The organism is Streptomyces sp. NEAU-sy36 (assembly GCF_013423905.1).
GTDB classification, from domain to species: Bacteria; Actinomycetota; Actinomycetes; order Streptomycetales; family Streptomycetaceae; genus Streptomyces; species Streptomyces misionensis.
In genome coordinates, this window is sequence record NZ_CP058977.1 from 8,260,217 (window position 1) to 8,316,776 (window position 56,560).

Below are 56,560 nucleotides of genomic sequence, written 5' to 3' on the forward strand. Positions count from 1 at the left end.
GGTGCGCGAGCTGGCGCGGGACAACGCCCTGGCCGCGGTACGCCTGCTGCGCGAGGCCGCGCCCGGCACCAAGTTCGCGGTCGAGCAGACCTACGGCTTCCACCAGGAGCCGGACTACCCCAAGCTGTTCGTCGAGAAGCCGGACAACCTGCTGCCCGCCGAGGAACTGCTCGCGGCCGACGGCCCGACCGCCGACCAGCCCGTGCTCAAGATCCTCGCCCACCACGCCTCGCTCGACCCCGACGCGTTCCTCACCCTGGCCCGGCTGACCGTCGGCGAGCGCGCCACCGTCACCCGGTCCAGCCCCAGCGCCCTGCTGGAGCTGAGCGGCCCGGGCGTCTCCAAGGCCAGCACGCTCGCCCTGTGCTGCGCGGAACGCGGCATCTCCCACGAGGAGGTCGTCGCCTTCGGGGACATGCCCAACGACATCGAGATGCTGACCTGGGCCGGTCAGTCCTACGCCATGGGCAACGCCCACCCCGACGCCATCGCCGCCGCGACCGGCCGGGCGCCCGCCAACACCGAGGACGGCGTGGCGATCGTGATCGAGCAGTTGCTCGCCCGGCACGCCTAGGGTCTTTCGCCTGGCCGAGCCTCCGCGATGGCGGCCCGGCCGAACCCCGGGGGGCGTCACCGGGCCGCGACCAGCGACTCCGCCTGCGCCTCCCGGCGCACCATCTCCCGCAGCGGTCCGTCCACCGCGGCCAGCTCCGCGTAGGACCCCCGCTGCACCACGCGGCCCGCGTCGAGCACGATCACCTCGTCGACCTCGTCCAGCCCGGCGAGCCGGTGGGTGATCAGCAGCGTCGTACGGCCCTCGGTGGCGGCCAGCAGGTCGGCGGTGAGGGCGTCGGCCGTCGGCAGGTCCAGGTGCTCGGCGGGCTCGTCGAGCACCAGCACGGGGAAGTCGGCGAGGAGCGCACGGGCCAGTGCCAGGCGCTGCCGCTGGCCGCCGGACAGCCGCGCCCCGTGTTCGCCGACCAGCGTGTCCAGGCCGTCGGGCAGCCCGTCCACCCAGTCCAGCAGCCGCGCCCGGGCCAGGGCCCCGCGCAGCTCGCTCTCCGTGGCGTCCTTCCGGGCCAGCAGCAGGTTCTCGCGCACCGAGCTGTCGAAGAGATGCGCGTCCTGCGCGCACAGTCCGACCAGCCGCCGGACGTCGTCGCCGGCCAGCTCGCGGGCGTTCACCCCGGCGAGGGTGTACGTCCCCGACCACGGGTCGAGGAACCGCAGCAGCACCTGCGCCAGGGTCGTCTTGCCGGAGCCGGAGGCCCCCACCACGGCGATCCGGCGGCCCTCCGCCAGGGTCAGGTCGAGCCCGGCCAGCGCCTCCCGGCCCTGCCCCTCGTACCGTGCGGTCAGCCCCTTGAGGACCACCGGGAACGGTGTCACGGGCGCCTGCCGGGGCCGCTCGGGCTCGCGCACCGGCTCGGGTGCGTCCAGCACCTCGTGGACCCGTTCCGCACTGCGCCGCACCCGCTGCCGGTAACGGACGGCGAGCGGCAGCCCGAGCACGGCCTCGAAGGCGGCCAGCGGGGTGAGGACCACCACGGCCAGCGCCACCCCGCCGAGCCGTCCCGCGGCCACCGCCTGGACGCCGAGCAGCGCCGTGGCCGTGACGGTCAGGCCCGAGATCAGCGCGGTGAGTCCGTCGCCGAGCGCGGTGACGGCGGCGGCGCGCGACGCGATCCGGGTGAGGGTGCCGTCCGCCCGCCGGGCCGCACCGGCACGGTCCGGCAGCGCGCCGGCCACGGTCAGCTCGGCGGTGCCGGTGAGCAGATCGGTGATGCGGGTCGCCAGTTCACCGCGGGCCGGCGCCAGTCGTCGCTCGGTGCGCCGGGCCACGGTCGCGGTCACCAGGGGCACGCCGACCCCCGCCGCGAGCAGGCCCGCCGCGAGGGCGGCGCCCGCCTCGGGCAGCAGCCAGGCGGTGAAGCCGACGGTCGCGGTGGAGACGAGCAGGGCGACCGAGGCGGGCAGCAGCCAGCGCAGCCAGTAGTCCTGGAGCGCGTCCACGTCCGCGACCAGCCGGGTGAGCAGATCACCGCGGCGGGCGCTCTTCAGCCCCGCGGGAGCCAGCCGTTCGAGGCGCCGGTAGACGGCGACCCGGGTGTCGGCCAGCATCCGCAGCACGGCGTCGTGCGAGACCAGCCGCTCGGCGTAGCGGAACACGGCCCGCCCGATCCCGAACGCCCGTGTCGCCGTGACCGCGACCATCAGATACAGCACCGGCGGCTGCTGCGAGGCCCGCGAGATCAGCCATCCGGAGGTCGCCATCAGCCCGACGGCACTGCCGAGCGCGAGGCTGCCCAGCAGCCAGGCCAGTCCCAGCCTCCCCCGCCAGGCCGCGCCGAGCCCCCGGACCCGGGCGAGCGCGTTCCGCGCCCGTCCCGGCTCCCCGGTCGGCGCGGGTGCCGACTCGGCGGGCTCGTCCTGCGGCCCGGGGTTCCGGGTGGCGGACGTCCGTGCCTCCAGGGGGCGCGGCCCGTCGGCCGGGCCCGGCTCACCGAGGGCGCCCACCGGTTCGGCGGATTCGAGCCGCACCACCCGGTCGGCCACATCCAGCAGCGCGGGGCGATGCACGACCACCAGCACCGTGCGGCCCGCCGCGAGCCGTCGCACCGCCGAGACGACCTCCGCCTCCGTCGCCCCGTCCAGTGCGGCCGTCGGCTCGTCCAGCACCAGCAGGGGCCGGTCGGCGAGGAACGCCCGCGCGAGCGCCAGCCGCTGCCGCTGTCCCGCGGACAGCCCGGCCCCGTCCTCCCCGAGCACGGTGCCCGCACCGTCCGGAAGCGCGTCCGCGAAGTCCAGCGCCCCCGCGTCCCGCAGCGCCCGCCGCACGGCGTCGTCGTCCGCGTCGGGCCGCGCCAGCCGTACGTTCTCCGCGATCGTTCCGGCGTACAGATGCGGTCGCTGCGGCACCCACGCGATCCGCGAGCGCCACTCCTCCAGATCCAGTTCGGCGAGGTCGACGCCCCCGATCCGCACCCGCCCACGCGCGGGGCGCACGAAGCCCAGCAGCACATGCAGCAGCGTCGACTTGCCCACCCCGCTCGGCCCGACGAGCGCCACGGTCTCCCCGGGCTCGACGGTGAACGACACATCGCTCACGGCGTCCGTGGAACGCCCGGGGTAGCGGACCGTGACCCCCTCGAAGGTCACCGCCCCCGAGGGCACCGCGCCGCTCCCGGACGCCGGCACCGGCGTCTCCAGCACCGCGAAGATCTCCTCCGCGGCGGCCAGTCCCTCCGCGGCCGCGTGGTACTGCGCTCCCACCTGGCGCAGCGGCAGGTACGCCTCCGGCGCCAGCACCAGGATCACCAGCCCGATGTACAGGTCCATGTCGCCGTGGACCAGCCGCATGCCGATCGTCACGGCGACCAGCGCGACGGACAGCGTGGCCAGCAGTTCCAGCGCGAAGGAGGAGAGGAAGGCGATCCGCAGGGTCCGCATCGTGGCCTGCCGGTACTCACCGGTGATCCGGCGGATGGACTCGGCCTGTGCCTTGGCCCGGCCGAACACCTTGAGCGTGGGCAGGCCCGCGACCACGTCCAGGAAGTGACCCGACAGCCGGGACAGCAGCCGCCACTGCCGGTCCGTCCGGGACTGGGTGGCCCAGCCGATCAGCATCATGAACAGCGGAATGAGCGGCAGGGTGACGACGATGATCGCCGCCGACACCCAGTCCTCGGTGACGATCCGCGCCAGCACCGCCACCGGCACGACCACCGCGAGTCCCAGCTGCGGCAGATAGCGCGAGAAGTAGTCGTCGAGGGCGTCCACCCCGCGCGTGGCCAGCGTGACCAGCGAGCCGGTGCGCTGACCGCCGAGCCACCCGGGGCCCAGCGCGGCCGCCCGGTCCAGCAGCCGGCCCCGCAGCTCGGACTTCACGGCCGCGCTCGCCCGATGGGCGGCCCGCTCGGTGAGCCAGGCCACCAGGGCCCGGCCCACGGCCACCGCCGCCAGCAGCAGGAGTGGAGTGCGCAGTTCGGTCAGGGACCGCCCGTGCTGGAAGGCACCGACGACCACCTCGGCGATGAGCATCGCCTGGGCGATGATCAGCCCGGCACCGACGGCCCCCAGGCCGACGACCGCCACGAGGAAGAAGCGGGTGGCACGGGCGTAGCGCAGCAGACGCGGATCGACTGGTTTCACGTGAAACAGGCCCTTCGGTCCAAGGGGTGTGTTTCACGTGAAACACACCCCGGCGGACTCAATGTGCGGCTTCGGCGATGTGCTGCGTGCCGATCCGCTTGCGGAACACCCAGTAGGTCCAGCCCTGGTAGAGCAGCACCAGCGGAGTGGCGATCACCGCCAGCCAGGTCATGATCTTCAGGGTGTACGGGCTCGACGAGGCGTTGGAGACCGTCAGGCTCCAGTCCCCGTTGAGGGTCGACGGCATGACGTCGGGGAAGAGCGACAGGAAGAGCATCGCCACGGCCGCCACGATGGTGAGGCCGGACAGGCTGAACGCCCATCCCTCACGCCCGAAGTGGTTCGCCGTCAGCGCGCCGAGCAGGGCGGCGACCGCCAGGACGAGGGCGACGAGACTCTTGCCGTCACCGCTGTGGACCTGTGTCCACAGCAGGAAGCCGGCCGCCAGCACGGCGGCGACGAGACCGGCCCACCGGGCCAGCTGCCGCGCCCGCGTCCGGATGTCCCCGACGGTCTTCAGCGCCGTGAACACCGCTCCGTGGAAGGTGAACAGGCTGAGCGTCACCAGTCCGCCGAGCAGGGCATAAGGGTTGAGCAGGTCCCAGACGCTGCCGACGTACTCGAAGTGCTGGTCGATCTTGACTCCTCGCACGATGTTCCCGAAGGCCACGCCCCACAGGAACGCCGGGAGCAGGGAGGTCCAGAAGATCGCCGTCTCCCAGTTGCGCTGCCAGTTCTCCTCGGGCCGCTTCGCCCGGTACTCGAAGGCGACGCCCCGGACGATCAGGCAGACCAGGATGAGGAGCAGGGGCAGGTAGAAACCGGAGAAGAGGGTGGCGTACCACTCCGGGAAGGCGGCGAAGGTCGCGCCGCCCGCCGTGAGCAGCCAGACCTCGTTGCCGTCCCAGACCGGGCCGATGGTGTTGATGAGCACCCGGCGTTCGGCCCGGTCCCGGGCCAGCAGCTTGGTGAGGATGCCGACCCCGAAGTCGAACCCCTCCAGGAAGAAGTAGCCGGTCCACAGGACGGCGATCAGGACGAACCAGACGTCGTGAAGTTCCATGACTGTTCCCTCGGCCTAGTACGAGAAGGCCATCGGCTTGTCGGCGTCACGGGTGTCGCCGCCGATCTTCGTGGGCGGGTTGAGGTCGTCCTCGGTCAGCTCGGGCGGTCCGGCCTTGATGTACTTCGCCAGCAGCTTGACCTCGACCACCGCGAGGATCGCGTACAGCGAGGTGAAGACGATCATCGAGGTGATGACCTCACCCTGGGAGACACCGGGGGAGACCGCGTCCCTGGTCTGGAGGACGCCGTAGACGACCCACGGCTGGCGGCCCATCTCGGTGAAGATCCAGCCCCAGGAGTTGGCGATCAGCGGGAAGGCCATGGTCCAGGTCGCGATGCGCCAGAACCAGGGGGCCAGCTTGGGGCCGAGTTCCTTCTTCGGGAACAGCACCAGGCGCGGGACCTCGTCCTCGCCGACCCGCAGGTGCTGCGGCAGCATGAACTTCTTGCGGGTCAGCCACAGTCCGGCCAGGCCGATGGCGAAGGAGGCCATGCCGAAGCCGATCATCCAGCGGAAGCCCCAGAAGGCGACCGGGATGTTGGGTCGGTAGTCGCCGGGCCCGAACTTCTGCTGCTCGGCCTTGTTGACGTCGTTGATCCCGGGGACCTCCGACGTGAAGTTGTCGTCGGCGAGGAAGGAGAGCAGACCGGGTATCTCGACGGCGACGGTGTTGTGGCCCTTCTCCACGTCGCCGTAGGCGAAGATCGAGAACGGTGCCGGCTTCTGGCCGTCCCACAGCGCCTCGGCGGCGGCCATCTTCATCGGCTGCTGCTTGAACATGACCTTGCCGAGGGTGTCGCCGCTGACCGCGGTGAGCAGACCGGCGATGACCACGGTGATCAGACCGAGCCGCAGCGAGGTCTTCATCTCGCGGATGTGCTTCTTGCGGGCCAGGTGGTAGGCGGATATGCCGACCATGAAGGCGCCACCGGTCAGGAAGGCCGCGGAGAGGGTGTGGAAGGCCTGGCTCAGGGCGGTGTTCTGGGTCAGCACCGCCAGGAAGTCGGTCAGCTCGGCGCGCCCCCGGGCCTTGTCGATCTTGTAGCCGACCGGGTGCTGCATCCAGGAGTTGGCCGCGAGGATGAAGTACGCCGACAGGATCGTACCGATCGAGACCATCCAGATGCAGGCCAGATGGATCTTCTTCGGCAGCTTGTCCCAGCCGAAGACCCACAGGCCGATGAAGGTGGACTCGAAGAAGAAGGCGATCAGCGCCTCGAAGGCGAGCGGGGCGCCGAAGATGTCACCGACGAAGCGGGAGTAGTCCGACCAGTTCATGCCGAACTGGAACTCCTGCACGATGCCGGTGACCACACCCATCGCGATGTTGATCAGGAAGAGCTTGCCCCAGAACTTCGTCGCCCTGAGGTACTTCTCCTTCTCCGTGCGGACCCAAGCCGTCTGCAGCCCGGCCGTGAGGGCGGCCAGGGAGATCGTCAGCGGAACGAACAGGAAGTGGTAGACGGTGGTGATCCCGAACTGCCAGCGCGCCAGTGTCTCCGGCGCCAAAGCCAAGTCCACGTCGTCACTCTCCTTACTACGCCGTGGTACTGCGGCGATTCGCCCCGACTGTCACGTACATACGGGGCAAACGGGACGCGCTTGTGAACGCGTTCACATTCACAAGCCATTATGGCGCACTGATTTTCGGCCAGGAAGTCCGGGGTCGTCCTCTTGCCTCCGAGTCAAGATCCGTATGGCCCACTCGGCGCCCTCCGGAAGGGGCCCTTGCGCGGGCATGGATCTCGCGGTCCACGGGTAACCCCCACCGCGAGCTGCTCAAAAGCCCGGAAACCCCCGTTTCACGTGAAACGGGCGCCCGGCAGAGCCGGGCGCCCGTGATCTTCTCCAGTGTGAGCCGAACTACATCTCCTTGTGGAACGCCTCCGTCACCTTCAGGAAGATGTCGTTCGCCTCGGCCTCGCCGATCGTGACCCGGACTCCCTCGCCCGCGAACGGCCGAACCACGACCCCGTGCTCCTCACAGGCCTGGGCGAACGCGGTCGTCCGCTCCCCGAGCCGCAGCCACACGAAGTTGGCCTGCGTCTCCGGCACCGTCCAGCCCTGCGCCCGCAGCCCGTCGACCACCCGCGTGCGCTCGCACACCAGCGAGCCGACCCGGCCCAGCAGCTCGTCCTCCGCCCGCAGCGAGGCGATCGCCGCCTCCTGCGCCAGCTGGCTCACCCCGAAGGGCACCGCGGTCTTCCGCAGCGCCGCGGCGACCGGCTCATGGGCGATCGCGAAGCCGACCCGCAGCCCGGCCAGGCCGTACGCCTTGGAGAACGTCCGCAGGACGCAGACATTGGGCCGCTCCCTGTACAGCTCGACGCCGTCGGGCACCTCGGGGTCGCGGATGAACTCCCGGTATGCCTCGTCCAGCACCACCAGCACATCCCGGGGCACCCGGTCGAGGAAGCGCTCCAGCTCGGCCCGCCGCACCACCGTGCCGGTCGGGTTGTTCGGGTTGCAGACGAAGATCAGACGCGTCCGGTCGGTGATCGCCTCGGCCATCGCGTCCAGGTCGTGCACCTCGCCGGCCGTGAGCGGCACCTGCACCGACCGGGCTCCGCTGATCTGCGTGATGATCGGGTACGCCTCGAACGACCGCCAGGCGTAGATCACCTCGTCGCCGGGGCCGCTGGTGGCCTGGATCAGCTGCTGGGCGACGCCCACCGAGCCCGTACCGGTGGCCACGTGGGCGGCCGGCACTCCGAAGCGCTCCGCCAGTTCCTCCGTCAGGGCGGCGCACGACATGTCCGGGTAGCGGTTGAAGGAGGCGGCGGCCGCGGTCACGCTCTCCAGCACACCGGGGAGCGGGGGGTACGGGTTCTCGTTCGAGGACAGCTTGTAGGCGACCGGACCGTCGGCCGCGGCCGGCTTGCCCGGCTTGTAGGTGGGGATACCCTCCAGCTCGGCGCGCAGCTTGGGGCTCGTCTCGCTCACCGCAGTCCTCCTCGCGACCACCGGCGGACCGTCGACACCACCGGCTTCCAATACTGCTCACCATATGAGGATTCGGCTCCGCTGAGTATGGGTCGTGGGCAAACCCCGTGGATCGCGACGTCAGCACGGGCGTCGCGCCAGGAAGACACCGTTTCGGGGGGCGCACCGCACATATATCTATGCGCCGGTGGCTTGCGCCCTGGCGCGCATCACCCGTCAAGGTGAGTTGAGACCTCTTCGAAACATCGGACCATTGGCAGGCTCATCCGCATCGCCACATCGTGTCTCGCAAAGAAAGCGCTCAACTACCATTGATTCGCAGGCAGTTGACCCTGTACGGCCATGCAGAAACGTGCCTGTCAACGAGTGCATATGCGTCCGCACTACCCCACCGCATGAGCCCTACTATCGGCTCGCCATGACAGCAGCAGGGAAGCACCAGGTGAGCCGCGCGGAAACCTCACGTCGAGGCAGCAGGCCAGGCCGGGCAGGCATCAGGGACGTGGCCGCCGCCGCCGGCGTCTCCATCACGACCGTCTCCGACGCCCTCAACGGCAAGGGCCGGCTCCCGGATGCCACCCGGCGCCACGTCCGCGAGGTCGCCGACCGGCTGGGGTACCGCCCCTCGGCCGCCGCCCGCACCCTCCGTACCGGCAAGTCGGGCCTGATCGGCCTGACCGTGACCACGTACGGGGATGAACCTTTCACCTTCACCGAGTTCGCGTACTTCGCCGAGATGGCGCGGGCCGCCACCTCGGCGGCGCTCGCCCGGGGCTACGCCCTGGTCATCCTGCCCGCGACCTCCCGCCACGACGTGTGGTCCAACGTCGCCCTGGACGGCACCGTCGTGATCGACCCCTCCGACCAGGATCCGGTGGTCAGCGAACTGGTCCGCCAGGGGCTGCCCGTCGTCTCCGACGGCCGCCCGGCCGGCGCGCTCCCGGTCACCGCCTGGGTCGACAACGACCACGAGGCCGCCGTCCTCGGCATCCTCGACCACCTCGCCGCCGCCGGCGCCCGCCGTATCGGCCTGCTCACGGGCACCTCGACCGACACGTACACCCATCTGTCCACCACCGCCTACCTGCACTGGTGCGAGCGGGTCGGCCAGGACCCGGTCTACGAGTCCTACCCGGCGCACGATCCGTGCGCGGGCGCCGTCGCGGCCGACCGGCTGCTCGCCCGCCCGGACCGGCCCGACGCCGTCTACGGGCTGTTCGACCCCAACGGCACCGATCTGCTCGCCGCCGCCCGCCGTTACGGGCTGCGCGTCCCCGACGACCTGCTGCTGGTGTGCTGCAGCGAGTCCACCGTGTACGCCAGCACCGAGCCGCCCATCACCACGCTCTCCCTGAAGCCGCGCCGTATCGGCACGGCCGTCGTGCAGCTGCTCATCGACGCCATCGAGGGCGTGGAGTCGGAGCAGCCGGTGGAGCAGGTGATACCGACCGAACTGATCGTGCGCACGTCCTCCCAGCGGCGGCCCCCGCGCACCACGGTCAGCCCGCCGCGCACCCCGGACGACGCGTAGCACGAACGGCGCCGGAGCCCCGGGCAGGCCCCCGGCGGCCGCGCTCCGCCCGGGCCGCACAGGGCCCGCGGCCCTCGGAGAGCACGCGAACACCTGCCCAAACAGGGCGAAACCGGCGGTGCGGCGGAGCCTTGTTCCGATTCACCACCCCTGGGTCATCACATGGCGCGACGCGCATTCCTATGATGGGCCCACGACACCGCGGACCGCTGCGACCAGGCAGTCCGAAGCGGTGCAGATGCGGCGCGATGGTGGAGGGGTCTGATGACTCAGGGGGCCGGTCAGGGACCCGAGGTGGAGCGGACGGCGACGCTGCGCGACTTCCGGGTACCCGCGTACGTCCACGAGACCGGTCCGTACGTCCACCAGGACCAGCAGGACGACACCGCGCCGCCCGCCGAGGAGTCGTACCCCGAGGGGTACACGCCCACCCAGCGCGATCTGCCCGTCATCCAGCGCGGTGACACGCTCCAGGTCCCCGTCGACCCGGCGCCCGCGGCCCCGGCCCCACAGCCCGCGGCCGGCCCCGGCCCGCTGTTCGTCGTCGGCGACGTCCACGGCTACCTCGACGAACTGATGACCGCCCTGCGGGAGCAGGGCCTCATCGACGACGCGGGTCAGTGGTGCGCCGGAACGACCCGGCTGTGGTTCCTCGGCGACTTCACCGACCGCGGTCCTGACGGCATCGGCGTCATCGACCTGGTGATGCGGCTGTCCGCCGAGGCGGCCGCGGCCGGCGGCTACTGCAAGGCCCTCATGGGCAACCACGAGCTGCTGCTGCTCGGCGCCAAGCGGTTCGGCGACACGCCGGTCAACTCCGGTGCGGGCACGGCCACTTTCCAGGCGGCCTGGCTGCTCAACGGCGGCCAGAAGACCGACATGGACCGTCTCCAGGACCACCACCTCCAGTGGATGGCCCGCCTGGACGCCGTCGAGCAGGTCGACGGCTATCTGCTGGTGCACTCCGACACCACCGCCTACCTGGACTTCGGCGACTCGATCGAGGCCGTCAACGACAACGTCCGCGAGACGCTCACCCGTAACGACGCGGACGAGTGCTGGGACCTGTTCCGCAAGTTCACCAAGCGCTTCTCCTTCCGCGACGAGGGAGGCGCCGACGCCGTGCGCGCCCTGCTCGACACCTATGGCGGCACCCGGATCGTGCACGGCCACAGCCCCATCCCCTACCTCCTCGGCGAGGTCGGCTCCGAGGACGACGAGGAGGGCAGCGGCCCGGTCGTCGAGGGACCGCACGTCTACGCCGACGGACTCGCCATCGCGATGGACGGCGGAGTGACCATGGCCGGAAAGCTGCTGGTCCGCCAACTCCCCCTGGAGCACTGACCGTTCCTCCGGCGGGACTCGCCGCCGCGGAGTACGCGCAGGCCGGGACCCAATTTCCGGCAATCCCCTGTCATCACGCGCCGTCGCGGCTCTACCATCGGCTTATCCGTAGCAGGCTCCCCTCCGTTTCTGCCCGACGGCTCGCAGGTGTGCGGGCCCCAAGCCCTACGGAGCATCGGGGGATGCACATGAACAGCCTTCCGCAGCACCTGCGGAGCGAGGACCGACAGGAATTCGAACGGCTCCTCGACGAGGTTCTGCGCTCAGCACCACACCGAGCGGAACTGGCCGCCGCCGGACAGCGGCTCAGCCCCGCGCAACTGCGCACCATGGCCATCGCCGCCTCCGCGCTCATCACGGCGGCCGCGTCCGCCGAGTACGCGCACTACGTACGGATCCGCGACGAACTGCGCCGCCCGGAACCGCCAGCGACCCCGGACGACCCCGGCTCCAGCGGGACGGACCCGGCCGCCGGGCCCCACGGGGCGGGTGCCGTCGCGGTCGTCGCCGTCCTGGCCCCCCTCCTCTCCGCCACCGCGGCGGCGATATTCCTGCTCATCGGCTACATCCTGAGAAGCCTGGACCCCGGTCAGCCGCTGGCCGGCACCATGCTCACCGCCGGCTGGGTGTTCGGGGCCCTGACCGTGGCGGCGATACTCGTCGCCGCCGTCGGACTGCTGCTCACCGCGCTGCGCAACGGCGCCTCGCCCGAGTCCCGGGCCCGTGACGCCGCCGCCGAAGAGGTCGCCAGAGCGAGAGCGGCCTGGCAGGACGCCCTGCTGGAGCGCGGCATCCTGCCGTTCCTGCGGGAGGCCCTCGGCGAGCCCGGGCCGGCCGCGCCGCCCCGCACGGCCGCCCCGCGCGGTCGTATGCCCCGGCTGGGCTATGACCGCCCCGACTACACCAGCCCCGACTACGGCGGCCCGGAGCACCAGCCGGACTGACCCCGCCGAGCCCGCGGCGGGAGGGACGCACTCGCCGTCCACCGAGCCGGTGCCGACCGGCCCGTGCGGGCGGCGAGTCCAGCCTGTCCCGCTCAGTCAGCGATCGGGAGGTACACCCGGTTCCCCGAGGCCGCGAACTCCGCCGACTTCTGCGCCATCCCCTCCTCGATCTCGGCCCGGCTGCCGCCGTGCTCGCGGCGGATGTCCTGCGAGATCTTCATGCTGCAGAACTTCGGACCGCACATCGAGCAGAAGTGCGCCGTCTTGGCGGGCTCGGCCGGCAGGGTCTCGTCGTGGAACTCGCGGGCCGTGTCCGGGTCGAGGGCCAGGTTGAACTGGTCCTCCCACCGGAACTCGAAGCGCGCGTCCGACAGCGCGTCGTCCCACTCCTGCGCGCCCGGGTGTCCCTTGGCGAGGTCGGCCGCATGGGCGGCGATCTTGTAGGTGATGACGCCGGTCTTGACGTCGTCCCGGTTGGGCAGGCCCAGGTGCTCCTTGGGCGTGACGTAGCAGAGCATCGCCGTCCCCCACCAGGCGATCATCGCGGCGCCGATGCCGGAGGTGATGTGGTCGTACGCCGGCGCGATGTCCGTGGTCAGCGGGCCGAGCGTATAGAACGGAGCTTCATCGCAGATCTCCTGCTGAAGGTCGATGTTCTCCTTGATCTTGTGCATCGGGACGTGCCCGGGGCCCTCGATCATCGTCTGTACGTTCAAACGCCTGGCGATCCGCCCGAGTTCCCCGAGTGTGCGCAGTTCCGCGAGCTGCGCCTCGTCGTTGGCGTCGGCGATGGAGCCGGGCCGCAGACCGTCGCCCAGCGAGTACGTGACGTCGTAGGCGGCGAGGATCTCGCACAGCTCCTCGAAGTTCTCGTAGAGGAACGACTCCTTGTGGTGGGCCAGGCACCACGCGGCCATGATGGAGCCGCCGCGCGAGACGATGCCGGTCTTGCGGTTGGCGGTGAGCGGCACGAACGGCAGCCGCACGCCCGCGTGGACGGTCATGTAGTCCACGCCCTGCTCGGCCTGCTCGATGACCGTGTCCTTGTAGATCTCCCAGGTGAGTTCCTCGGCCCTGCCGTCGACCTTCTCCAGGGCCTGGTAGAGCGGCACCGTGCCGATGGGCACGGGGGAGTTGCGCAGCACCCACTCGCGGGTGGTGTGGATGTTGCGGCCGGTGGAGAGGTCCATGACCGTGTCGGCGCCCCAGCGGGTCGCCCAGGTCATCTTCTCCACCTCCTCCTCGATGGACGAGGTCACCGCGGAGTTGCCGATGTTGGCGTTCACCTTCACCAGGAACCGCTTGCCGATGATCATCGGTTCGATCTCCGGGTGGTTGACGTTGGCCGGCAGTACCGCGCGGCCCGCCGCGATCTCCTCGCGGACCACCTCGGGGGAGACGTTCTCCCGAAGGGCCACGAACTCCATCTCCGGAGTGATCTCCCCCCGACGCGCATACGCGAGCTGCGTCACCGCCTGCCCGCCATGGCCCCGCCGGGGCTGACGCGGGCGTCCCGGGAAGACCGCGTCCAGGTTGCGCAGCCCGCCGCGCGGCGAGGTGTGCTTGATCCCGTCGTCCTCCGGGCGGACGGGACGGCCCGCGTACTCCTCGGTGTCGCCGCGGGCGATGATCCAGTTGTCCCGCAGCGGCGCCAGGCCCCTGCGGACATCGGTGTCGACGTGCGGATCGGTGTACGGGCCCGATGTGTCGTACAGCGTGACCGACTGCCCGTTGGTGAGGTGCACCTGACGGACCGGCACGCGCAGATCGGGGCGCGAACCCGCGACATACGCCTTGTGCCAGCCGATGGACTTCCCGGCCTCCTCGGACATGTCGTCCTGGACGGAGGCAGGCGTGCGTGCGTCCTTGTTGGTCATGAGACCTACTCCCTACGCCGGCATTACCCGGTAACAGGTTCGGCGGTCGACGCAGCGGTATCCGTCGGTCCGACGCCTCCCGTGGAACATCGCTCGTTCCACGTGAAACATCGCCTCTACGGAGGTCAGCGCCCTCTCAGCCCGGTGCTCCGAGCTCCCGCGTGTGCAAAGGTGCCTCCACGCTAGCGCCATCGATGGCGCGATGAACAGTGGGCCTCCCCGGTTCTTGCGATGATCTGGCGATGACCAGGATGGAGCAGCACCCGCGCCGGCCGTCCGGCCCACGCCCGCCCGACGGCTCGGACCACCCGGGACCTGACCACCCGCACCGCCACGTCCACGCCGCCCCCCGCGGCCCCTCCCCCGGTCACGGCCACGGACACGGACACGGGCCCGCGGCGCCCGTGTCCCGGCATCTGCGCAAGGTGATCGCCGCGGTCCTGGTCCCGTTCGCCGCGGCGGTGGTGGTCGGTCTGGTGGTGCTCTGGCCCGGTGGCGCCCCCTCCCACAAGCACAGCGGCGTCGGTTTCGACCGGCAGACCCAACAGGCCACCGTCACCCGGGTGGTGGCGGTCGACTGTGCCTCGGTGCACGCCTCGGGCGGAGCCCCGGCCGCCGATCCCTCCGCCACCGGCGGCTCTCCGCCGGGGCGGCAGTCGGGCGGCACCTGCAAGAAGGCGACCGTCCGGGTCGACACCGGCAGGGACAAGGGCCGTACGTTCACCGAGATCGTGCAGCCCGACCAGCCCCGGCAACTGCACCAGGGCGAACAGGTGGTCGCCGCCTACGAGCCCACGGCGCCGAGGGACCTTCAGTACTCGGTGACCGATGTGAACCGCACGTTCCCGGTGGCGCTGCTGGCGGGCGTCTTCGCGCTCGCCGTCGTGGTGGTGGGCCGCATGCGCGGTGTGCTGGCCCTCGTCGCCCTCGCCGTGAGCTTCCTGGTGCTCAACCAGTTCGTCCTGCCCGCGATCCTTCAGGGCTCCAACCCGCTCCTGGTGGCGGTGGTGGGGTCGAGCGCCATCATGCTGATCGCCCTGTACATGTGCCACGGCCTCTCGGCCCGTACGTCGGTTGCGGTCCTCGGCACGCTGATCTCCCTGTCGCTGATCGGCCTGCTCGGCGCGCAGTTCATCGGGTGGGCGGCCCTCACCGGCAACACCGACGACAGCACCGGTCTGATCCACGGGCTGTACCCGAAGATCGATATGAGCGGTCTGCTGCTGGCCGGGGTCATCATCGGTTCGCTCGGGGTCCTGGACGATGTGACGGTGACCCAGACCTCGGCCGTGTGGGAGCTGCACGAGGCCAATCCGTCGATGGGTCCGCGCGGCCTGTACCGAGCGGCCATCCGCATCGGCCGCGATCACATCGCCTCCGTCGTCAACACCCTCGTGCTCGCCTACGCCGGCGCCGCGCTGCCGTTGCTGCTGCTGTTCTCCATCGCGCAGAGCGGCGTGGGAACGGTGGCCAACAGCGAGCTGGTGGCCGAGGAGATCGTGCGCACCCTGGTGGGCTCCATCGGCCTGGTGGCCTCGGTGCCGGTCACCACCGCGCTGGCCGCCCTGGTCGTGGCGTCCGACCGGCGGGGACCGGGCACGGGGGCCGCCACGGGCGCCCGGCCCGCTGCGGCGAGAGGCGGCCGGGGTCGACGCCGCAAGCGGTGAGCCGGGCTCGGCCCCCGGGCAGGCCCCTCGTGCCACCGTGAGAAGTGCGGTTCGCCGTGCCCGCAGAAGCGTTCCTGCACTGTTCCGTGCGACGCGGCGGAGCAGCGGCGCCCCGTTTCGCGGTGACTCAGCCCGCGCTCTGCTCCTCGGCCAGGATGCGGTCCAGCGCCTCGTCGAGGTGCGCGTCGAAATCGGCCAGCGCCCCCTCCTGCCCGAGCGGCACCAGTTTGTCCGTACGGTCGAGGAAGGCCACGAGCGGCGAGGCGGACGAGCGGAACAGAGCCTGGTCGCACCCGACCTGAAGCCGGATCAGGACCTCGCCGAGCACCTCGGCCTCGACGGGGGAGATGCGCACATCGCCCTCCCCGCACGGCCGCCCGACACCGTCGATCAGCAGCTCCCGCCCGAAGACCCAGGTGACCGGGGCGTCGCCGGGCAGATGGAAGGTGAGCCGCACGGCGTAGGGATCGCCGGTCTCGTAGCGCAACTCCACCGGAATACGGAAGGAGAGCTCCTCCGAGACGAGAAAGCTCATCATGACCTCTGCCTGTACGGACTCGCGCATCGCCTACCCCGTCGTATGACTTCGACTGGCCGGGTTTGATCCCTCTGACCGTGGTAAATCTTGCTGAAAGTACACAGTGGATCACAAGGAGTAAGATTTCAGATACTGATAGACAGCGTGAGAGTCCCGATGTCGCGGCCGATCTCCGTTTGCAGCCGGTGGGCCGCGGGCAGCAGCCGGTCGGCCTGATGGGCCGGGAGCGAGAAGGCCACGGTGGCCGCGGTCGTGCCGACCGTGATGGGAACCGCCGCGCAGACCGTGCCGAGCGCGTACTCCTGGCGCTCCACCACCGGCTCCATGCGCCGCACCCGGGCAAGCCGCCGCAAAAGGGCGTCGTTCTCGCGCACGGTGTACGGAGTGAGTGCCTGCACCGGGTAGCGCGCGAGGTGGTCGCGCCGGGCGTTCTCGTCCAGCTGGGAGAGCAGGCACTGACCGATGGCGTGCGCATGCCCGGTCTCGCGGAAGTCGGCCCACTCCTCGGCCGCGGGGGCGTCCCGGGAGTCGGAGACGCACAGGACGTCGATCTCGCCGTCCCGGTACATCGCGTAGTACATCGGCGCACCGATGGAATCACGCCAGTGGGCGAGCGTGTCCGCGACCCTGCAGCGACGATTCTCCCGGGCTCCGTTGCTGCTCAGCCGCTCGGCCGCGTCACCGAGGAAGAACAGCCCCTTCTCCCGGCGCAGATAGCCCTCGTGCACCAGGGTGCGCAGCAGGTGGTAGGCGGTGGGCAGGGCCAGGCCGGTCGCACGGGCGAGCTGCTTGGCGGGGGCGCCGTACGGATGGGCCGCGACCGTCTCCAGCAGCCGCATGGCGCGCTGCACGGAGCCGATGAGGGTCGCGGTGGCCGGCTGCGGTGCGGCGGCCATGCCGGACGGCCGCCGTGGGGAAGAGGCGCGGGGGCCGGGCTGGGCGGGGAGTGAGCGGGTTTCTGCCGGTGCGGTGTCGACCGTGGCCAAGGGTTACTCCGGAAGCGCGAGGGGGCAGGCCGTGCGTGAGCGGGGAGCACGGTTGGGGGTCTGCGCCACCCACGGGGCGGGCCCGTGGGGAGTTCCGGACTCTAACCGCCTGCCACCGCGTGCAGACGGGCTCACGGGGAAACTTCCCTCCCCCGAGGGAACCGGCACCCCCTCACCGGTCACCGGCTCCCCTCGTCGTTCACCAGTCGCCGTGCGAGGAGGAATTCGACATGAACTTGCGCACGATGTAGATCAGACCGCCGACCAGGGCCACGAAGACCAGGACCTTGAACAGCAGCCCGATCACGAAACCGACGACGCTCGCAATCAGCCCGCCGAAGACGACCAGGGCGATGACCGGCACCGCGACCCACTTCACCCACCACGGCAGTCCCGCGAAGATCCCTCGCATGGCCCTCGTCCTTCTCGTCTCGTGCGTACGTCTCGTACGGTCCCGATGTCCTGCGATCGATGCTAGGGCTGTCAAGGGGGCCCGCGGGGGCCCCGCGGCCCTTGTCCTCCCCTGAACCGTCCCCTAGGGAACCCGGAGGTCCGTTCTCACGCCTCGGGCGGAGAGAAGACGACGAGCACCCTCAGGTCCTCGCTGATGTGGTGGAACTTGTGTGCGACGCCGGCGGGCACGTACACGACGCTGCCCCGCGCCACCTCGGTCGTCTCCAGGCCGACGGTGATCGACGCGCGGCCGCTGACGACGAAGTACACCTCGTCCTGGTTGTGCGGCTTCTGCGGGTCGTGCTCGCCCGCGTCGAGGGCGTAGAGCCCGACCGACATGTTCCGCTCGCGCAGGAACTGTAGGTAGGCACCCTCGTTGGCGGCGCGTTCCGCCTCCAGTTCGTCCAGCCGGAATGCCTTCATCTGCGTTGCCGCCCTCGCCTCACTGCTCGCTACCGATCGGGTCTGCCACGATCAGACACATGAAGAATTTCGTAGTCAAGACGATCGCGAACGCGGGAGCCCTGGCGGTGGCCGTATGGCTCCTGGACAAGATCACCTTGACCGGTGCCGGCACCGCCGAGAAGGCCGGCACGCTGATCGTCGTCGCGCTGATCTTCGGCCTGGTGAACTGGCTGGTCAAGCCCGTTCTGAAGGTGCTCACCTTCCCGCTGTTCATTCTGACGCTGGGCCTGATCACCCTCGTCGTCAACGCATTGATGCTGCTGCTGACCTCGTGGGTGTGCGGCAAGCTGCAGCTGAGCTTCCATGTGGAGGGGTTCTGGACGGCCGTCCTCGGCGGACTGATCATCTCGGTCGTCTCCTGGGCCCTGCACATGATCCTTCCGGACGAGGACTGAGCGCCCCATGACCTACCGCGTCTGCTTCGTGTGCACCGGCAACATCTGCCGTTCCCCGATGGCCGAGTACGTCTTCCGCGCGCGGGTGGCGGAGGCCGGGCTGGAGGAACACGTGGAGATCGACAGCGCCGGCACCGGCGGCTGGCACGAGGGCGAGCCCGCCGACCCGCGCACCGTCGCCGTCCTGCACGACCACGGCTACGACTGCGACCACATCGCGCGCCAGTTCCAGCCGTCGTGGTTCGCCCGCCTCGATCTGGTGATCGCCCTGGACGCGGGACACCTCAGGGCCCTGCGCCGGCTCGCGCCCACCGAGGCGGACGCGCGCAAGATCCGGCTGCTGCGTACGTACGCCCACGCCTCGCCCGGATCCCCCGCCCGGGACGAGCCCCCCGCGGCCGGTGACGACCTCGACGTGCCGGACCCGTACTACGGCGGTCTGGACGGCTTCGAGGAATGCCTTGAGATGGTGGAGGAGGCGAGCACCGGTCTGCTCGCCGCCGTACGGGAACACCTGGAGGGACGGGCGGCATGAGCGCGACCGGTACGAGCGAGGACCCCGTCGGCGACGGCACGCGCGCGGTCCGGGCCGGGCTGCCCGAACCGGTCAAACACGAGCCGACCCTGCCCGGCCCCGTCTTCGCGGCGCACTTCCACCTGCCGGGCGAGGTGGCGGGTCCGTACTCCTACGGCCGCGACGACAACCCGACCTGGACGCTGCTGGAGAACGCCATCGGCGAGCTGGAGGCACCCGGGCGGGCGGACGTGGAGACGCTGGTGTTCGCCTCCGGGATGGCCGCTGTCTCCGCCGTGCTCTTCTCCCAGTTGCGCGCCGGGGACGCGGTGGTCCTGCCGTCCGACGGCTACCAGGCGCTGCCGCTGGTCCGCGCCCAGCTGGAGGCGTACGGCGTCGAGGTGCGCACCGCCCCGACCGGCGGGGACGCCCAGCTGGAGGTGCTGGAGGGGGCCCGGCTGCTGTGGATCGAGTCGCCGTCGAACCCCGGGCTCGATGTGTGCGACATCCGGCGCCTGGCGGTCGCGGCCCATGCCCAGGGCACCCTGGTGGCCGTCGACAACACCCTCGCCACCCCGCTCGGGCAGCGCCCGCTGGCTCTGGGCGCCGACTTCGCCGTGGCCAGCGGTACCAAGCAGCTCACCGGGCACGGGGATGTCCTCCTGGGGTACGTGGCCGGGCGCGACGCCGAGGTGATGGCCGCCGTACGGCGCTGGCGAAAGATCGTCGGGGCGATCCCCGGACCCATGGAGTCGTGGCTCGCGCACCGGTCCATCGCCACGCTCCAGTTGCGCGCCGACCGGCAGAACGCCACCGCCCTCACCGTTGCCGAGGCCCTGCGGCAGCGGCCGGAGGTGTCGGGCCTGCGGTACCCGGGGCTGCCCGACGACCCCGCGCACAAGGTCGCCTCCCGGCAGATGCGCCGCTACGGCTGTGTGGTGTCGTTCACGCTGCCCTCCCGCGCGCGTGCCGAGCGCTTCCTCGCCGCCCTGCGCCTGGTGGAGGACGCGACGAGCTTCGGCGGGGTGCGCTCCACGGCCGAGCGTCGTGCCCGCTGGGGCGGGGACGCGGTCCCGGAGGGGTTCATCCGGATGTCGATCGGCGCCGAGGACCCGGGGGACCTGGTGGCGGACATCCTGCGTGCCCTGGACGAGTCGGCGGACTGACCCGGCGTCCAACGGAAATGGGGCGACGGTCCGAGCCTCCCCCCTCTTGGCTCGGACCGTCCACGGTTCCGCTTGCGAAGAACCGTGCGACCAAGGCTAGTTGACTCTCTGTCAGTGTCCAATCACGCTGATGGCAGGGGGGTATCGACATATTTATCGTTGCCGACTGCCGGGCCCGAGGGCGACGGCAGGGAGGGGCTTGCCATGGATCTGGCCTTGCTGCGCACCTTCGTCACCGTGCACCGGGCCGGTTCCTTCACCCGCGCCGCGGCGTTGCTCGGGCTCTCCCAACCCGCCGTCACCTCGCAGATCCGCACGCTGGAACGCCAGCTCGGCAGGCCCCTCTTCCTCCGCCAGGCGCGCGGCGTCACCCCGACCAGCATCGGCGACGAACTCGCCCACAAGGCCGCACCCCACCTCGACGCGCTGGTGGAGATAGCCGAGAGCCGGCTGGAGGACGAGTCCTCACGAAGAACGCTGCACCTGGCCGGGCCACCGGAGTTCATCGCCGAACGGGTCCTGCCCGCCCTCACCGAACCGGCCGGCGAGGACGGCAGGGGCTTCGCGCTGCGGGCCGCCTTCGGGACCACGGAAGAGGTCCTGGAGGGGCTGGCGGCCGGGCACCACGACCTGGCCCTCAGCACCACCCGCCCGCGCGGCGCCCTGTTCACCGCCACCGCGCTCTGCGACGAGGAGCACGTACTGGTCGCCGCTCCCCGCTGGGCCGAGCACATAGGCCCGGACGCGTTGCGGCTGAAGGGGGCGCCCGCGCTCCAGGGCCTCCCCCTGATCGACATCCACGAGTCACTGCCGTTCGTCTCCCGCTACTGGACGTCGGTCTTCGACGCCCGCCCGGCCGCCCCCGGCACGATCGTCGCCCCGGATCTGCGGGCCGTGCTCGCCTGTGCGATCGCGGGCGCGGGTCTGGCCGTACTGCCCCGGTACCTGTGCGCACCGGCGCTCGACGGGGGAGCGCTCACCGCCCTGCACGACCCGGTGGTGCCCCCGCTGCGCACCTACTTCCTGGTGGTGCGCACGGGCACGCTCGCCCTGCCACCCGTGGCTCAAGCCCATGAACACCTGCTGAGGGCGGCCGCACGCTGGTACTGAGACCCACGCAGGGCCACGCAACGCGGTCGTCCGACCCCGCTTTGCGATGTTTCACGTGGAACCAGCCGGGCCACATTTCTCCCATGACCGTCCGACCCGTGGTCAAGCGCACCGCCCGCGCCGTTCTCCTGGACGGTGACGACCTGATCCTGATCAAGCGCACCAAGCCCGGCGTCGATCCCTACTGGGTGACCCCCGGCGGCGGGGTCGAGCCCGGGGACTCGACCGTCGTGGACGCCCTGCACCGGGAGGTGTACGAGGAACTGGGCGCCAAGATCGCCGATGTGGTGCCGTGCTTCGTGGACACGGTGGAGCACATCGGCGAGGACGGGGGCGCGACCGGTGTGAAGGTGCAGCACTTCTTCGTCTGCCGGCTGGAGTCCATGGACCCGTCCCTGCGCCATGGCCCGGAGGTGGACGAGCCGGCCGGCGAATACGAGATCGTCCGTGTCCCGTTCACCCGGGTCGGTATCGCCTCCGTCCATCTCGTCCCGCTGTCGCTGCGGCACTACCTGGACGGCAACATCGAAGGCGTGCGCGCCATGCACGCTCCGGATCTGGGATAGCCAGGCGTCACCCGACAACCGGGCCAGGCGATGTTTCACGTGAAACACTCCGGGCCGCCCGCGCGCCGCCGGGCTGTCCACGGACTGTACGTACGGCTACGAGATGACCAAAAGCGCGTGCGTCCGCATCGAAACGGGTGGACGCCGGGGGTCTGCTTCGGACAGCCTGACGTGCGTGCCAACTCCTTCCCTCGACGCTCTGCCCATTCGCCGTCTGACGCTCCGCGATCTCACCGCCTGCGCCGACCTGTCCGAGGACCGGGGGTGGCCACGCGAGGAACACAAGTGGGGCTTCCTCCTCACGGCAGGACGGGGCTTCGGTATCGACGACCCGCGGGGCGGCCTCGTCGCCGCCTGCGTCCTCACCGAGTACGGAACCTGGGAGCGGCCGGAACTCGGCGCCGTCGGCATGGTCCTCGTCGCCGAGCGCCATGCCCGTCAGGGCGTCGGACGCCGCCTGATGCGCCATGTGCTGTCGGTCATGGACGGCACCCCGTTGACCCTGTACGCCACGGAGAACGGCCGCCCGCTCTACGAGGAGCTGGGTTTCAAGGTGACGGGGCGGGCGGAGATGCTGATGGGCCGCTTCACGCCCGGCGGGCCGGAGACAGGGGTGCGGACGCGCGCCGCCACCGCGGAGGATCTGGCCGGGATCCTGCGGCTGGACGAGGAGGTGTTCGGCGCCGACCGGACGCCCCTCATCGCCCGACTGCCCGCCTTCGCGGACCAGCTCCGGGTGGCCGAGGAGGACGGCCGGATCACCGGTTACGCGGCCGCGTGGCCGAACATGGACACCCATGTCGTCGGCCCGCTGATCGCCCGGGACACGGAGACCGCCCGGGCGCTGATCACCTCCCTGGCGGCCGGCACGGACCGTCCGCTGCGCACCGACATCGACGTACGTCACGAGGAGCTGCTGGCGTGGGCCAAGGCGCGGGGCCTGGCGTCCGTGGTGTGCAACTCGGTGATGACCTACGGCACCAACGAGCTGCCCGGTGACTGGACGCGTCGGTTCGCCCCGCTGACGGTGGCCGCCGGCTGAGCCGCGGTACGACGTGGACAGGCCCCGCCGGTAAGCGGCGGGGCCTGTGTCCGTTCCGGAGCGGTGATCAGGCGAGGGCCCGCACGGCCGCGGTGGCGAAGCCGTGGTCCTGCTCGGGCGCCCCGCCACCGACGCCGACGGCACCGATCAGCCGGCCGTCCCGGTGGACGGGGACGCCGCCCGCGATGAACAGCAGCGGCCGGTCGAGGGCCGTGGGCAGCGTGTGGAAGAGGCCGCCCGGCTGAACGGCGTCGACCAGGTCCGCGGTGGGGGTGTTCAGCTGGAGCGCGGTGTAGGCCTTGCGGGTGCTGGTCTCGCCGGAGATCAGCACGGCCCGGTCGTCCCGGCGGAAGGCGAGCAGGTGGCCGCCCGCGTCGAGGACGGTGACGCTGACGGTGACTCCCGCCTCCTCGGCCGCTCGGCGGGCCGTGGCGACCAGCAGCTCGGCGTCCTCGATGGTGAGCGGGGCGACGGCGGTGGTGGTCATGGACGTGTCTCCTCGGGTGCTGCGGTGGGGACCGCACCGGGTCGGTGCGGGGGACTGTGGGGGCTGTGGGGTGGTGGCTGCCCCGGGGGTGGTGACTCAGTGGTGGACGGCGGCGTGCCGGCCGCTGGGGGCGCCGGAGGCGACCACGGTTCCGCGGGCGGTGTCACGGCGCTCCAGGGCGGCCGAGAGGACGGCGAGGACCAATGCGGCCACCGCGAGGACGGCACCGACCCAGTTGGGGGCCGTGTAGCCGAAGCCGGCCGAGATCACCAGGCCGCCGAGCCAGGCGGAGAGCGCGTTGCCCAGGTTGAAGGCGCCGATGTTCACGGCCGAGGCGAGCGTGGGCGCGCCGTGCGCCTGGTCGAGGACACGCTTCTGCAGCGGCGGGACGGTGGCGAAACCGAGCGCGCCGATGAGGGCGATGGTCACGGCGGCCGCGATCTTGTTGTGGGCGGTCAGCGTGAACAGGGCGAGGACGAGGGCCAGGGCGCCCAGCGAGACGTACAGCATCGGCATCAGGGCGCGGTCGGCGAACCTGCCGCCGACGAGGTTGCCGCCGACCATGCCGATGCCGAACAGGACCAGTAGCCAGGTGACCGAGCCGTCGGCGAAGCCGGCGACGTGGGTCATCATCGGCGCGATGTAGGTGATGGCCGCGAAGACACCGCCGAAACCGAGGACGGTCATCGCCATGGCGAGCAGGACCTGGGCGTTCTTGAAGGCGGCCAGCTCGTGCCGCAGGTGCACGCCCTCGGGGCGGGGCAGCTCGGGCACCAGCTTGGCGATGCCGGCGAGGCCGATCACGCCGAGCGCGGCGACGATCCCGAAGGTGACGCGCCAGCCGACGTGCTGGCCGACCAGGGTGCCCAGCGGGACACCGACGACATTGGCGACGGTCAGGCCGGTGAACATCATGGCGATGGCGCCGGCCTTCTTCTGCGGCGCGACCAGCTCGGCCGCCACGACCGAGCCGATGCCGAAGAAGGCTCCGTGGGCGAGCGAGGCGACCACGCGGCCGATCAGCATGACCGCGAAGGCGGGGGCCAGCGCGGACAGCAGGTTGCCCGCGATGAAGAGGCCCATCAGCAGCATCAGCATCCGCTTGCGCGGGATCCTGGTGCCGAGCACGGTCATCAGCGGAGCGCCGATGACCACGCCGAGCGCGTAGCCGGTCACCAGCAGGCCGGCCGTGGGGATGGAGACCCCGAAATCACCCGCGACCTCGGGCAGCAAGCCCATGATCACGAACTCGGTGGTCCCGATTCCGAAGGCCCCGATCGCGAGGGCCAGAAGCGCGAGAGGCATGTGGGGGTACACCTTCCCAAACGGTTGCAGGAGCGCTTTGCGTGCCATCACGATAATTGCAGACGCGGGATAATTGCAAGAGCGGGCTATCACGGAAGTGGTCTACTCTTGAGGAAGCCGCTCCGGGACGGAGGAACACGCCAATGACAGCGACGGACCCCGCGCTCACCGCCCTCGCTCAGGGCTGGTGCGCACTCTCTGCGCTGCACGGGAAGATCGAGGCGCACATCGAGCGCGCCCTGCAGGCGCAGCACGACCTCAGCGTGCGCGAGTACTCACTGCTCGACGTACTGAGCCGGCAGCACGACGGCGAGGGCGGGCATCTCCAGATGAAGCAGGTCGCCGACGCGGTCGTGCTCAGCCAGAGCGCCACCACCCGTCTGGTGACCCGCCTGGAGGACCGCGGACTGCTGGAGCGCTATCTGTGCCCCACCGACCGGCGTGGCATCTACACCAATGTCACCGAGCAGGGCCTGCGGCTGCTGGAGAAGGCACGGCCCACCAATGACGCCGCCCTGCGCGAGGCGCTGGACAAGGCATCGGAGAACCCCGAACTGGCCCCGCTGGTCAAGGTCGTGGAGTCGCTGAACGTGCCCGCGTAGGGTGCGGGCATGGGAGATCTTGAGATACGGGCGGCGACCGCCGACGACCTTCCGGCGATCATCGCCATGCTCGCCGACGATCCGCTGGGCGCGCAGCGGGAGTCGCCCGACGATCCCGCGCCGTACCAGGCGGCGCTGAAGCGGCTGGAGGCGGACCCGAACCAGCACCTCGTCGTCGCCGTGCGCGACGGCCGGGTGATCGGGACCCTCCAGCTCACCACCATCCCCGGGCTTTCCCACCGGGGCGCGACACGAGCGCTCATCGAGGCCGTGCGCATCCACGCCGACGAACGCGGCAGCGGGCTGGGCACCGAACTGATCCAGTGGGCCATCGACACGGCCCGGCGGCTCGACTGCCGAATGGTGCAGCTGACGTCCGACAAGGCCCGTACCGACGCCCACCGCTTCTACGAGCGGCTCGGCTTCACCGCCTCGCACGAGGGCTTCAAGCTTCGGCTCTGACGGCTTCACCCCGCCGGGAGCAGAACGAAGGGGCTCGCGTTTCACGTGAAACGCGAGCCCCCTGTGCACCGCCGGACCAGTCCACGGATCAGGAGAGGCCCCGCCAGCCCTCCGGGTCCACACCACCGGGCACCGGGGCCTCGGGGTCGTACGGCTGCCGGGTGAACACGAACGAGCCGAGGTCGAGGTGGCTCAGTGACCCGTCCGGTCGGCGCACGGGCCGCAGCAGCTCACCGGCGTAGTAGTCCTCCAGCCCCGTCCAGGTGCCGTCCCCGTTCGAGCGGAAACGGGAGCTGCGACCGCCGCCGGTCAGAGGAGCGAGCGAGAGAAGACCGTCGGCCGTCACCCGCAGCCCGAAGGCACCGGTCCCCCAGTACCACTGCCCGGCCAGTTCCAGAACCGCCGGGTCGACCTCCCGCAGCGGGCGCCAGGGCTCGGGGATCCGCGGCTCCGCCTCGGCGACGATCCGCACGAGATCGGCGCCCACCGTCCCCAGCGACGGCCCGCTGGTGCAGTTGGTGAGCACCACCGCGGCCAGGTCGTCCTCCACGCTGATGGTGAGATTGGCCAGGAAGCCGGGCAGCGAGCCGGAGTGGCCGACCAGCAGCCGCCCGTCGCGGGTGGTGAGCTGCATCCCGAGGCCGTAGCTGGTTCCGTCCACCACATCGGGGGCCTCGGCCGGCGCCGCCGGGGTCCGCATCTCCAGCACCGACTCCGCGCTCAGTACCCGCTCGTCGCCATGGGCCAGGAAGACCGCGAACCGCGCCAGGTCCCCCGTGGTCGACCACAGCTGGCCGGCGGACGCCATCCGGCCCAGGTCCTCCGCCGGCTCCGGCAGCAGCGCGTCGGCCCACGGATGCACCGCCCAGCCGCCCGCGTGCGGGGCCTGCGGCTGGGGACTGGTGCGGTGCAGGCCGAGCGGTTCGAGGATCTCCCGGCGCAGCACCTCCTCCCAAGGGGCGCCGCGCAGCTCCTCCACCAGCGCGCCGAGCAGTGTGTAGCCGGTGTTGGAGTAGTGGTGCAGCCGCCCCGCGGGGTGCAGCAGGGGCTGCTCGCCGAGTACATCGCCCAGCTCGGGCCGCAGCGAGCCCGGGGTCCGCTCCCACCAGGGGCCGGGGGATTCGGCCGCCACCCCGGCCGTGTGCGCGAGCAGCTGGGCGATCGTGGCCTGCCCCACTGCGGTGCCCGGCAGATGCTTGTCCAGCGGATCTCCGAGATCGAGCACACCCTCGTCGCGCAGCCGCATCACCAGTACGGCCGTGAAGGTCTTGGTGATGGACCCGATCCGGTACTGCACGTTCTCGTCCGGCGCGTGCCCTTCCACCGAGCTGCGCGCTCCGTGCCACACGGTTTGCCCGTCCCGCACCACGGCGGCGACCAGCGACGGTGTCCGTCCCTCGCGCTGGGCGACGGCGATCCTGTGCAGCAATGCGCGCTGCGTCCCCGGGAGCAGCCCGTCCTGTGAAGTCGTCATCCCCCCAGTCCATCCGCTGGAACGCCGAGCGTCGAATTCATTTCCGGCGCGGTCGCGGCGGAGAAGGGCGTCGACCGAGACGTCCCGGTCGGTCTCGTCTGCCTCATCGGCACCGGCCTGGGCCTGCTGGAGCAGGAGCGGCCACGTTCCGTCCGCGGACAGAAAATCCCACGGCCTGTGCAGGCCCTGCTTTGCGATGCTTATCGCCGGGTCCGGGTCCGGGCTCCGAATGATGTTCGCGAAGACCTCGGGGGCGTCGCTGTTGTCCCCAGACGTCCATGCGTACTCAACGACGAGGGAGAACGGTATGGAGCCGTTGGAACTCCGCCGAGCAGTGGCGGCAGGACGGGCAACCGCTTCGGAGCTGGGCCTTCAGGTCGACGACGCCATCGTCATCCACAACTCGGACCGCGTCGCGCTGCGCCTGGTCCCATGCGATGTTCTCGCTCGGGTCGCGCCTTCGGGACATCTGGCTGGTTCCGAGTTCGAAGTGGAGGTTGCAAACCGTCTCGCCGACCTCGACGCACCGGTGGCCGAGCTCGATCCTCGGGTCGAGCCCCGTGTCTATGTGCGTGACGCCTTCGCCATCTCGCTCTGGACCTACTACGAACCCGTGGGATCAGAGATCGCGCCGACCGACTATGCGGACGCGCTCATGCGGCACCATGCCACCCTGCGCCGGATCGATCTGGACGCACCACATTTCACCGATCGAGTCGCCGCGGCGCTGAGAGAGGTGAACGACCGGGAGCAGTCCCCCGAGCTACCCGATTCCGACCGGGAACTCCTCGGCAACACACTCAGTGGGCTGAGCGCCACGATCAGCAGCGACGAAACCGACGACCAGCTGCTGCACGGCGAGCCGCATCCGGGGAACCTCCTCAACACGAGGAGAGGGCCGCTTTTCGTAGACCTCGTCACGTGCTGCCGTGGGCCGATCGAGTTCGACCTCGCCCATGCCCCCGAAGAAGTGGGAGAGCACTACGCGGGGGCTGACCACGCCCTGATCCAGCGGTGCCGCGCCCTGAACTGGGCGATGTTCTCGGCCTGGCGCTGGCGCCGAGACGACCAAATGCCCGACCGGAGCCACTGGAGAGTGGAGGGACTCAACCGGGTTCGTGCTGCACTCGATCGCTGCGCACTGGGCTGAACTCGAAGAAAAGGGCTGTCAGGTCCCGATCCACAGCACCGTGTGCGCTCCGACTACGGGCAGCGAACTCGTGGATCACGTGATCGTCCACGGTGGACGACCAATACGTGGCTCTCCTTGATGGAAAGTGGCCACGGGTTCTGGAAACCTGCACACGGGGTCCGCTCAGGTCTGGGCCATGTCCACGAAGCGCGAGTAGTGGCCCTGGAAGGCGACCGTGATGGTGGCCGTGGGACCGTTACGGTGCTTGGCGACGATCAGGTCGGCCTCGCCCGCGCGCGGGGACTCCTTCTCGTAGGCGTCCTCGCGGTGCAGCAGGATGACCATGTCGGCGTCCTGCTCGATCGAGCCGGACTCACGCAGGTCGGAGACCATCGGCTTCTTGTCGGTGCGCTGCTCGGGACCACGGTTGAGCTGGGACAGCGCGATGACCGGGATCTCCAGCTCCTTGGCGAGCAGCTTGAGGTTACGGGACATGTCCGAGACCTCCTGCTGACGGCTCTCGGCGCGCTTGGAGCCGCCGGACTGCATCAGCTGGAGGTAGTCGATGACGACCAGCTTCAGATCGTTGCGCTGCTTGAGCCGGCGGCACTTGGCCCGGATCTCCATCATCGACAGGTTCGGGGAGTCGTCGATGTAGAGCGGGGCGGCCGAGACGTCCGGCATGCGGCGGGCGAGCCGGGTCCAGTCCTCGTCGGTCATCGTGCCGGAGCGCATGTGGTGCAGGGCGACCCGGGCCTCGGCGGACAGCAGGCGCATCGCGATCTCGTTCCGCCCCATTTCGAGCGAGAAGATGACGCTCGGCAGGTTGTGCTTGATGGCCGCGGCCCGCGCGAAGTCCAGGGCGAGCGTCGACTTACCCATGGCGGGACGGGCCGCGATGACGATCATCTGACCGGGGTGCAGACCGTTGGTGAGCGAGTCGAAGTCGGTGAAGCCGGTCGGCACACCCGTCATCTCGCCGCTGCGCGAGCCGATCGCCTCGATCTCGTCGAGGGCGCCCTCCATGATGTCGCCCAGCGGCAGATAGTCCTCACTGGTGCGCTGCTCGGTGACGGCGTAGATCTCGGCCTGGGCGCTGTTGACGATCTCGTCCACGTCGCCGTCGGCCGCGTATCCCATCTGGGTGATGCGCGTTCCGGCCTCGACCAGCCGGCGCAGGACGGCGCGCTCGTGGACGATCTCCGCGTAGTACTCGGCGTTGGCCGCCGTCGGCACGGTCTGCACCAGGCTGTGCAGGTACGCGGCGCCGCCGACCTTGTTGATCTCACCGCGCTTGGTCAACTCGGCGGCGATGGTGATCGGGTCGGCCGGCTCGCCCTTGGCGTAGACGTCCAGGATCGCCTGGTAGATCGTCTCGTGCGCGGGCTTGTAGAAGTCGTGGCCCTTGAGGATCTCCACGACGTCGGCGATGGCGTCCTTGGACAGCAGCATGCCGCCCAGCACCGACTGCTCGGCGTCGAGGTCCTGCGGGGGCACCCGCTCGAAGGAGGAACCGCCGCCATCCCAGGAAGCGTTGTCCCGGCCCCGGTCGTGCTGCTCGTCACGACCCCGGCCGCCGTCGGGACGCCGACGGGAGGCCGGCAGACGATCACTGGGCCCGCTGTCCGCCCACGGATCGTCCAAGGGCTCGGAAATGCTCACCGAGCCACCTCCTCCCGTCCGCGCGGCGGACCTCGCCGTGGCCTCTGTTGTACGGCACGACACTGACAAATCGAGAGGCCCGACTCCGCTTCTGGCGCGTCGGTTTTATGCCGTTTCCCGGGCCTCGGAGGACATGTCTTCCGGGGCCGGGAGAAGGAGCGGGCGCCGGACAACGGTAGGCCCGTCGGCACCGTCAGCCAATCTGGTTATCCACAGGCCATGTGGACGACCGGCCCGATGCTGTGGAGAACTCGCCGAAACCTGTGCACGACCCGGTGGACAGCCCTGTGAACAAGCCCTCGCCCTCATCCGCGACACCTCTCTGACCTGCGGGTTCGAGATCCACGGGCTGTGCAGAAGAAAAAGTTTCCCGGTCGGGCCAAGATCGCTTCGAACGGTGCGCGAAACGACGGCGGTCGAGATCGTCAGTAAGGGGCACTCTTTGATTGCATCTCTTACCTGTGGACGATTAGATTAGCGCTCATGACTCAGGCTCCCGAGATCCCCGAGGCCACCCGGCGGCGGCACGACCGAGAGATCGTCGCGCTGGCCGTCCCGGCCTTCGGCGCACTCGTCGCCGAGCCCCTCTTCGTCATGGCGGACAGCGCGATCGTCGGCCATCTCGGCACCGCACAGCTCGCCGGTCTCGGCGTCGCCTCCGCACTGCTGACCACTGCCGTGAGCGTGTTCGTCTTCCTCGCCTACGCCACCACTGCCGCCGTGGCCCGCCGCACGGGCGCGGGCGATCTCCGGGGCGCCATCCGCCAGGGCATGGACGGCATCTGGCTGGCGCTGCTGCTCGGGTGCGCCGTCATCGCCGTCGTCCTTCCGCTGGCCCCCGGCATCGTGGACCTCTTCGGCGCCTCCACCACGGCCGCCCCGTACGCCACGACGTATCTGCGCATCTCCTCCCTGGGCATCCCGGCCATGCTCATGGTGCTCGCCGCCACCGGCGTGCTGCGCGGCCTCCAGGACACGAGGACCCCGCTCTATGTCGCCGTCGCCGGCTTCATCGCCAACGCCGTCCTCAACGCGAGCCTGGTCTACGGTGCCGGACTCGGCATCGCCGGCTCGGCCTGGGGCACGGTCGTCGCGCAGTGCGGGATGGCGGCCGTCTATCTGACCGTGGTCGTGCGCGGCGCCCGTCGGCATGGCGCCTCCCTCCGCCCGGACGCGGCCGGTATCCGCGCCTCGGCGCAGGCCGGTGTCCCCCTGCTGGTCCGCACCCTGTCGCTGCGCGCCATCCTCATGATCGCCACCGCGGTCGCGGCCCGGCTCGGGGATGCCGACATCGCCGCCCACCAGATCGTTCTGTCCCTGTGGAATCTGCTCGCCTTCGCGCTCGACGCGATCGCCATCGCGGGGCAGGCCATCATCGGCCGCCACCTCGGGGCGAGCGATGCCCAGGGCGCTCGTGAGGCCTGCCGGCGGATGGTCCGGTGGGGCATCGCGACCGGTGTCGTCCTCGGGCTGCTCGTGGTCGTCGCACGGCCGCTGTTCCTCCCGCTGTTCACCGGTGACGCGGTGGTCAAGGACGCGGCGTTGCCCGCTCTGCTGATGGTGGCGCTGTCACAGCCCATCTGCGGAATCGTCTTCGTCCTGGACGGAGTCCTGATGGGCGCGGGCGACGGACCCTACCTGGCCTGGGCCATGCTGCTGACCCTGGCGGTGTTCGTGCCGGTCGCCCTGCTCGTCCCGACGCTCGGTGGCGGACTGACCGCGCTGTGGGCCGCGATGACGCTGATGATGACCACCCGCATGGCGACCCTGTGGTGGCGCAGCCGCTCGGGCCGCTGGATCGTGACGGGCGCGACCCGCTGACCGTTTCACGTGAAACATCACCCTCATCCGAGGGCTGCATACAAATGGCCGCGAACAAAAAGAGGGGCCGTACCCGCAATGGGTACGGCCCCTCTCAGCTGCTCAGACCGAGCACGGCGGTCAGCCCGCGACGACCTCGATGTTGACCTTGGCGGCCACCTCGGGGTGCAGACGCACGGACGTCTCGTGGGCGCCCAGGGTCTTGATCGGAGCGGACAGCTCCACACGGCGCTTGTCGACCTCGGGGCCACCGGAAGCCTTGATCGCGGAAGCGATGTCGGCCGGGGTGACGGAACCGAAGAGACGGCCGGAGTCGCCGGAGCGAACGGCCAGGCGGACCTTCACGCCCTCGAGCTGGGCCTTGATCTGGTTGGCCTGCTCGATGGTCTGGATCTCGTGGATCTTGCGAGCACGACGGATCTGCTCGACGTCCTTCTCGCCACCCTTGGTCCAGCGGATAGCGAACTTCCGCGGGATCAGGTAGTTGCGAGCGTAGCCGTCCTTGACGTCGACGACGTCGCCGGCGGCACCGAGGCCGGACACCTCGTGGGTGAGGATGATCTTCATGAGTCGGTCACCCTTCCCTTAGCGCGCGGTGGACGTGTAGGGCAGCAGCGCCATCTCACGGCTGTTCTTCACGGCCGTGGCGACGTCACGCTGGTGCTGGGTGCAGTTGCCGGTCACGCGGCGGGCACGGATCTTGCCGCGGTCGGAAATGAACTTCCGCAGCATGTTCGTGTCCTTGTAGTCCACGTACGTGACCTTGTCCTTGCAGAAAGCGCAGACCTTCTTCTTCGGCTTGCGCACAGGCGGCTTCGCCATGGTGATTCTCCTGTGTGATCAAGAAGTGTGGATACGAGCCCTAGAAGGGAGGCTCGTCCGAGTAGCCGCCACCGCCGCCGGAGCCACCGCCCCAGCCGCCGCCACCCTGGTTGCCACCGGCGGGAGCGCCGGTCGCCCACGGGTCGTCAGCCGGAGCGCCGCCGCCCTGCTGGCCGCCACCGGGGCCACCGCCCCAGCCGCCGCCACCCTGGCCGCCACCGCCGCCGTAACCGCCCTGGCCACCGCGACCGCCGCCGCCGGAGGTCTTGGTGACCTTGGCCGTGGCATTGCGCAGGCTGGGGCCGACCTCGTCGACGTCCAGCTCGTAGACCGTGCGCTTGACGCCCTCACGGTCCTCGTAGGACCGCTGCTTCAGCCGGCCCTGCACGATCACGCGCATGCCTCGCTGGAGCGACTCGGCGACGTTCTCCGCCGCCTGGCGCCAGACCGAGCAGGTCAGGAAGAGGCTCTCGCCGTCCTTCCACTCGTTGGTCTGACGGTCGAAGGTGCGGGGAGTGGACGCGACACGGAACTTCGCGACCGCCGCACCGGACGGGGTGAAGCGCAGCTCGGGGTCGTCGACAAGATTGCCGATGACCGTGATGACGGTCTCGCCTGCCATGGGGGAACCTCTCGGCGGGTTTGCTGCTGGCTGCTTGCTGCTACTCGAATCCCGGGATCAGCCGAGCGAAAGCTCAGTGGGTCTCGGGACGGAGGACCTTGGTCCGGAGGACCGACTCGTTCAGGTTCATCTGCCGGTCGAGCTCCTTGACGACCGCAGGCTCGGCCTGCAGGTCGATGACCGAGTAGATGCCCTCGGGCTTCTTCTTGATCTCGTAGGCGAGACGACGACGGCCCCAGGTGTCGACCTTCTCCACCTTGCCGCCGCCATCACGGACGACGGACATGAAGTTCTCGATCAGCGGGGAGACCGCACGCTCCTCGAGATCGGGGTCGAGGATGACCATCACCTCGTAGTGACGCATGTGGAACCCACCTCCTTTGGACTCAGCGGCCACGGTCGTTCCGTGGCAGGAGGGTCGTAATGCGTTCGCAACGGTATCGGCCGCCACTGACAATCAGGGTTTTCCACTGACGATCGTGTGACGATCAGGGGCCGGGAGGATTCCCCGCCACGGACGCGGGCAGACACCGGTGCAGACGGTACAGACTACCCGCACACCCGCTTCCGGTTGAAATCCGGCCGGGAGGGCCGTCAATCTGTACGCGTCGGGTGTGTACGGCGCTACGATGCGCCGCCTTCCGCAGGAGGTGCCCCATGGCACAGGCTTTGCAGCCGAACACCGCCGGATCCCTCTTCGCCAGCGACGGCAAGACCCATCCACTCCCGGACATCCTGATGGCCGTGACGCTGGTCCTGGGCCTGCTGTCCTTCATCACCGCGTTCTTCCCCGGCCTGCACCTGCTCACGTCCTGGGCCGGCCTGGTGGGCATCCTCACCGGCGCGTACGGGCAGTGGGTCTCGGTGACCACCCGCGAGCGCTTCGGGCTCGTCCTGGGTCTCGGCGCCTCCGGAATCGGCCTGCTGATCGGCATGTCGAACGGCGGCCTGTTCGGCGGGCTCTTCTGACCCGGCCCCTTGCGGGCGGCCCTTCTGAGCCGTCCGCCCGGTCGGGGCGCTCACCCGGGCAGTAGGCTTCGGCGCGAGAGCCGGAGCCCCTGTACCCATGGGGACACACCAGCCCGAGGAGCGCCCCGACATGAGCCTGACCCTGAGGACCATCAGCCGCGAGCAACATCTGGCCTACATCCAGAGCCTGCCGTCGGCGAGTCACATGCAGGTCCCGGCCTGGGCAGACGTGAAGGCGGAATGGCGTTCGGAGAACCTCGGCTGGTTCGACGAGCGCACCGGCCAGCTGGTCGGTGTGGGCCTGGTCCTCTACCGTCAGCTGCCCAAGATCAAGCGCTACCTCGCCTACCTGCCCGAGGGCCCGGTCATCAACTGGTACGCGCCGAACCTGGACGACTGGATCCAGCCGATGCTGGCGCACCTGAAGCAGCAGGGCGCCTTCTCCGTGAAGATGGGCCCGCCGGTGATCATCCGGCGCTGGAACGCCGAGACGATCAAGAAGGGCATCCAGGACCAGGACGTCAAGCGCCTGCGCGACCTGGAGGCCGACTTCATCGAGCCGCGCGCCTTCGAGGTGGCCGACAAGCTGCGCCGCATGGGCTGGCAGCAGGGCGAGGACGGCGGCGCCGGCTTCGGCGACGTGCAGCCCCGCTACGTCTACCAGGTGCCGCTGGCGAACCGTTCCCTGGAAGAGGTCCACAAGAACTTCAACCAGCTGTGGCGACGCAACATCAAGAAGGCCGAGAAGGCCGGCGTCGAGGTCGTCCAGGGCGGTTACCAGGACCTCGCCGAGTGGCAGCGGCTGTACGAGATCACGGCCGTGCGCGACCACTTCCGGCCCCGGCCGCTGTCGTACTTCCAGCGCATGTGGACGGCCCTCAACACCGAGGACCCCAACCGCATGCGGCTGTACTTCGCCCGGCACAACGGCGTGAACCTCTCCGCGGCGACGATGCTGATCGTCGGCGGCCACGTCTGGTACTCCTACGGCGCCTCCGACAACATCGGTCGCGAGGTGCGGCCCTCGAACGCGATGCAGTGGCGGATGCTGCGCGACGCCTACGCGCTCGGCGCCACCGTCTACGACCTGCGCGGCATCTCCGACTCCCTGGACGAGTCCGACCACCTGTTCGGCCTGATCCAGTTCAAGGTCGGCACGGGCGGCCAGGCCGCGGAGTACCTCGGCGAATGGGACTTCCCGCTGAACAAGCTGCTCCACAAGGCGCTCGACATCTACATGTCGCGCCGCTGAGCAGCCGGCGTTTGATTCCATAGGGTTCACAGCACTCACACCCCCGATACACCTCAGCCACGAGAAAGGGTCCGGGTCCGGCCATGGCGCTCACGCTCTACGTCGACACCGCGCGCTGGCGGGCGCACCACAAGCATGTGCAGGAGCAGTTCCCGGGCCTGGTCCCGGTCTGCAAGGGCAATGGCTACGGCTTCGGGCACGAACGGCTGTCGGAAGAGGCCACACGGCTCGGCTCGGACCTGCTCGCCGTCGGCACCACGTACGAGGCCGCGCGCATCAAGGATTTCTTCAGCGGTGACCTGCTGGTGCTGACGCCCTACCGGCGTGGCGAGGAGCCCGTGCCGCTGCCCGACCGGGTCGTGCGCTCGGTCTCCTCGATCGACGGCGTGTACGGCCTGGTGGGCGCCCGGGTCGTCATCGAGGTGATGTCCTCGATGAAGCGGCACGGCATCAGCGAGCAGGACCTGCCGCAGCTGCACCAGGCCATAGAGAACGTCCGCCTGGAGGGCTTCGCCATCCATCTGCCGCTGGACCGCACCGATGGCTCGGACGCCGTCGAGGAGGTCATCGGCTGGATGGACCGGCTGCGCGCGGCCCGGCTGCCGCTGCACACGATGTTCGTCAGCCACCTCAAGGCCGACGAACTGGCCCGCCTCCAGCAGCAGTTCCCGCAGACCCGGTTCCGCGCCCGCATCGGCACGCGGCTGTGGCTGGGGGACCACGAGGCGACCGAGTACCGCGGTGCCGTCCTGGACGTCACACGGGTGGCCAAGGGCGACCGGTTCGGCTACCGGCAGCAGAAGGCCGCCTCCGACGGCTTCCTGGTGGTCGTGGCGGGCGGTACGTCACACGGGGTGGGCCTGGAGGCCCCGAAGGCCCTGCACGGCGTCATGCCGCGCGCCAAGGGCGTCGCCCGCGCCGGTCTGGCCACGGTCAACCGGAACCTCTCCCCGTTCGTCTGGGACGGCAAGCAGCGCTGGTTCGCCGAGCCGCCGCACATGCAGGTGTCGATCCTGTTCGTCCCCTCGGACGCCGCGGAGCCCAAGGTCGGCGACGAGCTGGTGGCCCATCTGCGGCACACCACCACGCAGTTCGACCGCATCGTGGACCGCTGAGGCCCCAGTCCGACGAGAAGGCCGTACACGGCGCACCGTGTACGGCCTTCTTCATGCCCTCGAAAGACGTTCGCTCAGAGCGAACCGCCCTGCTGGGGGGCCGAGTCCGGCCTGCCCCAGTCCACCTGCGGGGCCTCGTGGCGGGTGGCGTGCCGGGGCGGCCGGGCCGCCGCGCCCAGGATGAAGACGTCGTCCGCCCCGTCGAGCACCCCGCCCGAGGGGTCGTCGTCCCCGGACCGGCGCACCACGTCCCGTTCCGGCGTCACGATGTCGCGGACGACGACGGCGCACAGGTACAGCGTGCCCAGCAGGTGCAGCGCGATCGCCCAGTGGTAGCCGTGCGTCGGCAGCCCCTTGTGGGCGTCCCCGCTGGTCGTGTACGCGAGGTACATCCAGATGCCGAGGAAGTACGCCACCTCGCACGCCTGCCAGATCAGGAAGTCCCGCCACTTGGGCCGGGCGAGGGCCGCCAGCGGCACCAGCCACAGCACGTACTGCGGCGAGTAGACCTTGTTGGTGAGGACGAAGACCGCGACGATCAGGAAGGCCAGCTGGGCGAAGCGCGGCCGGCGGGGTGCGGTGAAGGTGAGCACGGCGATGCCGAGGGCGCACAGCAGCACCAGCACCGTCGCCGCCGTGTTCACGAAGCCGGTGCCGGGCGGGTTGCTGGAGTTCTGGGACCAGATCAGCCAGAAGGAGCCGAAGTCGACGCCCCGGTCCTGGCTGAACGTGTAGAACTTCGACCAGCCCGGGAAGGCGAACAGCATCACCGGCAGGTTCACCACCAGCCAGGCGACCACCGCTCCTGTCACGGCCTGCCCGTACTCCCGCCATTTGCCGGCCCGCCAGCACAGCACGAGCAGGGGGCCGAGCAGGAAGACGGGATAGAGCTTGGCGGCCGTGGCGAGCCCCAGGAGGACGCCGAAGGCGACCGGGCGACGACGGGCCCACATCAGCATCGCGGCGGCCGTCAGCGCCACCGCCAGCAGGTCCCAGTTGATGGTGGCGGTCAGCGCGGCGGCGGGCGCCAGGGCGACCAGCAGGCCGTCCCAGGGGCGCCGCCGGTGGGTGCGGGCCACGCAGACGGCGAGGACGGCCGTGCAGACCATCAGCATGGCGGCGTTGACGAACCAGTACCACTGCTCCTGGTCCTGGATGCTGCCGCCGTGCGGGGTCAGCCAGGAGGCCACTTGCATGAACACCCCGGTCAGGACCGGGTATTCGAGGTAGCCCATGCCGCCGGAGAGGTCGTCCGGGAGCTTGTCGAAATAGGGCACGAGGTGGTCGGCGAAGCCACGGCCCTGGTAGAGGTGCGGGATGTCCGAGTAGCAGGCCTTCGTGTACTGGGAGCTCGCGCCGAAGAACCAGGCGCTGTGGTAGCACGGCGCCTTCTGGACCAGGCCGAGGGCGAACATGCCGATCGCCACCAGTGCGACGACCCGCGCGGGCGTCCACCAGGAGGTCCTCAGCCGGGCATAGCGCCCGACGGGGCCGCCGATCAGCTCACTGCCGGCCGCCGCGACCTCGTCCTCCCTGGTCGGCCGCACCGGCTCCGATGGGGCGGACCGCTCCGGCTCGGGCTCGCGCACGCCCGCGGGTGTCGTCTCTGCACTGGGCATGGGCCACATCCTGCCGTACCCGTCCAGGAAAACGCGGAGGGCCGCCGCACCTCGCGGGTGCGGCGGCCCATGTTTCACGTGAAACGCACACGGCGGGCGATATGACCGCCGATCGGCCGGACGACCGGGTCAGCCTGTCGGGTTCCCCCAGAAGCCTCCCGGGCCGGTGCCCCGGTTGTCCCCATTGGGATCGGTGGCCGATGTCGAGGGCGACGGACCGCCGTCCCCGCCGGGGCCGCCCCCGCCGGGACCGCCGTTGCCCCCGCCGTTGCCGTTGTTGCCACCGTTGCCGTTGCCGTTGCCGCCGTCGCTGCAGCCGAAGAAACCACAGGACTGGCTGGCCGACGGGCTCGGGGAGGGCCCACTGTCGCTCGGCGACGGGCTCGTGCTCGGGCTGGAGGACGGGCTCTGCGTGGCCGACGGGGTCGGCGTCGGGGTCGGCTCGGGGTTGACCACCGTGCCGATGGGCTGGGGCGCCGGGAAGGACAGCACCGGCTGGCCCTGGAGCGCCTCGGCCATGTAGTCGTGCCAGATCTCCGCCGGGAACGAGGCACCGTGGATCTTCTTCTGGCCGCCCGTTCCGTACATCTCCAGGAACGTCCGCTGCTTGTTGTTCGCGTTGTCGTCCAGGCGGAACATGCTGATCGCGGTGGACAGCTGCGGGGTGTAGCCGACGAACCAGGCCGACTTGTTGCCGTCGGTGGTACCGGTCTTGCCCGCCACCTCGCGTCCCGGCAGCCGGGCACTGGTGCCCGTGCCCTTGTCGACCACGGTCCGCAGGACGTCGGTGACGTTGTTCGCCACGTTCGGGTCGAAGGCGTCCTTTGGCGCCGCCTTGTGCGTGAAGACGACCCCGTCCTTGTTCTCGACCCGGTCGACCGAGTACGGGTCGTTCTGCTTGCCGCTGGCGGCGAAGGTGCCGTAGGCCCCGGCCATGCGGATGGCGCTCGGGTCGGAGGTACCGATCGAGAAGGACGGGTAGTTGGCGCTGGCCAGGCTGCTCTCCAGCACACCCGCGTCCAGCGCGGACTGCTTCACCTTGTCCAGGCCCACGTCCATGCCGAGCTGCACATAGGCGGAGTTCACCGAGAACTGCATCGCCTCGCGGAGATCGATCTTGTAGTCCGGCGGGTTGCCGACGTTGTCATCGCCGTCGTTGGTCTGGAGCCACTCCTTGCCGTCCTTGTCGGTCCAGACCGTGTGGTCGTACTTCTCGATCTTGAGCTTGTTCTTGCCGCTGTACAGGCTCTTGGGGGAGGCGATGGTGCGCTGGTCGGGCCCCTGGTTCTCCGGGCCGTGCGGGTCGCGGACACCCCACTTCATCGCGGCCGCCAGCACGAAGGGCTTGAAGGTCGAGCCCACCTGGGCACCGGTCGAGTCGGCGTTGTCGGTGAAGTGCTTGGTCGCGTCCTCACCGCCGTAGATGGCCTTGATGGCGCCCGACGTCGGGTCGACCGAGGCACCGCCGAACTGGACGTAGGTGTCCGTATCCGGGCGCTGCTTGGGCTTGATGTTGGCGTCCCGGACGCGCTTGACGGCGGCTTCCAGCGCGTTGACCTTCTTCTTGTCGAAGGTCGTGTAGATCCGGTAGCCGCCCTTCTGCAGATCGTCGGCGGTGACGTGGGTCTTGTCGCTGTTGTTGATCAGGTAGGACTTGGCGAGGTCGACCAGGTAACCGATCTGGCCGCTGAGCCGGCTGTTGGACCGCGGGTTCTGCCAGTGCGGCAGGGTGCGGTACTTGGCGCGCTCGGTGGCGCTCAGATGGCCGTACTTGACCATCTTGTCGAGGGTGTCCTGCATCTGCCCCAGGGCGCGCTTCTGGTTGGCCTGCGCCGTGGCGTTGGGGTCGAGGGACGTCGCGCCCGCCGGGTCGTAGTAGGTGGCCCCCTTCAGCATCGCCGCCAGGAAGGCGCACTGACCCGGGTTGAGGTCCTTGGCGTCGACGTTGAAGTAGGCGCGGGAGGCCGCCTGGATGCCGTAGGCGCCGCGGCCGAAGTACGCCGAGTTCAGGTATCCGGCCATGATCTTCGGCTTGGGCACGGTGGCGCCCACCTTGATCGCGACGAAGATCTCCTTGAACTTGCGGGAGAGGGTCTGCGACTGGTCGTCCAGCATGGCGTTCTTCACGTACTGCTGGGTGATCGTCGAACCGCCCTGGGTCTGACCACCCCGGGCCATGTTGAAGATCGCGCGACCGATGCCCGCCGGGTCGACACCGCTGTCGGTCTCGAACGTCTTGTTCTCCTGGGAGATGACGGCGTAGCGCATCTCCCTGGGGATGTCCTCGTAGTTGATGATCTGGCGGTTGGTCTCACCGCCGGTGGCGACCATCACCGATTTGTCGGACCAGTAGTAGACGTTGTTCTGCGCCGTCGCCGTCTTGGCCACGTCCGGGACGCTCACCATCGCGTACCCGATGCCGGCCACGGCCACCAGACAGCCGATGAAGCCGATGAACATGCCCGACACGAGCTTCCAGGAGGGCACCCAGCGGCGCCATCCGTACTTGCCCGCGCGGGGATAGTCGATGAACCGCTTCTTGCCGGGCGGTGCCGTGCGTCCCCGGCCCCGTCCAGGGCCGGTGGGACCGCCCGGACCACCGCGGCGGCCCCCGGGATCGGCCCTGCGGCGCCCGCCCCCGTTTCTCTGGGCGGCGCGCCGGGCCTCGGCGCGGCCGCCGAGCGGCCGCTCCGCGTCTCCCGGAGAGTCGGCAGGCGATCCGCTGGCGCCTCGCGGTGCCGCGCGGCGGCCGGGGGACGAGCCTGGCTGGCCACGTCGGGCCGCGGCACGTCCGCCTCCCTGCGGCTGCGGCGGTTTGCGACGGTGCTCGCTCATCGAACGATTACTCCTCGGGCAGGCGCACCCGTGCGCGCCTGGAACGGCGGCTGGTTTCCGGTCCCCCCGGCGTACGGATGCGGTCGGTCGCACATTCACCCGTACTGCACCGGGGACGACGACGCTCCCCAGGCGTCGCATGGTTCCCGGTGGTCTGCATGCCGCACAGACTACGCACCGCCAAAACCCGCCGAGCCCCGAAGTTCACCGCAAACCAGGCAAGTTGCCTCCTACGAATCGGTTATGTGATCCCGTTCACCACCGCCCCCCTTGTCCCGTGCGATACGCCGTTCTATCGTCTGGATGTATCGAGTCGATACATCAGCGCGAGATAAAGATGCGTTGAGAGGCACGGAGAGACCCGCGGAGGACCCGCGGGCCGAGAGGAGGCGACGATGAGCCGGCGTTCCGGCATCCTTGAGTTCGCCGTGCTCGGCCTGCTGCGCGAGTCCCCCATGCACGGCTACGAGCTGCGTAAACGACTCAACACGTCCCTGGGTGTGTTCCGTGCGTTCAGCTACGGAACCCTGTATCCCTGCCTCAAGACGCTGGTCGCCAACGGCTGGTTGACCGAGGAGCCGGGCAACACCCACGAGGACGCCCTCGCCGCTCCCCTCGCCGGACGCCGCGCCAAGATCGTCTATCGGTTGACGGCGGAAGGTAAGGAGCACTTCGAGGACCTGCTCTCGCAGACCGGTCCCGACGCGTACGAGGACGAGCACTTCGCCGCACGGTTCGCCTTCTTCGGGCAGACCTCGCGCGATGTGCGCATGCGCGTGCTGGAGGGCCGGCGCAGCCGCCTGGAGGAGCGCCTGGAGAAGATGCGCGCCTCCCTGGCTCGTACGCGGGAGCGGCTGGACGACTACACACTTGAGCTCCAGCGCCACGGGATGGAGTCCGTGGAGCGCGAAGTGCGCTGGCTGAACGAGCTCATCGAGAGCGAGCGAGCCGGACGGGACCTGAGGGGTTCCGCGTCCGGGGGGTCCGCTCAACAGGACACCACCACTGGATCGACGGGCGGCCTGCCCCGTCCGGGGGACACCTCCCGGACGGATACGCCCGACGACACCGCCACGTGAGTCCCAGTCAGGGCCTCACTCGTACACACAGGGAGCAACCGGAATGGGTTCGGTTCGCGTAGCCATCGTCGGCGTGGGCAACTGCGCCGCGTCGCTGGTGCAGGGAGTCGAGTACTACAAGGACGCCGACCCGGCGGCCAAGGTCCCCGGTCTGATGCACGTGCAGTTCGGTGACTACCACGTGCGTGACATCGAGTTCGTGGCCGCGTTCGACGTGGACGCCAAGAAGGTCGGCCTCGACCTGGCGGACGCCATCGGCGCCTCCGAGAACAACACCATCAAGATCTGCGACGTGCCGAACACCGGCATCACCGTGCAGCGCGGCCACACCCTCGACGGTCTCGGCAAGTACTACCGCGCCACCATCGAGGAGTCGGACGCCGAGCCGGTCGACGTCGTCCAGATCCTGAAGGACAAGCAGGTCGACGTCCTGGTCTGCTACCTGCCGGTCGGCTCCGAGGACGCGGCGAAGTTCTACGCCCAGTGCGCCATCGACGCCAAGGTCGCCTTCGTCAACGCCCTTCCGGTCTTCATCGCCGGTACCAAGGAGTGGGCGGACAAGTTCACCGAGGCCGGTGTGCCGATCGTCGGTGACGACATCAAGTCCCAGGTCGGCGCCACCATCACGCACCGCGTCATGGCCAAGCTGTTCGAGGACCGCGGTGTCATCCTGGACCGCACGATGCAGCTGAACGTCGGCGGCAACATGGACTTCAAGAACATGCTCGAGCGCGAGCGCCTCGAGTCCAAGAAGATCTCCAAGACGCAGGCCGTCACCTCCCAGATCCCCGACCGGGACCTCGGCGAGAAGAACGTCCACATCGGCCCGTCCGACTACGTGGCCTGGCTGGACGACCGCAAGTGGGCGTACGTCCGCCTTGAGGGCCGCGCCTTCGGTGACGTTCCGCTGAACCTGGAGTACAAGCTCGAGGTCTGGGACTCCCCGAACTCCGCCGGTGTCATCATCGACGCCCTGCGCGCCGCGAAGATCGCGAAGGACCGGGGCATCGGTGGCCCCGTCCTCTCCGCGTCCTCCTACTTCATGAAGTCCCCGCCGGTCCAGTACTTCGACGACGAGGCCCGCGAGAACGTCGAGAAGTTCATCCGCGGCGAGGTCGAGCGCTAACTCGGCCCGGCGCGGCGCGCCGGCCGGCGCGTGACGCGACGCGCCCCGGCGTGGAACCGCTCGCACAAAAATCGCTCCTGCCAGGGCTGTGAAGGTCCCCGGGTCCCGACCCGGGGACCTTCCGCATATGTGAGGCTGAGCCCCATGCCCGTCGTCCGTGACCTGCGCGTCCTGTTGCGCCTGCGGTACTTCCGGCGCCTGCTGTACGTCCGTCTGCTGTCCCAGGGCGCCGACGGGGTCTACCAGGTCGCGCTCGCCGCCTATGTGGTCTTCTCCCCGGAGAAACAGACCTCGCCCGCCGCGATCGCCTCGGCGATGGCGGTGCTGCTGCTCCCCTATTCACTCGTCGGTCCCTTCGCGGGCGTCCTGCTGGACCGCTGGCGGCGCCGCCAGGTGTTCGTCCACGGCAATCTGCTGCGCGCGCTGCTGGCCGCCGCGACCGCCGTACTGATGGCGGGCCAGGTACCGGCCTGGCTCTTCTACGCCTCCGCGCTGTGTGTCACGGCCGTCAACCGCTTCGTCCTCGCCGGACTGTCCGCGGCCCTGCCCCGGGTGGTCGACACCGAGCGGCTGGTGATCGCCAACTCACTGTCCCCGACGGCCGGCACGCTTGCCGCGACCGTCGGCGGCGGACTCGCCTTCGTGGTACGGCTGCTGTCCTCGGGGTCCGACGCCGCGGTGGTGCTGCTGGGTGCCTTTCTCTACCTGTGCGCGGCGACCGTCTCCCTGAGCATGCCCCCCTCCCTCCTCGGCCCCGACCGGCGGCAGCTGCAACCTCATCTGACGACCGCGCTCGCCGACACGGCACGCGATCTGCTCGCGGCCATGAAGCATCTGGCAACCCAGGGGCGCAGGGACGCGGCCTGGGCGCTGGGCTCGATGACGCTGATGCGCTTCTGCTACGGCGCGCTCCTCGTTCTGCTGCTCATGTTGTGCCGCTACTCGCTCGCGGCGACGCCCGAGGAGGGACTGCGGCTGCTCGGCCTGGCGCTGGCCCTGTCCGGTGCGGGATTCTTCGCGGCGGCCGTGGTGACGCCCTGGGCGGCGGGACGGCTGGGACCGATCCGCTGGATCATGGTGTGTTCGGCGTCGGCCGCGCTGCTGGAACCCGCGCTCGGCCTGCCCTTCGCGACCGCACCGCTGCTCGTCGCGGTGTTCGTGCTGGGGCTGATCACCCAGGGAGCAAAGATCGCCACCGACACCATCGTCCAGGCCGGTGTGGACGACGGCTTCCGGGGCCGGGTCTTCTCGGTCTACGACGTGCTCTTCAATGTGGCCTTCGTCGGTGCCGCCGGTGTGGCCGCCCTGATACTCCCGCCGGACGGCCGATCACCGGCGCTGGTCGCCCTGGTGGCCGTGATCTACGCGGCCGTGGCCGTCTTCCTGGCGTACTTCGAGCGGCTGCGCGGGACGGGGACACGCGAAGAGGGCCGATGTTTCACGTGAAACATCGGCCCTCGGTACGGCCTGCCCGGCGGATGTTTCACGTGAAACACCGGCCGGGCTCTCCGCTCAGTCCTGCCCGGCCCACCACTCCTTGAGTGCGGCCACCGCGGCGTCGTGCTCCATCGGACCGTTCTCCAGCCGCAGCTCCAGCAGGTGCTTGTACGCCTTGCCGATCACCGGGCCCGGGCCGACGCCCAGGATCTCCATGATCTGGTTGCCGTCGAGGTCCGGGCGGATCGCGTCCAGCTCCTCCTGCTCCTGCAACTGCGCGATGCGGTCCTCCAGGCCGTCGTAGGCCCGGGACAGCGCCGCCGCCTTCCGCTTGTTGCGGGTGGTGCAGTCGGAGCGGGTCAGCTTGTGCAGGCGCTCCAGCAGGGGACCCGCGTCGCGGACGTAGCGGCGGACCGCCGAGTCCGTCCACTCCCCGGTGCCATAGCCGTGGAAGCGCAGATGCAGCTCGACCAGCCGCGAGACGTCCTTCACCAGTTCGTTGGAGTACTTCAGGGCGGTCATGCGCTTCTTGGTCATCTTGGCGCCGACCACCTCGTGGTGGTGGAAGGAGACCCGCCCGTCCTTCTCGAAGCGCCGGGTGCGCGGCTTGCCGATGTCGTGCAGCAGCGCGGCCAGCCGCAGCACGAGGTCGGGGCCGTTCTCCTCCAGCGCGATCGCCTGCTCCAGGACGATCAGCGTGTGCTCGTAGACGTCCTTGTGCCGGTGGTGCTCGTCACGCTCCAGGCGCAGCGCCGGCAGCTCGGGCAGCACATGACCGGCGAGCCCGCTGTCGACGAGCAGGGTCAGCCCCTTGCGCGGGTGCTCGGAGAGGATCAGCTTGTTCAGCTCGTCCCGGACCCGTTCCGCCGAGACGATCTCGATGCGTCCCGCCATGTCCGTCATGGCGGTGACGACCTCGGGGGCGACCTCGAAGTCCAGCTGGGCGGCGAAGCGGGCGGCGCGCATCATCCGCAGCGGGTCGTCCGAGAAGGAGTCCTCCGGGGTGCCCGGCGTCCGCAGCACCCGTGCCGCGAGGTCGTCCAGGCCACCGTGCGGATCGATGAACTCCTTCTCCGGCAGCGCCACGGCCATCGCGTTGACCGTGAAGTCCCGGCGGACCAGATCCTCCTCGATGGAGTCGCCGTAGGACACCTCGGGCTTGCGTGAGGTGCGGTCGTACGCCTCCGACCGGTAGGTGGTGACCTCGATCTGATAGCCGTCCTTCTGGGCGCCGACGGTGCCGAAGGCGATCCCCACCTCCCAGACGGCGTCCGCCCAGGGCCGGACGATCTTCAGTACGTCCTCGGGGCGGGCGTCGGTGGTGAAGTCCAGATCATTGCCGAGCCGGCCGAGCAGTGCGTCGCGCACCGACCCGCCGACCAGGGCGAGGGAGAACCCGGCCTCCTGGAATCGGCGGGCGAGATCGTCGGCGACCGGCGCCACCCGCAGCAGCTCGGTGACCGCGCGCTGCTGCGCCTGGCTCAGGGCGGAGGGAGTGTCTTCGTTGGGGTTCGGCACAACAGAAGAGGGTACGTGCCCCAGGCCCTCCGGGGCTCCCCCATAAGGTCCGGGACGCCCCTCCGGCGCAGGGAGCGGACAGCTCCCGGCATACCGGCGCAAGCACTGCTCTTGCGGCGTACGACCCCTCTCCCCTCGATACTGGATATAGAGGACGGGTCGCCGCCGCTTGGCGATCTTGTGACGGAGACCGCGGCACTTCCGCTCGGCGCGCATCGTTACCATGCGGGGACGCACATTCCGACGACCACTGACGACGACGAGGGACGGGCGAGCGCGTGGCCGAGGCGGCTGACTTCCAGGGGACCAGTGCCTCACCTGCGCGCCGCTGGCTGCGGCGCACCGGAGCGCTGCTCGCCGGGGCGCCACTGCTGGCCGGGCTGCTCCAGCTGCCCGCCGCCGCGCCCGCCCAGGCCGCGTCCGGGGACCCCGTGTCGGTCTCCCTGGACTCACTGACCCCCAACGCCCCCACCGACGGCGACACCCTGACCGTCTCCGGCACGGTGACCAACAACGGCAAGCAGACCGTCACCGGTGCCCACGTGGGTCTGCGGGTCGGCCCGATGCTGAACACCCGCTCGGAGATCAGCGCGGTGGCCCGCCATCCCGACGATCTCCAGGGCGCCGCCGGCACCGAGGTCGGCGGCAAGTACGAGCAGAAGTTCACCAAGCTGGCGCCGGGCGTCGCCGAGCACTTCAGCATCTCCGTCCCGGTGGACAAGCTGGACCTCGGCGCGGACGGCGTCTATGAATTCGGGGTCGGCCTGTCCGGGCAGACCTCCGCACAACCCTGGCAGCAGTTGCTCGGCGTGCAGCGGACCTTCCTGCCGTGGCAGCCGTCCGACGCCGGCACCAAGACGCGGACGACGTTCCTGTGGCCCCTGCTGTCCACCGTCCATCTGACGGCCAGGACCGGCGCCGGGGAGCTGCAGACGCCCGAGTTCCTCAACGACGACCTGGCCAAGGAGCTGGCGCCGGGCGGCCGCCTGGCCAGGATGGTCGAACTGGGCAAGGACCTGGACGTCACCTGGGTGATCGACCCGGACCTGCTGGCCTCCGTGGACGCCATGGCATCCGGCAACTACCAGCTGCCGGGCGACGGCGACACCACCACGCCCGGACCCAAGGACCACCAGGCGCTCGCCAAGCAGTGGCTGGCCGATCTGCAGAAGGCGGTCGTGGGCAAGGAGGTGGTCGCGCTGCCCTTCGCCGACCCGGACCTGGCCTCCCTCGCCCACCGCGGCACCAGCGTCACCGGCTCCCTGAGCCATCTCAAGGACGCCACCGACGTCGCCGCCACCACCGTCAAGACCGTGCTCCACGTCACACCGAGCACGGACTACGCCTGGCCCGTGGACGGCGCCGTGGATCCCTCGATCATGAGGGTCGCGACCTCCGCCGGTGCCGACCGGGTGATCGCCCGCAGCGACAGCCTCCAGGACACCGCCGGGCTGTCGTACACCCCCTCGGCGGCCCGCCCGGTCGGCGGTGGCACCACGGCGATCGTCGCGGACGCCAAGCTGTCCACGGCCTTCGAGGGCGATCTGACCAAGGCGGGGCCGGCCACGCTCGCCGTGCAGCAGTTCCTGGCCCAGAGCCTGGAGATCAACGCCCAGACCGACCAGCAGCGCAGCATCGTCGTCGCACCGCAGCGCATGCCCACCGCGGACCAGGCGCAGGCGATGGCCACGGCGGTGAAGGCGCTCCAAGGCGGCACGTGGTCCCAGGCCCAGGACCTGACAGCCGCGGCCAAGGCCAAGCCCGACCCGAACGCCACCACGCGCATCCCATCGACCTCCGCCTACCCCTCCGCCCTGCGCCGCCAGGAGCTGCCGGTCTCCGCCTTCGGGCAGATCGCCCGCACCCAGGACAAGCTCGACAACTTCCAGGTGATCCTCTCCGACCAGTCCCGTGTGGTGACCCCGTTCGGGCGGGCCATAAACCGCGGGATGTCCACGTCGTGGCGGGGCCAGGAAGAGGCGGGCGACAGTTACCGCAGCGGGGTCGAGTCGTGGCTCGACGACCTGGCCCGGCAGGTCAAGCTGATCGACAAGTCCGAGACCAAGCTCTCCGGACGCAGCGCGACCATCCCGGTGACCGTCCAGAACAACCTGGTCCAGCCGGTCGGTCATCTGGTGCTGCGCCTCAGCTCGACCATGCCGACCCGTCTGAAGATCGGCGGCAAGGCCTACGCGGAGCAATCCGTCGACATCGCCGGCGGCCACGCCCAGTCGGTGAAGTTCAGCACGTCGGCCAACGCCAACGGCCGGGCGACGGTGATCGCCCAGCTGTACACCGAGGACGGCCAGGAGTACGGCGCTCCCGTCACCTTCGACGTGAAGGTCACCGAGGTCACGCCCACGGTGATGCTGGTCATCGGCGGCGGTGTGCTGCTCCTCGTCCTCGCCGGCTTCCGGATGTACACCCAGCGCAAGCGCGCGGCCGCCCGCCAGGCCGGGGAGGGCGGACCGGGCGAGGCGGGGGAGCACTCCGACGAGCCGGGGAACCCCGGCGGGCCCGGGGACCGTCTCCCGGGGGAGTCCGACTCCACCTCCGGGGCAGACGACCCGGAGCAGCCGAGTGACCCTGCGCCGGACACCGCACCGGAAAGCACCGACCCGTCCGGGACGGGTGAGAGAGTGGACCGTTGAGCGATGTCGTGGCCGGTGGGCCCGGGACGATGAGGTGGGGTAAGGCATGAACGCGCCGTACGACGGTGACCGCGGCCAGGGCGCGGCCGGCTCGGGCTACCCCGAGACGCCGCCCGACCCCGGCCAGGTGCCGCCGCAGCAAGCGGCGGACATGTACCTCCAGGACGCCTACGAGCAGGACCCCTACCGGGCGCACGACCTGACCGCCCAGGACCCGGTCGCCGAGGGTGGTCTCCAGCAGGTAGACGGCGTAACGGAGTTCGCCGGCCAGGTAGTGGGCGACCGCGCGGCCGCGCACGGCGGGGGCGCGGGCCGCCGGGGAGGCGTCGGCGAGCTGTTCCTCGGCCCGCTCGAAGTGGGTCCGGGCATCCGTCAACGCGCCCGTCTCCAGCGCGCATTCGCCGAGCCCCAGCAGCGCGGCGGCCTGTTCGGGAACGAGTGCGTGCGCCTCCGCCTCGGCCAGCAGGTCCGCGTAGCGCGCCGCCGCCTCCTCGGCCCGGCCGTCGGCCAGCAGCCGCTGCGCCTCGGTCAGCCGCAGCCGCAGCTTTGTGGCGAGGTGGGCGGGGCGGCCCAGCGCCAGTTCCTCGAAGCTCACGCCGAGCCGGTCCGCGATGTGCCGCAGCGCCTCGTCGGAGGCGCGCACCCGGCCCGCCTCCAGGGTGGAGATGTACGCCGGGGTGTAGGCCGGCTCCGCCAGTTGCCGCTGGGTGAGCCCGCGCTGGGCGCGCAACTGCTGCACCCGTCGTCCCACCGTTCCCGGATCGTCCCTTTCCCGCACCACCGGCACCCCCAACTCCCCTTGTCCGCCTTGCTGTTCGGCTCCCGCTGCCTCTAGGTTAAACGGCGGGTTAAACCTGCTTAATACGCCGCTGTCGTGTTGTGAGGTCGCCGTGTCCGGACGTACACCCGGTTCCCGCGGGAATTCCACCGCGCGCAGGGCCGTCGCCGCCGCCGTGGTCGCCGCCACCTCGCTCATCCTCGCGGCCAACGCCGGCCCGGCCCGCGCCACGGCACCGGCCGCTCCCGCCGTGCGGACCACCGCTGAGGCGCCGGCGTCCCGGCACTGAACAACCGGTGTCGGAAACCACGGGACCCGCCTACCCTGCCCGCATGACCTCTGCCGCCGCCCGCACCGCGCTGGACCTCACCGCCGACCTCCCGGTCGCCGGCCTGGAGGACCTCTACCGCGATCTGCACCGCCACCCCGAGCTGTCCCTGCGCGAACACCGCACCGCCGGCAAGCTGGCCGGCCGGCTGGCGGACGCGGGGTTCGAGACGGCCGAGGGCGTCGGCGGCACCGGGGTCGTGGGCCGGCTGGCCAACGGCGACGGCCCGACCGTGCTGCTGCGCGCCGACATGGACGCGCTGCCGGTTCCGGAGGCGACCGGACTGCCGTACGCCTCCGCCACGGACGGGGTGATGCACGCCTGCGGCCACGATCTGCACGTCACCTGGCTGGCCGGGGCCGCGGCCGCGCTGGCGCGGGGGCGGGACACCTGGCGCGGCACGCTGCTGGTGGTGGGGCAGCCCGCCGAGGAGACCGGGCAGGGCGCCCAGCGGATGCTGGCGGACGGGCTGTACGAGCGGTTCGGGCGGCCCGACGTGCTGCTCGGCCAGCATGCCGCGCCGGGCCCGGCGGGGCTGTACCCGCACGCGCCGGGACTGATCATGTCCGCCGCGACGGACGTGGACATCGTGGTGTACGGCAGGGGCGGGCACGGCTCGCGCCCGGAGGCGACGGTGGACCCGGTGGTGACCGCCGCCTACCTCGTCACCCGGCTTCAGACGGTGGTCTCCCGGGAGGTCGCGGCGGGCGAGTCCGCGGTGCTGACGGTGGGCCGGATCGAGGCGGGCACCCGGCACAACATCATCCCCGGCGAGGCGCGCATCGCGCTCAACCTGCGCACCCAGTCCGAGGCGGTACGGCAGCGGATGCTGGCCGCGATCCGGCGCATCGCCCAGGGCGAGTGCCTGGCCGCCGGCTGCCCCCGCGAGCCCGACGTCACCCTCGGCAACACCTTCCCGATGACCGTGAACGACGCGGACACCGACCGGACCGTGGCCGCCGTGCACGGCGAGGTCTTCGGCGCGGGCACGGTGTTCGACCCGGGCCCGGCGATGGGCAGCGAGGACTTCCCGGAGTTCTCGCTGAACAGCGCCATCCCCTACTCGTACTGGTTCGTCACCACCACGCCCGCCGACGTCTGGGACCTCGCGTCCGGCGACACCCTCGCCGAGAAGCTCGCCGCCGTCCCCAGCAACCACAGCCCCCGCTTCGCCCCCGACCCGGCCACCGTCGCCCCGGGCGTGCGGACCCTGGTGTCGGGGGCACTGGCGCTGCTGTCGGAGGCGTGAGCCGGGTCAGGTCCGCTGCAACTCGCGCAGCTGCCGCCGTACGTCCTCCAGCGCGCCCTGCCTGCGCCCCGGCACCCTGGAGCGCAGCTCCGCGAGCGCGGGCCCCAGTTCACGGGCCCGCGCGGTGTCGCCGATACGGCCCCACTGGTGGTGCGCCCGGTCGACGGCGGCCTCCACGGCGGGCGCGTCGGGGGCCTGCCCCGCCGCGAGCCTGGTCTCGGCCACCGTCATCCAGCCCCGGCAGCTGCGCCCCGCGTCCCCCGCGAACATCGCGAGGTCGGCGCGCACCTCGGCCCAGTGCAGCGCGTCCTCGGACGCCGGCCCGTGCTCCCCGACGGCCGCCTCCTGGAGCCGCGCCGCGATCGCGTCGGCCTCCTCGTGCCGCCCGTCCCGCACGGCGTCACTGATGGCGACGTGCGGATCGCCCCCGGCCTCCGGGAGCCCGTCCGCAGGGGCCGGCGGCGGAGCGGCGGAGCCCTCCGCCCGCGCGTCGTCCCCCGGCCCCCCGCCCGCGCCGGGCTCCGCCGGCCCGGCCACGCCCGCGTCCCCGGCCACATCCCCGGCGTCGGCCGCCGCGCCGGAATCCGGCCGGACCGCGTCGGCGGACACGGGACCGGAACCGCCGGCCGGCACCGCGTCCGGCGCGTCCGTCCGCGGCCCCGGGATCGCCCCGGTCCCCGCATACCCGCCGGGGTGCCCGGCGTCCGCCACCGCGCCGAACCCGCCGGCCGGCACGGCGGGGCCCGTCCACCCGGGACCGGCGTACGCGGCGACCTGGGGCGGTCCCAGGAGGACGTTGACGGAGGTCTCCTCCGCGATCCGGGCGAGGGCCTGGTGGTGGAGTTCGTCCAGCGGCGGGCGGTGACCGCTGCGCAGCAGGGTGGCGACCGTCTTCATGTACGTCGGCTCGGCCGGCCCCCGGCGTCCGGGCGGCGGTGCGACGCGGCCGTAGACCGCGGCCGTGCGGCCCGCGTCCAGCGGCTGTTCGTGCAGGTGCCGCCAGGCCTCCGGGTCCGCGTGCAGATCGAGGAGGAGCGCGGTCTGCCCCGGCGGCCGCAGCCGCAGCTCCTCGCGGATCCAGTGCCAGGGCAGCGCGGTGTAGCGGACCGTGGCCGGCGTGGTGCGGGCCAGCGCGAGGTGCGGCAGCCGCTGCCGGCGGTCCAGGTGCAGCTGGCCGGTGAGGTACACGGTGAGCGGCCCCGGCGCGGCCGCCGCGGCCCGCAGCCGGGTCAGCACGCCCTGCGGGTCCACCGGGTCCGCGAGTTCCACGACGTTGGCGGTGTCGGTGCCGGACAGCACGGCGGGGGCGACGGCGGCCAGCACCGGCAGCACGGAGGCCGCGTCCACCAGGCGTCCCCGGCCCAGCGGCGCGGCCGCGAGCAGCAGCACGGTTCCGGGCATGGTCCCTCCCCCTGTAGGCCCTGCGGTCCCTGTGGATCCGCACTCTCCCGCCAGCACCGTAACCGCTGCGACCGCCCCGACGCGCCTCAGGACGCCGAACTTCCCCGTTCCGGGTCGTCGCCCGCCCACACCCGCTCCGCCAGCCATCCCTCGCTGTCCCACCCCGGGAACACCGCCGGCCGCGGTCCTTCGTCACCGGCCGGGAGGCGGCGCAGCGCGAAGATCGTGGTGTCGTCCGCCAGCACGCCCCCGCTGTGCCGCCGGACACCCTCGTGGACGCGGCGCACCAGGCGCTGGGGCTCGGCGCAGCACGGATCGGCCACGACGGCTTCGGCGACGTCGCCGACCAGGTCGTAGAACTCGCCGTGGCGGTCCCGGGCCTCGGTCACCCCGTCCGTGACCAGCAGCAGCGTCTCGTCCTCGGCCAGCGGTACCTGGTGCACCGGCGGCAGCCCGCCGACCAGGTCGCTCAGGCCGACCGGCAGTCCGTCCCCGCAGGACAGCTCGCGCACCCCGCGCGGGCCGACCACGAGCGGCGCCTCGTGCCCGAAGTTGACGATCTCGACCGTGTCGGGGGCGTCCCGGGAGAAGGCGACCAGCACCGCGGTGGCGAACCGGTCCCCGTCGCGGCGGCCGATCGCGGTGGCGTGGATCCGCAGCCGCAGCATCCGGATCTCCAGGCGCTCGGCGACCGTCCCGAGATCCTTCTCGTAGTAGCCCGCCTCGCGGAAGCTGCCGAGCAGCGCGGCCGCCGCCTCCACCGCGCCCGTCCCCTTCCCCTGGACGTCCCCGACCAGCACCCGGGTGCCGTACGGCCCGGGCTGGATGTCGTAGAAATCGCCTCCGACCTGCGCCTCCACGTCGGCGGGGAAGTACGCGCCCGCCTGTTCGAGGCCCGCCCAGCGCTCGGGCAGCGGGCGCAGCACGGCCCGTACCGTGGCCGCCGCGACGTCCTCCATGCGCAGCATGTGCCGCTCCTGGCGCACCCGCAGGGCCGAGACCACCGTGGCCAGCGCACCGCCGAGCGCGACCAGGAGGAAGTCGGCGAAGCCCGCCCTGTACTGGTCCGGCCAGGCGTTGTCCACCAGCACGTACGCCACCAGCGACACCACGCAGAAGCAGGCCGTGGTGCGCACCCCGCAGACCGCGGCGGCGATGCCGGGCACCAGCACGATCCAGGAGACGAACCGGTACTCCGCACCCGTGTTGAAGTCCAGCAGCACGATGCCGACGAGCAGCAGCAACGGCAGCAGCCAGGCGTAACCCTGTCCGCAGAGCCGCCGTCGGCGGTGCCGCTCGTACGTCATCCGGTTCACATCGGCCGAGTCTCCAGGTTCGGTCGACAAACACGGGTAAAGGGGCACGCATCCGGGCACCCCCGCTCCGGTCTCGCGGGGCGGTCCGGTCTGCCGGGGTTCCGCCGTCCGAGTTGCCGGGGCGGGCGCACAGGTGTGCATTGGAAGGCGAACGGGGGGCGAGGAGAGAGGAGTGCTCACATGACCCATGCGGCACCCGCACCCGGTGGCATCCCCCGGCGCGCCCCGGCGCCCGAGGTGCAGGCCGCCACCTCCCCCGACCAGCGCCGTACCCCCGATGTCTTCGACGCCCGCACCCACCGGATCGGCCGGATCGCGGTCCCGGTGGTGCTGGGCCTGATCTACGGCTTCTGGGTCGCGGAGATAAACCGCTCCGGCGGCCCGGTCACCGGCTGGAACCTTCTGCTCGCCTTCGCCAGCTTCCTCGTCTTCGCCGTGCTGTGCAGCGCCCTGCTGGCGCTGGCCCCACGGATGATCCGGGAGGTGCACGCGCTGCTGTGGACGGCGTTCGTCGGCTGCGCGTTCGGCTTCCTGTACAGCCAGGCCGGCCATTCCGTCGCCCGGACCGCGCTGATTTCGCTGCTGGTCGCGGCGGCCACCTTCATCGTCTTCTTCTACCGGTACTACACCCGCGAGGACGCCTTCGGACGGCGGATCCGCTGAGGCCGCGCCCCCGTGCGGCGGTCGCCCGGACGGGCGCCCCCCGGTAGCGTCCCGGCCCCGCGGGCCGTTGCCTGAAAGGGTGCCGCAACGCCTCAGGAGCGCCCTGTCGGCCGTACTGATCACCCTGTCCTGCCTGCTCGTGCCGTTCGGCGCGCTGGCGGTCTGGGCGGCGTACGGGCTCACCGACACGGGCCGGTACGTCACCACGATGGCCCCGCTCGCCACCGACCCGGACGTGCGGGAGGCCGTCGCGAACGCCGTCGGGGACAGCCTGCTCCACGAGGTGGACCACCGGCTGGACGTCGGCCCGCTGCGGGGCTCGGTGCGCCCGTTCGTGCACGACGCGGTGCGCTCCTTCACCCAGACCGAGGCCTTCCGGCTGGCCTGGGACACCGGCAACCGGGTCACCCACGACGCGGTGCTGCGGGCGCTGCGCGACGATCGCGACGACGCGGCCGCCGAGCCGGTCACCGTCGACCTCGCCCCCGTCACCGCCCAGGTCAAACAGCAGCTCAGCGACGAGCACATACCGCTCGCCGCCCGTATCCCGGTGCAGCACACCACTGTCGCCGTGCTCCCGGCCGACGAACTGACGTCGCTCCGAAAGGGGTTCCACGTGCTCGAAGTCGCCGGATTCTGGCTGCCGGTGGCGGCCGTGGCCTTCGCGGCCGCGGGGATCGCCCTGGCCGTCCGCCGCCGCCGGGCCATCGCCGCGACCGCGCTGGGCACCGCCCTCGGCGGCGCGCTGCTCGGTCTCGCCGTGGCGATCGGCCGCCGACTCACCCTCGCCGACCTGCCCGCCGACGTGCCCCGCCCGGCCGCCGGCGCCGTCTACGACGCCCTGACCGGCACCCTGCGCACGGTCTCCTGGCTGCTGCTCGGCCTCGGCCTCACGGTGGCCCTCACCACCTGGCTGACCCGGAATCTGCGCCCCGCCCGGCTCGTGCGACGGTGGCGAGGGTCTCCAGAGCCCGCGCCAGCGTCGGCTCCGGAACCGAACCGAGCCCAAGCCTGACCGCGTCCGGGGCACGGCCGGGCCCCACCGAGAAGGCCGTACCGGGCGTGACCGCGATCCCGTGTTCGCGCGCGGCCGCCGTGAAGGTGTCCGCGCGCCACGGCGCGGGCAGCTGCCACCAGGCGAAACAGGCGGCCGGGTCGGAGCGCACCGCGAAGCCGGCCAGCTTCTCGGCGACCAGCCGCTGCCGGCGCGCCGCGTCCCGCCGCTTCGCGGCCACCAGCCGGTCCACGGTTCCCTCGGCGAGCCAGCGCACGGCCGCCGCCAGCGCGAACCCGCCCGCGCTCCACCCCCCGGCCCGGACGGCCCGCGCCACCGCCTCGCCCCGCCCCCGCGGTACGACGACGAACCCGACGGTGAGACCGGGCGCGACCCGTTTGGACAGCCCGTCCACGAGGTGGACGAGGTCCGGCGCGAGCGCGGCCAGCGGCGGGACCCGGTGCGGTCCCGGCTCCAGGAAGGACCAGATCCGGTCCTCGACGACCGGTATCCCCAGCCTGTGGACGACGTCCGCCAGCTCGGCGCGCCGGGGGGCTCCCATGGTCAGCGCGGTCGGGTTGTGCAGGGTCGGCTGGAGGTAGAGGGCGGCCAGCGGCGCGGTGCGGTGGAGGGCGGCGACGGACTGCGGGCGGACGCCCTCCTCGTCCATGGCGAGCGGCACCAGACTCAGCCCGAGCCGGCCGGCGATCTCCTTGACCAGCGGATAGGTGAGCGGCTCCACCCCGACCCGGTCGCCGGGGCGGGCCAGCGAGGCGAGCGCGGCGGCGATCGCCTGCCGGCCGTTCCCGGTGAACAGGATCCGCGCCGGGTCGGCGCGCACCCCGCCCTCGTCGAGCAGCGCGGCGAACGCCTCCCGAGCGGCCGGCGTACCGGCGGCCCCGGCCGGCCGCAGCGCGTCCCCGAGCGCGTCCGGCCGCAGCAGCGGCGCGAGCGTCCGGGCCAGTGCCTCCGACTGCCCCGCCGCCTCCGGGTAGTTCAGCTCCAGGTTCACCGGCGGTGCCCCGGCCGCCGCCTCGGTCAGGGCGTGTCCCGGCTGTCCGTCCGGGGCGGTGGCCCGCACG

General features: G+C 70.9%; 49 protein-coding genes, 2 pseudogenes and 1 riboswitch (2 of these 52 cut by a window edge). Of the genes and pseudogenes, 27 read left to right on the top strand and 24 right to left on the bottom strand.

The window, feature by feature from the left end; all coding sequences use genetic code 11:
• On the top strand, positions 1-574 hold the 3' portion of the coding sequence (locus tag HZZ00_RS36435; RefSeq protein WP_180330265.1) for an HAD-IIB family hydrolase. The gene continues 296 nt to the left of window position 1, outside the view; only the last 574 of its 870 coding nucleotides appear in the window; the start codon falls outside the window, past its left edge; its stop codon occupies positions 572-574.
• A 56-nt stretch (positions 575-630) separates the two neighbouring features.
• Here HZZ00_RS36435 and cydD read toward each other — a convergent pair whose 3' ends face one another.
• The 4 genes from cydD to hisC all read right to left on the bottom strand — a co-directional run bounded on the left by cydD (position 631) and on the right by hisC (position 8,161).
• Positions 631-4,152: a thiol reductant ABC exporter subunit CydD gene (cydD, locus tag HZZ00_RS36440; RefSeq protein ID WP_180330266.1), complete on the bottom strand. Its 3,522-nt coding sequence runs from the start codon at positions 4,150-4,152 to the stop codon at positions 631-633.
• Between the two features lie 58 nt (positions 4,153-4,210).
• The gene (gene cydB / locus HZZ00_RS36445) at positions 4,211-5,215 is read right to left on the bottom strand and encodes a cytochrome d ubiquinol oxidase subunit II (RefSeq protein WP_180330267.1); all 1,005 of its coding nucleotides are present in this window, start codon (positions 5,213-5,215) and stop codon (positions 4,211-4,213) included.
• A 15-nt stretch (positions 5,216-5,230) separates the two neighbouring features.
• Positions 5,231-6,739, bottom strand: a complete 1,509-nt coding sequence (locus tag HZZ00_RS36450) for a cytochrome ubiquinol oxidase subunit I (protein WP_180330268.1) — start codon at positions 6,737-6,739, stop codon at positions 5,231-5,233.
• 342 nt (positions 6,740-7,081) lie between these two features.
• Complete coding sequence (gene hisC / locus HZZ00_RS36455) at positions 7,082-8,161, bottom strand: histidinol-phosphate transaminase (protein WP_180330269.1); 1,080 nt, start codon at positions 8,159-8,161, stop codon at positions 7,082-7,084.
• Between the two features lie 418 nt (positions 8,162-8,579).
• On the opposite strand from hisC, the gene HZZ00_RS36460 reads away from it, so the two are divergent.
• From HZZ00_RS36460 to HZZ00_RS36470, 3 genes are all read left to right on the top strand, one after another.
• Positions 8,580-9,692, top strand: coding sequence for a LacI family DNA-binding transcriptional regulator (locus HZZ00_RS36460; protein ID WP_074992781.1), 1,113 nt, complete (start codon positions 8,580-8,582; stop codon positions 9,690-9,692).
• Between the two features lie 264 nt (positions 9,693-9,956).
• Positions 9,957-11,036, top strand: a complete 1,080-nt coding sequence (locus HZZ00_RS36465; protein ID WP_180330270.1) for a metallophosphoesterase — start codon at positions 9,957-9,959, stop codon at positions 11,034-11,036.
• A gap of 182 nt (positions 11,037-11,218) precedes the next feature.
• The gene (locus HZZ00_RS36470) at positions 11,219-11,980 is read left to right on the top strand and encodes a hypothetical protein (protein WP_180330271.1); all 762 of its coding nucleotides are present in this window, start codon (positions 11,219-11,221) and stop codon (positions 11,978-11,980) included.
• 92 nt (positions 11,981-12,072) lie between these two features.
• On the opposite strand, the gene thiC is transcribed toward HZZ00_RS36470, so the two are convergent.
• On the bottom strand, positions 12,073-13,857 hold the full coding sequence (gene thiC / locus HZZ00_RS36475; RefSeq protein WP_306856143.1) for a phosphomethylpyrimidine synthase ThiC: 1,785 nt from the start codon (positions 13,855-13,857) through the stop codon (positions 12,073-12,075).
• A riboswitch (TPP riboswitch) is annotated at positions 13,850-14,028 on the bottom strand. (Overlaps the previous gene by 8 nt.)
• Before the next feature lie 71 nt (positions 14,029-14,099).
• On the opposite strand from thiC, the gene HZZ00_RS36480 reads away from it, so the two are divergent.
• Positions 14,100-15,524, top strand: a complete 1,425-nt coding sequence (locus HZZ00_RS36480) for a YibE/F family protein (protein WP_180330272.1) — start codon at positions 14,100-14,102, stop codon at positions 15,522-15,524.
• Positions 15,525-15,651: 127 nt separating this feature from the next.
• Here HZZ00_RS36480 and HZZ00_RS36485 read toward each other — a convergent pair whose 3' ends face one another.
• From HZZ00_RS36485 to HZZ00_RS36500, 4 genes are all read right to left on the bottom strand, one after another.
• Positions 15,652-16,089: an SsgA family sporulation/cell division regulator gene (locus HZZ00_RS36485; RefSeq protein WP_070028813.1), complete on the bottom strand. Its 438-nt coding sequence runs from the start codon at positions 16,087-16,089 to the stop codon at positions 15,652-15,654.
• A gap of 98 nt (positions 16,090-16,187) precedes the next feature.
• Entirely contained in the window at positions 16,188-16,958 is a 771-nt protein-coding gene (locus HZZ00_RS36490; protein ID WP_257585570.1) for an IclR family transcriptional regulator, read from the bottom strand.
• A gap of 289 nt (positions 16,959-17,247) precedes the next feature.
• Entirely contained in the window at positions 17,248-17,460 is a 213-nt protein-coding gene (locus HZZ00_RS36495; RefSeq protein WP_180330273.1) for a DUF5326 family protein, read from the bottom strand.
• A 146-nt stretch (positions 17,461-17,606) separates the two neighbouring features.
• Positions 17,607-17,924: a cupin domain-containing protein gene (locus HZZ00_RS36500; RefSeq protein ID WP_146468739.1), complete on the bottom strand. Its 318-nt coding sequence runs from the start codon at positions 17,922-17,924 to the stop codon at positions 17,607-17,609.
• Between the two features lie 59 nt (positions 17,925-17,983).
• Here HZZ00_RS36500 and HZZ00_RS36505 point away from each other — a divergent pair, with 59 nt between their 5' ends.
• The 6 genes from HZZ00_RS36505 to HZZ00_RS36530 all read left to right on the top strand — a co-directional run bounded on the left by HZZ00_RS36505 (position 17,984) and on the right by HZZ00_RS36530 (position 22,759).
• The gene (locus HZZ00_RS36505) at positions 17,984-18,361 is read left to right on the top strand and encodes a phage holin family protein (protein WP_180330274.1); all 378 of its coding nucleotides are present in this window, start codon (positions 17,984-17,986) and stop codon (positions 18,359-18,361) included.
• Between the two features lie 7 nt (positions 18,362-18,368).
• The gene (locus HZZ00_RS36510) at positions 18,369-18,896 is read left to right on the top strand and encodes a low molecular weight protein-tyrosine-phosphatase (protein WP_180330275.1); all 528 of its coding nucleotides are present in this window, start codon (positions 18,369-18,371) and stop codon (positions 18,894-18,896) included.
• On the top strand, positions 18,893-20,041 hold the full coding sequence (locus tag HZZ00_RS36515) for a cystathionine gamma-lyase (RefSeq protein ID WP_180330276.1): 1,149 nt from the start codon (positions 18,893-18,895) through the stop codon (positions 20,039-20,041). Before HZZ00_RS36510 ends, HZZ00_RS36515 begins: the two co-directional genes overlap by 4 nt.
• Positions 20,042-20,245: 204 nt before the next feature.
• Entirely contained in the window at positions 20,246-21,151 is a 906-nt protein-coding gene (locus tag HZZ00_RS36520; protein ID WP_180330277.1) for a LysR family transcriptional regulator, read from the top strand.
• Between the two features lie 83 nt (positions 21,152-21,234).
• Positions 21,235-21,717 carry an NUDIX domain-containing protein gene (locus HZZ00_RS36525; RefSeq protein ID WP_070028820.1) on the top strand — a complete coding sequence of 161 codons (483 nt, stop codon included), beginning with the start codon at positions 21,235-21,237 and terminating at the stop codon, positions 21,715-21,717.
• A gap of 175 nt (positions 21,718-21,892) precedes the next feature.
• Entirely contained in the window at positions 21,893-22,759 is an 867-nt protein-coding gene (locus HZZ00_RS36530; protein WP_180330278.1) for a GNAT family N-acetyltransferase, read from the top strand.
• Positions 22,760-22,826: 67 nt separating this feature from the next.
• Here HZZ00_RS36530 and HZZ00_RS36535 read toward each other — a convergent pair whose 3' ends face one another.
• Both HZZ00_RS36535 and HZZ00_RS36540 read right to left on the bottom strand, forming a co-directional pair.
• Complete coding sequence (locus tag HZZ00_RS36535) at positions 22,827-23,246, bottom strand: heme-binding protein (RefSeq protein WP_180330279.1); 420 nt, start codon at positions 23,244-23,246, stop codon at positions 22,827-22,829.
• Between the two features lie 96 nt (positions 23,247-23,342).
• Positions 23,343-24,551 (bottom strand): MFS transporter, encoded by a 1,209-nt coding sequence (locus HZZ00_RS36540; protein WP_180330280.1) that lies wholly within the window; start codon positions 24,549-24,551, stop codon positions 23,343-23,345.
• A gap of 143 nt (positions 24,552-24,694) precedes the next feature.
• Between HZZ00_RS36540 and HZZ00_RS36545 the strand changes: the two genes are divergently transcribed.
• Positions 24,695-25,153: a MarR family winged helix-turn-helix transcriptional regulator gene (locus tag HZZ00_RS36545; RefSeq protein ID WP_070028824.1), complete on the top strand. Its 459-nt coding sequence runs from the start codon at positions 24,695-24,697 to the stop codon at positions 25,151-25,153.
• 9 nt (positions 25,154-25,162) lie between these two features.
• Positions 25,163-25,615 (top strand): GNAT family N-acetyltransferase, encoded by a 453-nt coding sequence (locus tag HZZ00_RS36550; RefSeq protein WP_070028825.1) that lies wholly within the window; start codon positions 25,163-25,165, stop codon positions 25,613-25,615.
• Between the two features lie 88 nt (positions 25,616-25,703).
• Here the strand turns inward: HZZ00_RS36550 and HZZ00_RS36555 are convergent, their stop codons facing one another.
• On the bottom strand, positions 25,704-27,089 hold the full coding sequence (locus HZZ00_RS36555) for a serine hydrolase (protein WP_180330281.1): 1,386 nt from the start codon (positions 27,087-27,089) through the stop codon (positions 25,704-25,706).
• Positions 27,090-27,396: 307 nt separating this feature from the next.
• Between HZZ00_RS36555 and HZZ00_RS36560 the strand changes: the two genes are divergently transcribed.
• Positions 27,397-28,239, top strand: coding sequence for a phosphotransferase (locus HZZ00_RS36560; RefSeq protein WP_180330282.1), 843 nt, complete (start codon positions 27,397-27,399; stop codon positions 28,237-28,239).
• A gap of 165 nt (positions 28,240-28,404) precedes the next feature.
• Here HZZ00_RS36560 and dnaB read toward each other — a convergent pair whose 3' ends face one another.
• Entirely contained in the window at positions 28,405-29,883 is a 1,479-nt protein-coding gene (dnaB, locus tag HZZ00_RS36565) for a replicative DNA helicase (RefSeq protein ID WP_070028827.1), read from the bottom strand.
• 483 nt (positions 29,884-30,366) lie between these two features.
• Here dnaB and HZZ00_RS36570 point away from each other — a divergent pair, with 483 nt between their 5' ends.
• Positions 30,367-31,704 (top strand): MATE family efflux transporter, encoded by a 1,338-nt coding sequence (locus tag HZZ00_RS36570; protein WP_180330283.1) that lies wholly within the window; start codon positions 30,367-30,369, stop codon positions 31,702-31,704.
• A 120-nt stretch (positions 31,705-31,824) separates the two neighbouring features.
• Here HZZ00_RS36570 and rplI read toward each other — a convergent pair whose 3' ends face one another.
• The 4 genes from rplI to rpsF all read right to left on the bottom strand — a co-directional run bounded on the left by rplI (position 31,825) and on the right by rpsF (position 33,512).
• On the bottom strand, positions 31,825-32,271 hold the full coding sequence (gene rplI, locus HZZ00_RS36575) for a 50S ribosomal protein L9 (RefSeq protein WP_070028829.1): 447 nt from the start codon (positions 32,269-32,271) through the stop codon (positions 31,825-31,827).
• An 18-nt stretch (positions 32,272-32,289) separates the two neighbouring features.
• The gene (rpsR, locus tag HZZ00_RS36580; RefSeq protein WP_003949403.1) at positions 32,290-32,526 is read right to left on the bottom strand and encodes a 30S ribosomal protein S18; all 237 of its coding nucleotides are present in this window, start codon (positions 32,524-32,526) and stop codon (positions 32,290-32,292) included.
• Positions 32,527-32,566: 40 nt separating this feature from the next.
• On the bottom strand, positions 32,567-33,148 hold the full coding sequence (locus HZZ00_RS36585; RefSeq protein WP_070028830.1) for a single-stranded DNA-binding protein: 582 nt from the start codon (positions 33,146-33,148) through the stop codon (positions 32,567-32,569).
• A 73-nt stretch (positions 33,149-33,221) separates the two neighbouring features.
• Positions 33,222-33,512 carry a 30S ribosomal protein S6 gene (rpsF, locus tag HZZ00_RS36590; RefSeq protein WP_070028831.1) on the bottom strand — a complete coding sequence of 97 codons (291 nt, stop codon included), beginning with the start codon at positions 33,510-33,512 and terminating at the stop codon, positions 33,222-33,224.
• Positions 33,513-33,805: 293 nt separating this feature from the next.
• Between rpsF and HZZ00_RS36595 the strand changes: the two genes are divergently transcribed.
• The 3 genes from HZZ00_RS36595 (at position 33,806) to HZZ00_RS36605 (ending at position 36,484) form a co-directional block, all read left to right on the top strand.
• The gene (locus HZZ00_RS36595) at positions 33,806-34,117 is read left to right on the top strand and encodes a hypothetical protein (protein ID WP_070028832.1); all 312 of its coding nucleotides are present in this window, start codon (positions 33,806-33,808) and stop codon (positions 34,115-34,117) included.
• 130 nt (positions 34,118-34,247) lie between these two features.
• Positions 34,248-35,369, top strand: coding sequence for a peptidoglycan bridge formation glycyltransferase FemX (gene femX / locus HZZ00_RS36600; protein ID WP_070028833.1), 1,122 nt, complete (start codon positions 34,248-34,250; stop codon positions 35,367-35,369).
• Positions 35,370-35,452: 83 nt separating this feature from the next.
• On the top strand, positions 35,453-36,484 hold the full coding sequence (locus tag HZZ00_RS36605) for an alanine racemase (protein ID WP_070028834.1): 1,032 nt from the start codon (positions 35,453-35,455) through the stop codon (positions 36,482-36,484).
• A 74-nt stretch (positions 36,485-36,558) separates the two neighbouring features.
• Here the strand turns inward: HZZ00_RS36605 and HZZ00_RS36610 are convergent, their stop codons facing one another.
• Positions 36,559-38,103: a glycosyltransferase family 87 protein gene (locus tag HZZ00_RS36610; RefSeq protein ID WP_180330284.1), complete on the bottom strand. Its 1,545-nt coding sequence runs from the start codon at positions 38,101-38,103 to the stop codon at positions 36,559-36,561.
• Between the two features lie 129 nt (positions 38,104-38,232).
• A complete protein-coding gene (locus HZZ00_RS36615) occupies positions 38,233-40,938 on the bottom strand; it encodes a transglycosylase domain-containing protein (RefSeq protein WP_180330285.1) in 2,706 nt (901 codons plus the stop codon).
• 395 nt (positions 40,939-41,333) lie between these two features.
• Here HZZ00_RS36615 and HZZ00_RS36620 point away from each other — a divergent pair, with 395 nt between their 5' ends.
• The 3 genes from HZZ00_RS36620 to HZZ00_RS36630 all read left to right on the top strand — a co-directional run bounded on the left by HZZ00_RS36620 (position 41,334) and on the right by HZZ00_RS36630 (position 44,589).
• Positions 41,334-42,017: a PadR family transcriptional regulator gene (locus HZZ00_RS36620; RefSeq protein ID WP_070028836.1), complete on the top strand. Its 684-nt coding sequence runs from the start codon at positions 41,334-41,336 to the stop codon at positions 42,015-42,017.
• A gap of 43 nt (positions 42,018-42,060) precedes the next feature.
• The gene (locus HZZ00_RS36625) at positions 42,061-43,143 is read left to right on the top strand and encodes an inositol-3-phosphate synthase (protein WP_070028837.1); all 1,083 of its coding nucleotides are present in this window, start codon (positions 42,061-42,063) and stop codon (positions 43,141-43,143) included.
• A gap of 144 nt (positions 43,144-43,287) precedes the next feature.
• Positions 43,288-44,589, top strand: a complete 1,302-nt coding sequence (locus HZZ00_RS36630; protein WP_180330286.1) for an MFS transporter — start codon at positions 43,288-43,290, stop codon at positions 44,587-44,589.
• A 66-nt stretch (positions 44,590-44,655) separates the two neighbouring features.
• Here HZZ00_RS36630 and HZZ00_RS36635 read toward each other — a convergent pair whose 3' ends face one another.
• On the bottom strand, positions 44,656-46,098 hold the full coding sequence (locus tag HZZ00_RS36635; RefSeq protein ID WP_180330287.1) for a CCA tRNA nucleotidyltransferase: 1,443 nt from the start codon (positions 46,096-46,098) through the stop codon (positions 44,656-44,658).
• 278 nt (positions 46,099-46,376) lie between these two features.
• Between HZZ00_RS36635 and HZZ00_RS36640 the strand changes: the two genes are divergently transcribed.
• Complete coding sequence (locus HZZ00_RS36640; protein ID WP_180330288.1) at positions 46,377-48,749, top strand: DUF6049 family protein; 2,373 nt, start codon at positions 46,377-46,379, stop codon at positions 48,747-48,749.
• Positions 48,750-48,795: 46 nt separating this feature from the next.
• Positions 48,796-48,975 (top strand): annotated as a pseudogene (locus HZZ00_RS36645) (hypothetical protein); the annotation flags it as partial.
• Here HZZ00_RS36645 and HZZ00_RS36650 read toward each other — a convergent pair.
• Positions 48,952-49,527 (bottom strand): annotated as a pseudogene (locus HZZ00_RS36650) (helix-turn-helix domain-containing protein); the annotation flags it as partial. The pseudogenes HZZ00_RS36645 and HZZ00_RS36650 sit on opposite strands and share 24 nt — an antisense overlap.
• 112 nt (positions 49,528-49,639) lie before the next feature.
• Here HZZ00_RS36650 and HZZ00_RS36655 point away from each other — a divergent pair.
• Positions 49,640-49,816 (top strand): hypothetical protein, encoded by a 177-nt coding sequence (locus HZZ00_RS36655; protein ID WP_180330289.1) that lies wholly within the window; start codon positions 49,640-49,642, stop codon positions 49,814-49,816.
• 43 nt (positions 49,817-49,859) lie between these two features.
• Complete coding sequence (locus HZZ00_RS36660) at positions 49,860-51,104, top strand: amidohydrolase (RefSeq protein WP_180330290.1); 1,245 nt, start codon at positions 49,860-49,862, stop codon at positions 51,102-51,104.
• A gap of 6 nt (positions 51,105-51,110) precedes the next feature.
• Here HZZ00_RS36660 and HZZ00_RS36665 read toward each other — a convergent pair whose 3' ends face one another.
• Positions 51,111-52,505 carry a hypothetical protein gene (locus HZZ00_RS36665; RefSeq protein WP_180330291.1) on the bottom strand — a complete coding sequence of 465 codons (1,395 nt, stop codon included), beginning with the start codon at positions 52,503-52,505 and terminating at the stop codon, positions 51,111-51,113.
• 86 nt (positions 52,506-52,591) lie between these two features.
• On the bottom strand, positions 52,592-53,812 hold the full coding sequence (locus HZZ00_RS36670; protein ID WP_180330292.1) for a PP2C family protein-serine/threonine phosphatase: 1,221 nt from the start codon (positions 53,810-53,812) through the stop codon (positions 52,592-52,594).
• Positions 53,813-54,001: 189 nt separating this feature from the next.
• On the opposite strand from HZZ00_RS36670, the gene HZZ00_RS36675 reads away from it, so the two are divergent.
• A complete protein-coding gene (locus tag HZZ00_RS36675) occupies positions 54,002-54,484 on the top strand; it encodes a hypothetical protein (RefSeq protein ID WP_180330293.1) in 483 nt (160 codons plus the stop codon).
• A 79-nt stretch (positions 54,485-54,563) separates the two neighbouring features.
• Positions 54,564-55,499, top strand: a complete 936-nt coding sequence (locus HZZ00_RS36680) for a hypothetical protein (RefSeq protein ID WP_180330294.1) — start codon at positions 54,564-54,566, stop codon at positions 55,497-55,499.
• On the opposite strand, the gene HZZ00_RS36685 is transcribed toward HZZ00_RS36680, so the two are convergent.
• Positions 55,387-56,560 carry the 3' portion of a PLP-dependent aminotransferase family protein gene (locus HZZ00_RS36685; protein WP_180330295.1) on the bottom strand. The gene runs 194 nt beyond the window's last position, so only the last 1,174 of its 1,368 coding nucleotides appear in the window; its start codon lies off the right edge, out of view — the gene reads right to left on this strand; it ends in the stop codon at positions 55,387-55,389. The genes HZZ00_RS36680 and HZZ00_RS36685 overlap by 113 nt on opposite strands.

Coding starts and splice junctions, on each gene's coding strand:
- rpsF (WP_070028831.1), bottom strand. CDS start 33,512: ATGCGTCACTACGAGGTGATGGTCATCCTCGACCCCGATCTCGAGGAG.
- femX (WP_070028833.1), top strand. CDS start 34,248: ATGAGCCTGACCCTGAGGACCATCAGCCGCGAGCAACATCTGGCCTAC.
- HZZ00_RS36610 (WP_180330284.1), bottom strand. CDS start 38,103: ATGCCCAGTGCAGAGACGACACCCGCGGGCGTGCGCGAGCCCGAGCCG.
- HZZ00_RS36625 (WP_070028837.1), top strand. CDS start 42,061: ATGGGTTCGGTTCGCGTAGCCATCGTCGGCGTGGGCAACTGCGCCGCG.
- HZZ00_RS36465 (WP_180330270.1), top strand. CDS start 9,957: ATGACTCAGGGGGCCGGTCAGGGACCCGAGGTGGAGCGGACGGCGACG.
- HZZ00_RS36620 (WP_070028836.1), top strand. CDS start 41,334: ATGAGCCGGCGTTCCGGCATCCTTGAGTTCGCCGTGCTCGGCCTGCTG.
- rplI (WP_070028829.1), bottom strand. CDS start 32,271: ATGAAGATCATCCTCACCCACGAGGTGTCCGGCCTCGGTGCCGCCGGC.
- HZZ00_RS36670 (WP_180330292.1), bottom strand. CDS start 53,812: ATGACGTACGAGCGGCACCGCCGACGGCGGCTCTGCGGACAGGGTTAC.
- rpsR (WP_003949403.1), bottom strand. CDS start 32,526: ATGGCGAAGCCGCCTGTGCGCAAGCCGAAGAAGAAGGTCTGCGCTTTC.
- HZZ00_RS36585 (WP_070028830.1), bottom strand. CDS start 33,148: ATGGCAGGCGAGACCGTCATCACGGTCATCGGCAATCTTGTCGACGAC.
- HZZ00_RS36480 (WP_180330272.1), top strand. CDS start 14,100: ATGACCAGGATGGAGCAGCACCCGCGCCGGCCGTCCGGCCCACGCCCG.
- HZZ00_RS36510 (WP_180330275.1), top strand. CDS start 18,369: ATGACCTACCGCGTCTGCTTCGTGTGCACCGGCAACATCTGCCGTTCC.
- HZZ00_RS36500 (WP_146468739.1), bottom strand. CDS start 17,924: ATGAAGGCATTCCGGCTGGACGAACTGGAGGCGGAACGCGCCGCCAAC.
- HZZ00_RS36485 (WP_070028813.1), bottom strand. CDS start 16,089: ATGCGCGAGTCCGTACAGGCAGAGGTCATGATGAGCTTTCTCGTCTCG.
- HZZ00_RS36550 (WP_070028825.1), top strand. CDS start 25,163: ATGGGAGATCTTGAGATACGGGCGGCGACCGCCGACGACCTTCCGGCG.
- cydB (WP_180330267.1), bottom strand. CDS start 5,215: ATGGAACTTCACGACGTCTGGTTCGTCCTGATCGCCGTCCTGTGGACC.
- HZZ00_RS36520 (WP_180330277.1), top strand. CDS start 20,246: ATGGATCTGGCCTTGCTGCGCACCTTCGTCACCGTGCACCGGGCCGGT.
- HZZ00_RS36545 (WP_070028824.1), top strand. CDS start 24,695: ATGACAGCGACGGACCCCGCGCTCACCGCCCTCGCTCAGGGCTGGTGC.
- thiC (WP_306856143.1), bottom strand. CDS start 13,857: ATGACCAACAAGGACGCACGCACGCCTGCCTCCGTCCAGGACGACATG.
- HZZ00_RS36540 (WP_180330280.1), bottom strand. CDS start 24,551: ATGCCTCTCGCGCTTCTGGCCCTCGCGATCGGGGCCTTCGGAATCGGG.
- HZZ00_RS36515 (WP_180330276.1), top strand. CDS start 18,893: ATGAGCGCGACCGGTACGAGCGAGGACCCCGTCGGCGACGGCACGCGC.
- HZZ00_RS36525 (WP_070028820.1), top strand. CDS start 21,235: ATGACCGTCCGACCCGTGGTCAAGCGCACCGCCCGCGCCGTTCTCCTG.
- HZZ00_RS36630 (WP_180330286.1), top strand. CDS start 43,288: ATGCCCGTCGTCCGTGACCTGCGCGTCCTGTTGCGCCTGCGGTACTTC.
- HZZ00_RS36560 (WP_180330282.1), top strand. CDS start 27,397: ATGGAGCCGTTGGAACTCCGCCGAGCAGTGGCGGCAGGACGGGCAACC.
- HZZ00_RS36665 (WP_180330291.1), bottom strand. CDS start 52,505: ATGCCCGGAACCGTGCTGCTGCTCGCGGCCGCGCCGCTGGGCCGGGGA.
- HZZ00_RS36605 (WP_070028834.1), top strand. CDS start 35,453: ATGGCGCTCACGCTCTACGTCGACACCGCGCGCTGGCGGGCGCACCAC.
- HZZ00_RS36535 (WP_180330279.1), bottom strand. CDS start 23,246: ATGACCACCACCGCCGTCGCCCCGCTCACCATCGAGGACGCCGAGCTG.
- HZZ00_RS36615 (WP_180330285.1), bottom strand. CDS start 40,938: ATGAGCGAGCACCGTCGCAAACCGCCGCAGCCGCAGGGAGGCGGACGT.
- HZZ00_RS36460 (WP_074992781.1), top strand. CDS start 8,580: ATGACAGCAGCAGGGAAGCACCAGGTGAGCCGCGCGGAAACCTCACGT.
- HZZ00_RS36570 (WP_180330283.1), top strand. CDS start 30,367: ATGACTCAGGCTCCCGAGATCCCCGAGGCCACCCGGCGGCGGCACGAC.
- HZZ00_RS36495 (WP_180330273.1), bottom strand. CDS start 17,460: ATGCGAGGGATCTTCGCGGGACTGCCGTGGTGGGTGAAGTGGGTCGCG.
- HZZ00_RS36675 (WP_180330293.1), top strand. CDS start 54,002: ATGACCCATGCGGCACCCGCACCCGGTGGCATCCCCCGGCGCGCCCCG.
- HZZ00_RS36505 (WP_180330274.1), top strand. CDS start 17,984: ATGAAGAATTTCGTAGTCAAGACGATCGCGAACGCGGGAGCCCTGGCG.
- HZZ00_RS36660 (WP_180330290.1), top strand. CDS start 49,860: ATGACCTCTGCCGCCGCCCGCACCGCGCTGGACCTCACCGCCGACCTC.
- HZZ00_RS36595 (WP_070028832.1), top strand. CDS start 33,806: ATGGCACAGGCTTTGCAGCCGAACACCGCCGGATCCCTCTTCGCCAGC.
- HZZ00_RS36490 (WP_257585570.1), bottom strand. CDS start 16,958: ATGGCCGCCGCACCGCAGCCGGCCACCGCGACCCTCATCGGCTCCGTG.
- HZZ00_RS36555 (WP_180330281.1), bottom strand. CDS start 27,089: ATGACGACTTCACAGGACGGGCTGCTCCCGGGGACGCAGCGCGCATTG.
- HZZ00_RS36470 (WP_180330271.1), top strand. CDS start 11,219: ATGCACATGAACAGCCTTCCGCAGCACCTGCGGAGCGAGGACCGACAG.